The 57,671-nt window shown below is 56.6% G+C and carries 51 protein-coding genes, 1 tRNA gene and 1 riboswitch (2 of these 53 cut by a window edge); of the genes, 39 read left to right on the top strand and 13 right to left on the bottom strand.

What is annotated here, in order from left to right; all coding sequences use genetic code 11:
* The 4 genes from ACEPPP_RS02010 to ACEPPP_RS01995 form a co-directional block, all read left to right on the top strand.
* A protein-coding gene (locus tag ACEPPP_RS02010; protein WP_374089394.1) for a hypothetical protein crosses the window boundary here: on the top strand, positions 1-3 show its final stretch. The gene continues 375 nt to the left of window position 1, outside the view; 3 of the gene's 378 nt are visible here — the last part of the coding sequence; its start codon lies beyond the left edge, outside the window; the stop codon is at positions 1-3.
* Positions 4-7: 4 nt separating this feature from the next.
* Entirely contained in the window at positions 8-799 is a 792-nt protein-coding gene (gene ppk2 / locus ACEPPP_RS02005) for a polyphosphate kinase 2 (RefSeq protein ID WP_374089393.1), read from the top strand.
* 278 nt (positions 800-1,077) lie between these two features.
* Positions 1,078-3,177: an Ig-like domain-containing protein gene (locus ACEPPP_RS02000; protein ID WP_374089392.1), complete on the top strand. Its 2,100-nt coding sequence runs from the start codon at positions 1,078-1,080 to the stop codon at positions 3,175-3,177.
* A gap of 114 nt (positions 3,178-3,291) precedes the next feature.
* Positions 3,292-4,953, top strand: coding sequence for a hypothetical protein (locus ACEPPP_RS01995; protein ID WP_374089391.1), 1,662 nt, complete (start codon positions 3,292-3,294; stop codon positions 4,951-4,953).
* Positions 4,954-4,955: 2 nt separating this feature from the next.
* Here the strand turns inward: ACEPPP_RS01995 and ACEPPP_RS01990 are convergent, their stop codons facing one another.
* The 3 genes from ACEPPP_RS01990 to ACEPPP_RS01980 all read right to left on the bottom strand — a co-directional run bounded on the left by ACEPPP_RS01990 (position 4,956) and on the right by ACEPPP_RS01980 (position 8,933).
* Positions 4,956-6,767, bottom strand: a complete 1,812-nt coding sequence (locus ACEPPP_RS01990; RefSeq protein WP_374089390.1) for an ABC transporter ATP-binding protein — start codon at positions 6,765-6,767, stop codon at positions 4,956-4,958.
* An 88-nt stretch (positions 6,768-6,855) separates the two neighbouring features.
* Entirely contained in the window at positions 6,856-7,623 is a 768-nt protein-coding gene (locus ACEPPP_RS01985; RefSeq protein WP_374089389.1) for a LytR/AlgR family response regulator transcription factor, read from the bottom strand.
* On the bottom strand, positions 7,617-8,933 hold the full coding sequence (locus tag ACEPPP_RS01980; RefSeq protein ID WP_374089388.1) for a sensor histidine kinase: 1,317 nt from the start codon (positions 8,931-8,933) through the stop codon (positions 7,617-7,619). Before ACEPPP_RS01980 ends, ACEPPP_RS01985 begins: the two co-directional genes overlap by 7 nt.
* A gap of 470 nt (positions 8,934-9,403) precedes the next feature.
* Here ACEPPP_RS01980 and lpxB point away from each other — a divergent pair, with 470 nt between their 5' ends.
* On the top strand, positions 9,404-10,537 hold the full coding sequence (gene lpxB / locus ACEPPP_RS01975) for a lipid-A-disaccharide synthase (protein WP_374090866.1): 1,134 nt from the start codon (positions 9,404-9,406) through the stop codon (positions 10,535-10,537).
* Here lpxB and ACEPPP_RS01970 read toward each other — a convergent pair.
* From ACEPPP_RS01970 to ACEPPP_RS01950, 5 genes are all read right to left on the bottom strand, one after another.
* Complete coding sequence (locus tag ACEPPP_RS01970) at positions 10,527-11,228, bottom strand: DUF2490 domain-containing protein (protein ID WP_374089387.1); 702 nt, start codon at positions 11,226-11,228, stop codon at positions 10,527-10,529. The two genes, lpxB and ACEPPP_RS01970, sit on opposite strands and share 11 nt — an antisense overlap.
* Before the next feature lie 23 nt (positions 11,229-11,251).
* Positions 11,252-12,853, bottom strand: coding sequence for a glycoside hydrolase family 57 protein (locus tag ACEPPP_RS01965; protein ID WP_374089386.1), 1,602 nt, complete (start codon positions 12,851-12,853; stop codon positions 11,252-11,254).
* A gap of 9 nt (positions 12,854-12,862) precedes the next feature.
* Entirely contained in the window at positions 12,863-13,747 is an 885-nt protein-coding gene (locus ACEPPP_RS01960; protein WP_374089385.1) for a DUF4912 domain-containing protein, read from the bottom strand.
* Positions 13,748-14,035: 288 nt separating this feature from the next.
* Positions 14,036-17,482: an AAA family ATPase gene (locus tag ACEPPP_RS01955; protein ID WP_374089384.1), complete on the bottom strand. Its 3,447-nt coding sequence runs from the start codon at positions 17,480-17,482 to the stop codon at positions 14,036-14,038.
* An 11-nt stretch (positions 17,483-17,493) separates the two neighbouring features.
* Positions 17,494-17,829: a hypothetical protein gene (locus ACEPPP_RS01950; RefSeq protein WP_374089383.1), complete on the bottom strand. Its 336-nt coding sequence runs from the start codon at positions 17,827-17,829 to the stop codon at positions 17,494-17,496.
* Between the two features lie 110 nt (positions 17,830-17,939).
* On the opposite strand from ACEPPP_RS01950, the gene ACEPPP_RS01945 reads away from it, so the two are divergent.
* From ACEPPP_RS01945 to ACEPPP_RS01875, 15 genes are all read left to right on the top strand, one after another.
* Complete coding sequence (locus tag ACEPPP_RS01945) at positions 17,940-19,031, top strand: methyltransferase domain-containing protein (protein WP_374089382.1); 1,092 nt, start codon at positions 17,940-17,942, stop codon at positions 19,029-19,031.
* The gene (locus ACEPPP_RS01940; protein ID WP_374089381.1) at positions 19,022-19,174 is read left to right on the top strand and encodes a hypothetical protein; all 153 of its coding nucleotides are present in this window, start codon (positions 19,022-19,024) and stop codon (positions 19,172-19,174) included. The genes ACEPPP_RS01945 and ACEPPP_RS01940 overlap by 10 nt, the downstream gene beginning before the upstream one ends.
* Positions 19,143-19,577 carry a hypothetical protein gene (locus ACEPPP_RS01935; RefSeq protein WP_374089380.1) on the top strand — a complete coding sequence of 145 codons (435 nt, stop codon included), beginning with the start codon at positions 19,143-19,145 and terminating at the stop codon, positions 19,575-19,577. The genes ACEPPP_RS01940 and ACEPPP_RS01935 overlap by 32 nt, the downstream gene beginning before the upstream one ends.
* 145 nt (positions 19,578-19,722) lie before the next feature.
* A riboswitch (cobalamin riboswitch) is annotated at positions 19,723-19,940 on the top strand.
* Between the two features lie 113 nt (positions 19,941-20,053).
* A complete protein-coding gene (locus ACEPPP_RS01930; RefSeq protein WP_374089379.1) occupies positions 20,054-20,233 on the top strand; it encodes a CbtB-domain containing protein in 180 nt (59 codons plus the stop codon).
* 50 nt (positions 20,234-20,283) lie between these two features.
* A complete protein-coding gene (locus ACEPPP_RS01925; protein WP_374089378.1) occupies positions 20,284-20,973 on the top strand; it encodes a CbtA family protein in 690 nt (229 codons plus the stop codon).
* Positions 20,966-21,745, top strand: coding sequence for a precorrin-4 C(11)-methyltransferase (gene cobM / locus ACEPPP_RS01920; RefSeq protein ID WP_374089377.1), 780 nt, complete (start codon positions 20,966-20,968; stop codon positions 21,743-21,745). Before ACEPPP_RS01925 ends, cobM begins: the two co-directional genes overlap by 8 nt.
* 8 nt (positions 21,746-21,753) lie before the next feature.
* A complete protein-coding gene (locus ACEPPP_RS01915) occupies positions 21,754-22,593 on the top strand; it encodes a sirohydrochlorin chelatase (RefSeq protein WP_374089376.1) in 840 nt (279 codons plus the stop codon).
* A gap of 9 nt (positions 22,594-22,602) precedes the next feature.
* Entirely contained in the window at positions 22,603-23,274 is a 672-nt protein-coding gene (locus ACEPPP_RS01910) for a precorrin-8X methylmutase (protein ID WP_374089375.1), read from the top strand.
* A gap of 8 nt (positions 23,275-23,282) precedes the next feature.
* On the top strand, positions 23,283-24,383 hold the full coding sequence (locus ACEPPP_RS01905; RefSeq protein WP_374089374.1) for a cobalt-precorrin-5B (C(1))-methyltransferase: 1,101 nt from the start codon (positions 23,283-23,285) through the stop codon (positions 24,381-24,383).
* Between the two features lies 1 nt (position 24,384).
* On the top strand, positions 24,385-25,695 hold the full coding sequence (gene cbiE, locus ACEPPP_RS01900) for a precorrin-6y C5,15-methyltransferase (decarboxylating) subunit CbiE (protein ID WP_374089373.1): 1,311 nt from the start codon (positions 24,385-24,387) through the stop codon (positions 25,693-25,695).
* Positions 25,682-26,458 carry a precorrin-2 C(20)-methyltransferase gene (gene cobI, locus ACEPPP_RS01895; protein WP_374089372.1) on the top strand — a complete coding sequence of 259 codons (777 nt, stop codon included), beginning with the start codon at positions 25,682-25,684 and terminating at the stop codon, positions 26,456-26,458. Before cbiE ends, cobI begins: the two co-directional genes overlap by 14 nt.
* Positions 26,459-26,460: 2 nt before the next feature.
* Positions 26,461-27,207: a cobalamin biosynthesis central domain-containing protein gene (locus ACEPPP_RS01890; RefSeq protein WP_374089371.1), complete on the top strand. Its 747-nt coding sequence runs from the start codon at positions 26,461-26,463 to the stop codon at positions 27,205-27,207.
* Positions 27,207-27,605, top strand: coding sequence for a cobalamin biosynthesis protein (locus ACEPPP_RS01885; protein WP_374089370.1), 399 nt, complete (start codon positions 27,207-27,209; stop codon positions 27,603-27,605). Before ACEPPP_RS01890 ends, ACEPPP_RS01885 begins: the two co-directional genes overlap by 1 nt.
* Positions 27,606-28,985, top strand: a complete 1,380-nt coding sequence (gene cobJ, locus ACEPPP_RS01880; RefSeq protein ID WP_374089369.1) for a precorrin-3B C(17)-methyltransferase — start codon at positions 27,606-27,608, stop codon at positions 28,983-28,985.
* A gap of 25 nt (positions 28,986-29,010) precedes the next feature.
* Positions 29,011-29,334, top strand: coding sequence for a ferredoxin (locus ACEPPP_RS01875; protein WP_374089368.1), 324 nt, complete (start codon positions 29,011-29,013; stop codon positions 29,332-29,334).
* A gap of 151 nt (positions 29,335-29,485) precedes the next feature.
* Here ACEPPP_RS01875 and ACEPPP_RS01870 read toward each other — a convergent pair whose 3' ends face one another.
* From ACEPPP_RS01870 to recA, 4 genes are read right to left on the bottom strand one after another with little or no spacing between them, the layout of a single operon-like run.
* Positions 29,486-30,706: an aspartate kinase gene (locus ACEPPP_RS01870; RefSeq protein ID WP_374089367.1), complete on the bottom strand. Its 1,221-nt coding sequence runs from the start codon at positions 30,704-30,706 to the stop codon at positions 29,486-29,488.
* A 12-nt stretch (positions 30,707-30,718) separates the two neighbouring features.
* Complete coding sequence (gene alaS / locus ACEPPP_RS01865; protein ID WP_374090865.1) at positions 30,719-33,322, bottom strand: alanine--tRNA ligase; 2,604 nt, start codon at positions 33,320-33,322, stop codon at positions 30,719-30,721.
* 28 nt (positions 33,323-33,350) lie between these two features.
* Positions 33,351-33,824: a regulatory protein RecX gene (locus ACEPPP_RS01860; RefSeq protein WP_374089366.1), complete on the bottom strand. Its 474-nt coding sequence runs from the start codon at positions 33,822-33,824 to the stop codon at positions 33,351-33,353.
* A gap of 18 nt (positions 33,825-33,842) precedes the next feature.
* Positions 33,843-34,874 carry a recombinase RecA gene (recA, locus tag ACEPPP_RS01855; RefSeq protein ID WP_374089365.1) on the bottom strand — a complete coding sequence of 344 codons (1,032 nt, stop codon included), beginning with the start codon at positions 34,872-34,874 and terminating at the stop codon, positions 33,843-33,845.
* 137 nt (positions 34,875-35,011) lie between these two features.
* Here recA and ACEPPP_RS01850 point away from each other — a divergent pair, with 137 nt between their 5' ends.
* The 6 genes from ACEPPP_RS01850 to greA all read left to right on the top strand — a co-directional run bounded on the left by ACEPPP_RS01850 (position 35,012) and on the right by greA (position 44,983).
* Positions 35,012-35,515: a hypothetical protein gene (locus ACEPPP_RS01850; RefSeq protein WP_374089364.1), complete on the top strand. Its 504-nt coding sequence runs from the start codon at positions 35,012-35,014 to the stop codon at positions 35,513-35,515.
* A gap of 110 nt (positions 35,516-35,625) precedes the next feature.
* Positions 35,626-38,349 carry a preprotein translocase subunit SecA gene (gene secA, locus ACEPPP_RS01845; protein ID WP_374089363.1) on the top strand — a complete coding sequence of 908 codons (2,724 nt, stop codon included), beginning with the start codon at positions 35,626-35,628 and terminating at the stop codon, positions 38,347-38,349.
* Positions 38,350-38,522: 173 nt separating this feature from the next.
* Positions 38,523-39,644 carry a hypothetical protein gene (locus ACEPPP_RS01840; protein WP_374089362.1) on the top strand — a complete coding sequence of 374 codons (1,122 nt, stop codon included), beginning with the start codon at positions 38,523-38,525 and terminating at the stop codon, positions 39,642-39,644.
* Between the two features lie 366 nt (positions 39,645-40,010).
* Positions 40,011-41,132, top strand: coding sequence for a glutamine-hydrolyzing carbamoyl-phosphate synthase small subunit (gene carA / locus ACEPPP_RS01835; protein WP_374089361.1), 1,122 nt, complete (start codon positions 40,011-40,013; stop codon positions 41,130-41,132).
* Between the two features lie 93 nt (positions 41,133-41,225).
* Positions 41,226-44,453, top strand: a complete 3,228-nt coding sequence (gene carB / locus ACEPPP_RS01830) for a carbamoyl-phosphate synthase large subunit (RefSeq protein ID WP_374089360.1) — start codon at positions 41,226-41,228, stop codon at positions 44,451-44,453.
* Between the two features lie 50 nt (positions 44,454-44,503).
* Entirely contained in the window at positions 44,504-44,983 is a 480-nt protein-coding gene (gene greA, locus ACEPPP_RS01825; RefSeq protein WP_374089359.1) for a transcription elongation factor GreA, read from the top strand.
* Between the two features lie 61 nt (positions 44,984-45,044).
* Here the strand turns inward: greA and yhbY are convergent, their stop codons facing one another.
* Positions 45,045-45,374, bottom strand: a complete 330-nt coding sequence (gene yhbY, locus ACEPPP_RS01820) for a ribosome assembly RNA-binding protein YhbY (RefSeq protein ID WP_374089358.1) — start codon at positions 45,372-45,374, stop codon at positions 45,045-45,047.
* A gap of 47 nt (positions 45,375-45,421) precedes the next feature.
* On the opposite strand from yhbY, the gene rlmE reads away from it, so the two are divergent.
* From rlmE to ACEPPP_RS01755, 13 genes are all read left to right on the top strand, one after another.
* Positions 45,422-46,039, top strand: coding sequence for a 23S rRNA (uridine(2552)-2'-O)-methyltransferase RlmE (rlmE, locus tag ACEPPP_RS01815; protein ID WP_374089357.1), 618 nt, complete (start codon positions 45,422-45,424; stop codon positions 46,037-46,039).
* A 166-nt stretch (positions 46,040-46,205) separates the two neighbouring features.
* The gene (ftsH, locus tag ACEPPP_RS01810) at positions 46,206-48,119 is read left to right on the top strand and encodes an ATP-dependent zinc metalloprotease FtsH (RefSeq protein ID WP_374089356.1); all 1,914 of its coding nucleotides are present in this window, start codon (positions 46,206-46,208) and stop codon (positions 48,117-48,119) included.
* A 115-nt stretch (positions 48,120-48,234) separates the two neighbouring features.
* Positions 48,235-49,575 carry a phosphoglucosamine mutase gene (gene glmM / locus ACEPPP_RS01805; protein ID WP_374089355.1) on the top strand — a complete coding sequence of 447 codons (1,341 nt, stop codon included), beginning with the start codon at positions 48,235-48,237 and terminating at the stop codon, positions 49,573-49,575.
* Positions 49,576-49,629: 54 nt separating this feature from the next.
* Positions 49,630-50,376 carry a triose-phosphate isomerase gene (tpiA, locus tag ACEPPP_RS01800; protein WP_374090864.1) on the top strand — a complete coding sequence of 249 codons (747 nt, stop codon included), beginning with the start codon at positions 49,630-49,632 and terminating at the stop codon, positions 50,374-50,376.
* Positions 50,377-50,395: 19 nt separating this feature from the next.
* The gene (gene secG / locus ACEPPP_RS01795; protein ID WP_374089354.1) at positions 50,396-50,881 is read left to right on the top strand and encodes a preprotein translocase subunit SecG; all 486 of its coding nucleotides are present in this window, start codon (positions 50,396-50,398) and stop codon (positions 50,879-50,881) included.
* A gap of 21 nt (positions 50,882-50,902) precedes the next feature.
* Positions 50,903-50,987: transfer RNA gene (locus ACEPPP_RS01790), tRNA-Leu, on the top strand.
* A gap of 205 nt (positions 50,988-51,192) precedes the next feature.
* Positions 51,193-52,407: a tyrosine-type recombinase/integrase gene (locus tag ACEPPP_RS01785; RefSeq protein ID WP_374089353.1), complete on the top strand. Its 1,215-nt coding sequence runs from the start codon at positions 51,193-51,195 to the stop codon at positions 52,405-52,407.
* Positions 52,408-52,558: 151 nt separating this feature from the next.
* A complete protein-coding gene (locus ACEPPP_RS01780; RefSeq protein WP_374089352.1) occupies positions 52,559-53,020 on the top strand; it encodes a hypothetical protein in 462 nt (153 codons plus the stop codon).
* 101 nt (positions 53,021-53,121) lie between these two features.
* Positions 53,122-53,397, top strand: coding sequence for a helix-turn-helix transcriptional regulator (locus tag ACEPPP_RS01775; protein WP_374089351.1), 276 nt, complete (start codon positions 53,122-53,124; stop codon positions 53,395-53,397).
* Positions 53,398-53,483: 86 nt separating this feature from the next.
* Complete coding sequence (locus ACEPPP_RS01770; RefSeq protein ID WP_374089350.1) at positions 53,484-55,862, top strand: DUF3987 domain-containing protein; 2,379 nt, start codon at positions 53,484-53,486, stop codon at positions 55,860-55,862.
* Positions 55,863-56,165: 303 nt separating this feature from the next.
* A complete protein-coding gene (locus ACEPPP_RS01765) occupies positions 56,166-56,381 on the top strand; it encodes a hypothetical protein (protein ID WP_374089349.1) in 216 nt (71 codons plus the stop codon).
* A 34-nt stretch (positions 56,382-56,415) separates the two neighbouring features.
* Positions 56,416-56,919, top strand: a complete 504-nt coding sequence (locus ACEPPP_RS01760) for a hypothetical protein (RefSeq protein ID WP_374089348.1) — start codon at positions 56,416-56,418, stop codon at positions 56,917-56,919.
* Positions 56,916-57,671, top strand: partial view of a hypothetical protein gene (locus ACEPPP_RS01755; RefSeq protein ID WP_374089347.1) — the 5' portion only. It continues 660 nt past the right edge of the window; only the first 756 of its 1,416 coding nucleotides appear in the window; its start codon is at positions 56,916-56,918; its stop codon lies beyond the right edge, outside the window. Before ACEPPP_RS01760 ends, ACEPPP_RS01755 begins: the two co-directional genes overlap by 4 nt.

The raw sequence follows: 57,671 nt of genomic DNA, 5'->3' as shown, positions 1-57,671 counted from the left end.
TGATCGGATGAACATCAAACATAAACGCGACAAGAAAAAAATCGGCAAGGAAGCGTACAAAGCCACGTTGACGCAATTGCAGATCGAACTGGTCAAGCTGCAAAAGCACATCATCAAGCATGACGAAAAAGTGGTGATCATCTTCGAGGGCCGGGATGCCGGCGGCAAGGACGGCTCTATCAAGCGCATCATTCAGCATCTGAGTCCGCGCGAAACTCGAGTAGTGGCGTTAGGTAAGCCTTCCGACCGGGACAAGAGCAGCTGGTATTTTCAACGCTATGCGCCGCATCTGCCGGCGGCGCAGGAGATGGTGCTATTCAACCGCAGCTGGTATAACCGCGCGGGCGTGGAGCGCGTGATGGGGTATTGCAGCGACCAGGAATATCACGAGTTTCTCGAAACCGTGCCGGATTTTGAATTGATGCTGGTGCGCTCGGGGATCAAACTCTTGAAATATTATTTGGACATCAGTCGGGAAGAACAAAAGCGGCGTCTCGAAGACCGTGAACGGAACCCGCTGAAACAATGGAAAACCAGCCCGGTCGATCTGGAAGCGGTCAAGCATTGGGAGGACTACAGCCTCGCTCGCAATATCATGTTGGCAAGAACGCATCATTTGGATGCGCCCTGGACCGTGGTGCGAGCCGACGACAAAAAAACCGCCCGAATCAATATCATCAAAGACATTTTGTTTCGTCTCGACTATAAGGACAAAGACGAAGCCCTGGTTCTTCCCGATACCGACATCGTGTTCAATTATGCGGAAAGTTATCTGAAAAACGGCATGATTGCTTTGTAGTCTGAAGGACGTTCTAGGTCACGGTCTTGCCGCCGCAAATACCATGGGCTGGAGACTAAACGGGGGTGTTCGTAAAGGCGGCTTATTTAATATGTAAGTTAAAATTTCATTTTTAGTCAAACTTGTATCTGATTTATGTAATATTTATGTATTGGTAACCCTATCACAAAAACAAAGGCGCATTTCTGCAATACTAACAAGGAACTTCAAATTGGTCCGTTGTCCCGCCTTTGGCGATATCGGCCGATTTTATATCGCCATATTGGAGGGCAGTCACCATGCGCCAGATCAATTTTTATTTGTCCGTAGCCATTACGCTAGCCTTGCTGATCGCATTGACCGAAGTCGCTATCGCAAAACCGGCTTCCCGCCACGATCCGAGAACCCAAGCCGGTCCACATTCGGGCAAGATGTATGGCAAAGGCGCGCCTTTCCAGATCGAAGATCTGCCGGCGCGAAGCCATCTACGCCATGCTCTCGAAAGACTTTCAAGAGCGGGCAAACTCAAAGCGATGAGACGTCTGCATGAATTTTCTTTTCCGGAAGCCGATATTGAGTCTTTAGAGGTCGATCAGGAAGGCGGCGTATTTTACAGCGATACCGTAATACCCGAGCCGGTAGCCAGCAACTCCGCTGCGGCTACCTCGGAAACGATTGCTCTGCCGCCGGTCGACGTATTCAAGCTGCATAGCCTTCCCGGTGCAGCCAAAAAAGTATTTCTGGATTTTGATGGCCACGTGATCAGCGGCACGGCCTGGAATTCGACCAACCCAACTTTAAACGCATTGCCATTTGACATCGACGGCGATCCGAATTCGTTCAACGCCGAAGAATTGAACCGGATCCATGAAATCTGGCATCGGGTTGCCGAGGATTATGCGCCTTTCGCTATCGATGTGACGACCGAGGAGCCGTCGACTTTCGGCCCTTCGGTTGGAAGGGTTTTGTTTACCAATAGCACCGATGCATCGGGCCTCGCGATGCCATCCCAATATGCCGGTGGCGTGGCTTATATCAATGTTTTCGGCGGCAGCAAATACGCCAGTTATTATTCGCCCGCGCTGGTCTACTACAACAATTTGAGTTCAGGCTATGCGCCTTATGTGGCCGAGGCGGCCGCGCACGAATTCGGACATAATCTGGGTTTATCGCACGATGGCACCAGCGATGTGGGGTATTATTCAGGCCTCGGCAGCGGCCATTCGTCCTGGGGTCCGATCATGGGCCTCGATTACTACACCAATGTGACGCAATGGAGCAAGGGGGAATATCCTGACGCCAATAACACGCAGGATGACATCAGCATCATTGCGAATAAACTGACGTTTAGAGCCGACGATCACGGCAATGCGTTAGGGACTGCCAGTCTGCTCGCCGTAGAAAGCGACGGCAGCATTCTGGCGACAAACCCGCAAAACGATCCGGGAAACAGCGATCCCTTGAACAAAGGTATCATTGAAAAACAGGGCGATATCGATGTTTTTGCTTTCGATGCCGATGGTGGTACCGTCAATATTACCGTTACGCCGGCTTGGGCCGCATTCACCCGATCCGGCGATACGAACGATCAATCGCGCGGCGCCAATCTCGATGTCAAGGCGACGCTCTATGACGCATCGGGTAGTGTTGTGACCGACAGCGATCCGCTGGACGATACCAACGCCGTGATTAGCGCTTCCGTAAACGCTGGACGGTATTATCTCGCAATCACCGGCGTGGGCAATTCATCGACACCGTATTCCAGCTACGGCAGCGAAGGCGAGTTTTTCATTACGGGTGCAGTGCCGCCGCCTTCCTTCGTCGCCGACACCACGCCGCCGTCGCCAGCTCCGGCCTGGCAAAGCGCGCCAATTGCGCAAAGCGAAAGCAGTATTGCGATGACATCGACACTTGCAACCGATGCTTCCGGCGTGGTCGAGTATCGGTTCATCTGTGTTGCAGGCGGTAATGGGTGCGTCAATAGCGCCTGGCAATCCAGTCCAAATTATGTGATTGGCGGTTTGACCGCCGGAACCAGCTATACCTTTCAAGTCGTGGCCCGGGATGCCGCCGGCAATCAAACGCCTGCTTCATCGATGGCCAGCGCTACAACGTTGACGGTCACTTCGAGCAATCCGGTCAATGATGCGCCGATTGCATTGCCGGATAGTGATACGGTGCGATTAAAAAGATCTGTCAGCATCAATGTGCTGGGTAACGATAGCGATGTCGATGGCGATAATTTGACGATCATTTCTTCAACAAAAGGCACGATTGTCAATGGCAAGAGCATATCCTATAAAGGGCTGATCTTAGGAACCGACACCTTCACCTATACCGTCAGCGATGGTAAGGGAGGCACTGCATCGGCGACCGTAACCGTCACAGTCAGTAAATAGGGCAGTGCATACATTGCGGGAATAAAATTGCCTGCCATCAGGCCGCGAACTTATGCACGCCATCAGAGTCGATAGCCTAGCATTTGAACGTTGCATCATCTGATGGGGATTTCCATGACCAATCATCAATCGAGTACCGCGTCGATCATTACCTTATTTTTACAATGGCTGGACCGCAATGTGCTCGATCTGGGCAGGCAGATGCGCATCAGCTATTTGCCTCCCTTGATGGTTTATCTGGCGGCGGGCGTTGCCGGGCTTACCGGCATCGTCGGGACTTTTTTCGTGAAGGAATCTCTCGGTTTGTCTGCCGAATTTTTGGCCGCTTTGGGGTTTTGGGCGATGCTGCCTTGGGCTTTTAAGATGCCGATGGGGCATCTGGTCGATTTGTTATGGCGCTATAAGGCCGGTCTGGTCTATTTGGGCGCGGCGCTGATCGCCACCAGTTTGCTGATCATGATCAAACTGTTAGGCGATATTGAATACATGCGGCATTTATGGCCGGTCGAAAACTGGTTTGTGTTATCGGCGTTGTTGGCTCCGATCGGTTATGTGATTCAGGATATCGTGGCCGATGCGATGACCGTGGAGGCTGTACGGCGTTTCGATGACGAAGGCCGGCCGCTTCCCGAACCGCAAATTCTGGCCGCGCATACCACGATGCAAACCTTGGGTCGGGTCGCGATCATCGGCGGCAGCCTGCTCGTGGCCGGCGTTAACGTCCTGTTTTTCCGCGGCGTCGAAGCGATGGGCGCGGCCGAGAAGGCCGCGGTTTATCTGTCGATTTACCGCTGGGCGCTTTGGATTCCGGTGATCTCGGTCCTCGGCGTCGCATTGTCGTCTTATTTGCGCTCGCAGCAGGAATGGCGGCTCGCTGCGCAAGGTTTCGAGTTTGAGGATATTGAACGGATCATCGCTACCGGCGCGCATGAAGCGCCCGTGGTCAATTGGCCGCTGTTGGGCGGCGGGCTCGGATTTGCGTTATTCGCGGCGGTGATGGGCTTGGGCGGCTTCTCGAACAGCGAAGAGATCGTCTTCATCGGCTCGCTGGCCATCGTGCTGTTTTTGATGTGGCGGTTGACGATGGACCTCGAAAGCAAAACCCGAAATCAATTGTACGGCACCGCCTTCGTGATCTTCGCGTTTCGCGCGGTGCCGACCACCGGCGCGGGGGAGACCTGGTGGATGATCGACGACCTCGGCTTCGATCAGCAGTTTATCTCGAAACTGTCGCTGATTTCGAGCGCGTTGACCCTGGTGGGCATGTTTGTGTTTCGCCGCTTCATGGCCGAGCGGCCGATTACCTATATTATCGCGGCGCTGACTATCGCGCTGACCTTGCTTTATCTGCCCAATATCGCGCTCTATTATGGGCTGCATCACTGGACCGCAGCACTGACCGGCGGCGTCGTCGATGCCCGCTTCATCGCGCTGGTCGATACCGCGCTCGAATCGCCCCTGGGCCAGATCGCGATGATTCCGATGCTGGCCTGGATCGCCCATTCGGCGCCGAAACAGCTGAAGGCGACTTATTTTGCGGTGATGGCGGCGTTCGTGAATCTGGCGCTGTCCTTGTCGCAACTGTTGACCAAATGGCTGAATCAAGGCTTTGAGATCACCCGCGAGGTTCGCGACGCGGCGAGCGGCCAAATCGTGACGCCCGCGGATTACAGCGAACTCGGCTGGCTGTTGATCGTGGTGATGGGACTGAACTTGATGATGCCGGTCGCGGCGATCGTGTTCGCGAAACGCACTTTGCTAAAGGAACAGCCCTGAATTCAGCCTTCCGGCAGAAAGCCGCCGGCCTGCATGCTCCATAAGCGGTAGTAATAGCCTTGCTGCGCCAGTAATTGGTCGTGTGTGCCGTCCTCGACGATACGGCCCCGGTCGAAAACCAGGATGCGGTCGAGGTAGGCGATCGTCGATAGCCGGTGCGCGACCGCGATCACGGTCTTATGCCCCATCAGCCGGGTCAGATTTTCCTGGATCGTTTTTTCGGTGACCGAATCGAGGCTCGACGTGGCCTCGTCCAGGATCAGGATCGGCGCATCCTTCAGGATCACACGTGCAATCGCGATTCTTTGTCTTTGGCCGCCGGACAGTTTGACGCCGCGTTCGCCGACCAGCGAATCATAGTCTTCGGCCATCGCCCGAATGAAGTCATGGGCATGCGCGAATGTGGCGGCACTGACGATTTCCGCATCGCTCGCTTCGAGCTTGCCGTAACCGATGTTTTCCTTCAGGCTGCGATGGAACAGCGTCGGATCCTGCGGAATCAGGCTGACCTGTTCATGCAGCGATTCCTGCGTTACTTCGGCGATGTCGGCGCCGTCGATGCAGATGTTGCCTTGCTGCGGCTCGAAGTTACGCAAGATCAGGCTGACGAAAGTCGATTTGCCCGAGCCCGAAAAGCCGACGAGGCCGACGCGCTGGCCGGGTTCGATCACCACATTCAGGTTCTTGAAAACCGGTTGATCCTGATCATAGCCAAAGGTGACGTTCCGGAATTCGATGCGCCCTTCGGTGACCTTTAGCGCTTTCGCGTCCGGCGCGTCGATGATCTCGTGCGGCTCGACGATCGTTTCGACGCCGTTCGCGATATTGCCGACATATTCGAAAAACTCCAGGAAATGGCGCGACAGATTGCGCGCATCGCCGATGATGATCAGCGCCAGGCCGACGCTCATCGTAAAATCGCCGACCCCGATCAGTCCGCCTTGCCAGAGCGTCAGCGCATAATAAATCGTGCCCAGTTTCAACGCGGCGGCGGAGATGAACTGAAACCAGCGCACCCGTTCCATATACCAGAAAGTTCGGCGCGCGGCTTTCAGTTCGGTGTCCAAGAAACCTTGCAAATAATCGCGTTCGAATCGCTGGCGCGCAAACAGCTTGGCGTTCAGGCTGTTGGTGACCGAATCGACGATCTTGCCGTTGACCATGCTGCGAATGCCGGCATAGCTTTGCGCATAAGGCCGGCAGCGGGTGGCCAGCCAGAACGAGATCGCGACATACAGAAAGACCCAGGCTGTGACGAACAACCCGAGGCCCTGATGCACGCCCAGCAGCAAGCCGGCGGAGACGCTGAAGGTGACCGTGATCGGCCAGAAATCGCACAGCACCGCCCAGGTCGTGTGATTCACGCTGATCGCGGTTTCGCTGATCCGGTGCGCGAGCGCGCCGGCGAAATGGCTGCTGAAATAGCGCGCCGAATGGCATTGCAGATAGGTGAACAAGGCGCGCGTCGTGCGCTGGCGCAGTTTGGGGCCGATCGTGATCAAGACCGCACCACTGGCCCGGCTGCACAGAATTTCGGCGATATTCAACCCGGACAAGAGCAGCAAGGGCCCTCGCAATGCATCGAGCGCGGTCCGGGCATCGGGGAGGCCGTGCGAGACGCCTTCCATGATGGCTTTGATCGCATAAGGCACCAGGATGCTGCCGGCCGCCTGGCCGGTCTCGAAGATGAACATCAACAATATCCAGCCCTTGAAACTGGACAGGCAGTACAGGATGAAGCGGATCGTGCCGGTAGGCAACGGCGGCGCATCGGCGGCTCGGCGCGGCGTTCGGGCGGATAAGGTTTTAGGCATCAACGGCAGGCTTTGGGCTGGGCAAAGGTTAATTATACCTGCCCGCTGATTTCGATTGCCGGAATAATCGCGGTTTGACGATGACAAATCAAGGGGCTTTCAGGCGTTCGCGCAGCGCCGGTAAAAAGTCCGGCCCGATGTCCAATTTAACCGGGCTGTTTTTGAAAACGATTTTATAGACGTTATTTTCGCCGATGCGCGGCTCCAGTCGACGTGCATGTTGCAGATTAATCAGATTGCGCCGGTGGATTTGGAAAAACCCGCGCATTTTCCATTCCTTCAGCGTTCCGTCGATGCCGTCCAATTCGCCGCCGCTGACCAGACCGATTTTGACCGTATTCACGCCGTTGTTTTTCTGAACGTAAAGCACTTCGTCGGGATCAAGGTATTCGGTGCAGAAAAGTTTTTCGCCCGACGGGTCGTCGATACGGTGGCGGACCGCGAGGCGTTCCGCTTCGGATTTTGCGCTCGGGAAGTTGCGCCGCACCCAGTCGAGCGTTCGGTCGATTGCTGCATTGTCAACCGGCTTGACCAGATAGTTGACCGGGAAGGACTGGAAGGCTTCGACCGCATGCTCCCGGTAGCCGGTCACGAAAACGATCCAGGGCTTTTTTTCCAGGCGCTGCAAATTCAGCGCAAAATCGAGACCCGCGCGGCGGCTTTCGGTCTGGATGTCGATGTCGAGAAAAATGCCTTCGATCGCATCATCGGCCTGGACCAGCTCCCACGCTTTGACGGTGCCGTCCACCGCGCCGATCACCTCGATATCGAGATGCCGGCTGTGCAGCATCGCGGCCAATTCGTCGCGTGCCAAGGCCTCATCATCCACGATGATCACGCGTCGATTCCTTACCATGGCTGACTCCTTTTCGGCAGTATCAAGGTAATTTCTGTTCCCATTTTTTCCTGGCTCGTTATGTCGATTGTAGCGGCGCCATCGTAGGCGATTTTCAAGGTCTCTTGCAATTGAAAAAGGCCGTTGCCGCTGCCCCGTTCTGAATTGACCGGCTGCTTGCCCAGCAACTCCAGGCGGTTAGGCGCGATGCCGCGGCCGTCATCCTCGATGCTTAATGCCATTTGCTTGCCGAGATCGGCGCCGGCAACCCGCAGAGTTAATATACCGGAATGGCCGCGCCCGTGCAGCAGCGCATTTTCGGCGAGCGTCAGCAGGCTGCGCGGCGGAATCTGACAGTCCAGCAACGAGGAAGGGATATCTTGTTCAAAGTGGAAGGCGCCGGGGAAGCGCAGATGCTGGAAATCGAGATAGTTTTCCAGTTGTGCCAGTTCCTGGCTTAGGCTGATCGAATTGGCTCTTGCAATCTGCCGGGTATCGTCGAGAAAACGCGCCAGTTTGACCACATAATCGGAGGCTTGCTCGGGGTCTCGGCGGATCAGCGCCTTGATCGAGTTTAGTGTATTGTTGATGAAATGCGGTTCGATCTGCGCGTGCAATGCCCTCAGTTCGGCTTGCTGCGCCTGCGTTTTCAGCCGGTCGCGTTCCATGTCCTGCATCACCGAGTGAAACAGCAGGCAGCCCAGGCAATTGACCGTGATCTCCGGGATGATCGTTTCCCTGATCGTCGCAATCGCCAGAACGTGCGGGTCGCTTAGCGAAACGATCAAATATTTTTGCACAACCGTGCCGACCAAGACCGTCGCCAGGGTGCCCTGGCGGCTGTTGATATGCGGCCAAACCTGCTTTGCCAAACCCGCCCCCAAGCCGAGCAATACGGTCGAAATGCCGCTCGCAAAACCTACGAAGCCGCCGAGCAGCCAGCGTTCGCCGCCCGCGATCAAGCCCGCGCCGAGCCCGGTCCAGGGGCCTCCGAACAGACCGGCGGAAAGCACCAACATGTCGCGGAAACTGAGGATAGCTTGCATCTGTTGCAGGCCTGCCGGTTGCCTGGAGAGATATTCGATTACCGCGCCGTTCCGGCTGATGTCCAGCACGATGCCGTTATGGGTGCCGACGATCGCCAAGGCGCCGAAATAGACTGCCGCAACCAGGCGATGCCGCCAAAACTGGTTAACGCCGCGCATTGCCTGCTTGAACCAAGGCTGCCGGATCGCCATATACGTCACGACGATGACCACGCAGGCACGCTGCAAAAGTTCTGGCGTATTGGCCAGCCAATGGAAGAATATTTCGATCGACGGAGTATTCACGGGCGCAGAAGACGTATAAAAAACGTTAGGTCTATATTAGCAAGTTTATCCAATTAATGTGGGGTTTTTATTTGGTGAAACCGGTATTTCGTCGCATATTTTAGGTCATTTGCGAGAGCAAGCGGGACGTGGCGTCAATTTGGGTGGATGATTGGGCTGACGCCGTAGTAGCAAAAATGAGTTTTTTGCGATACGGCCAATTTTTACATCATATTCCGGCCGAAGCGATGGCGTCCCCGACGCAGGCGCAAGACGGCATCAGGCTGGCCTGGCGTTTGGCTTGCCGTAAGGCCGGCATCAGCGAAATTGGCAATGCAATTTGCGGCAGAGGCTGCGATTTGTCATATCAGAACGGGTCACAGGTTTGTCGCGTATCGGGTATATGATTTGCCTGAAATCGACTTACAATAGACGCCTTCAAACCCATAAACGAGGATTCTGTCTTGTCGGATCACCAGCCCTATAAAGTCATGTTCAGCGCCGGCGAAGCGTCGGGCGAGCAGCATGCCGCCCATCTATTTATCGAAATGAAAAAACTCCAGCCCGGCATTCGCGGCATCGGCATGGGCGGCGCGAAGATGGCGGCGGCGGGGATCAATGTGCGCTACGATTCATCGCAAATCGCGGTGATCGGCGTGGTCGAGGTGATCAAGCATTATGCCGAAATCCGCCGCGCGCTGAAATTGATGCAGGCGCTGCTGGCGGCCGAGCGCCCCGATTTGCTGATCTGTGTCGATTACAAGGAGTTCAATTTCAAGCTGGCGACTTACGCCAAACGGATCGGCATCAAGGTGCTGTTTTATGTCAGCCCGCAGGTGTGGGCATGGCGTCCGGGAAGGGTCAAAAAGTACGGGCGGGTGATCGACATGATGGCGGTGATCTTTCCGTTCGAAACGGCGTATTACGAGGCCGAGAACGTGCCGGTGCGCTATGTCGGCCATCCCTCGGTCGACAGGGTCCGTCCTCACTACAGCAAAAGCGAGGATTTTCTGCGCTTCGGCTTGAATGCGGAAAAACCGGTCGTCGGCCTGTTGCCGGGCAGCCGGGGCGGCGAAATCAAACGCATGCTTCCGGTGATGCTGGCGGCGGCCGAATTGCTTGCGGAACGTATTCCAGGCGTGCAGTTCATCCTGCCGCAAGCCGGATCGATTGCCGACGATGTGCTGCAAAGCTATCTGCAAGCCTCGAAGGCGAAAATCAAGGCGATCAAGGATCAACCGTATGATGTGATGCAATGCTGCGACGCGGTCATGACGACCTCCGGCACCGCAACGCTCGAAGTCGCCTTGCTGACCGTGCCGATGGTCGTTTGCTATAAACTATCGCCTCCGACCTACTGGCTGGGCCGATTGCTGGTCAAAACGCCGTTCATCGGCCTGCCGAACATCGTGGCCGGCAAAGGCATCGTGAAGGAGTTGATTCAACACGAGGCCAGCCCCGAAAATCTAGCCGTCGAGATCGGCCTTATCCTGACCGACGCGGCTTACGCCCGGCAAATGCATGATAATCTGCAAGGCGTCAAGGAGAGGTTAGGGCAGGGCGGCGGTTCGAAAAACATGGCCGCGCTGGCGTTGGAGATACTGGCTTCGGCTCCTAAAAAGTGATATTGAAATTGGTCAGCCAGATGTGATTGGCTCCATCCGGCGCGCCGAAATTATTCACGTATTGAAACTGATAGCCGGTATCGATATTGATCTTGGGCGTGATCTTGTAGCCGATGCCGACATAACTTCGGTTCTGGTTGATGCCGGGCTGAACCGAATGGGCCAGGCGGCCCTCGTTGAGCGAATTGAAATACACGAACAACTCGTCAGCTGCGATCAGATAAGTCTTGGTTTCGGGCTGCGTGTAGACAAAACGGAAACGGTGGCGCATCCGGAAGGCGGTATCCTCGTCCGCAAAAAAACGCTCCTCCAGGCGGAAGCGGTATTGAAAATTCAATTGCGGCGTCCAATTGTCGATCCATTGCACCTGCTGCATGAAATCGTGGGTGGCCAGGTCGAAGTCGGTATCCTTGCCGTATTCGCCCTGCCAGGTGTAACCGAGCCAGAATTGCAGCTTCGGGGTCAATTTGTAGCCCAGCAGGGGCCTGGCAATGATCTGGCTGAATTCGCCGTTGTCGTGTTTGGTACGCGGCGCCAACTCCAGAAAAGCCAGATAGTTGCTGCCGCCGAAGTCGGTCTGATAGGTATTGCTGAGCCACATGCCCCAGTCATCCTTGACCGGAGCCGCCGTGGCGAGAGGGGATGCGGTGATCAAGCCGGCGAACAAGAGAGCGTGTGAAAGTTTCCGCATGGCTGTACCCGTGTGGGTTAAGTTTACGACGGCTTCAATGCGCGGTAATGCCTAAAATCAATGTCAGGAAAGATATTATCCATGATTTCGAGCGCGGTCAGATAGCGCTCGTCGATCTTGCCCTTGCGCAGGCTGTCGTATAAATAATTGAAACGGGCCAGATGGTCGGTGATTCGCTTGTTCGCGTATTCTGTCGTGGTGCCCGATTTCATGATGAACGGCCAGTCGGAAGACTGCGCGAGCAACAGCGAGCGGACCGCCTGATTGAATGCCCTTTTCTGTAGCGGATTGACCGAGACGCCTTCCAGTTCGGCGACGAAGTCTTCCAGTTGTCGGGCGGCTTGGTGCAGGAAAGGGTAGATCCAGTCGTTCGTCTCGTTGATCCAGTAGCTAGAATAGCCTTGCGCGCCCCAGGTCGAGGCGGACGGCGTGGCGACTTGCGGCGACGGGACTTCGGTTAAATAATCGCCGCAACTGACCGTCCGGATGCCGTTTGACTTTTCGCTCGCGATGCGCAGCACCTGTTCGAGCCAGTAGGGGCCTTCAAACCACCAATGGCCGAACAATTCGGCATCATAGGGCGCGACGACATGCGGCGGCCGGTCCATGCGGCTTGCCAGCGCGTCGATTTGCTGCTGGCGTTTTTGGATGAAATCGCGCGCATGCAGTTCCGCTTTCGCCCGCGCGGCTTTCGGAGTGTAGATCTGCTTCGGTTGGTTTTCGCCGGTTACCCGGTAATATTTGATGCCGGTATTCGCGCGAATGTGTCCGTCCAGAATATACGGGCCGATATAGTCCAGGTCCAGATCGAAACCGATGTCGCGGTAATATTCGCGGTAATCGAAATCGCCGGGGTAGCCCTGTTTGGAACTCCAGACCTGCTCTGACGATTCGGGGTCGCGCGCAAACGCGGCAACGCCGTTGTCGCAGGCCAGGGGCGCATAGACGCCGTTGACCGGCGGCTGGCTGGCATTCAGCAGGCTGTGCGCATCGACGAAAAAATACGCGATGCCGGCGTCTTTCAGGAAGGCTTCGAGCCCCGGATAATACCCGCATTCGGGTAGCCAGAATCCTCTCGGCGCGGTGCCGAGGTGAGCGCGGAAGGTGTCGGCGCCGACGTTGATTTGGTTGCGCACCGCGGCTTCGCTGACGCTGAGCAAGGGCAGAAAGCCGTGCGTCGCGGCGGTCGTGATCAGTTCGAGCTTGCCGAGCGCCTGATGCCTGCTGAACGCGCCGAGCAAATCGCCGTGGTACTGGTTTTGATAAACAGCCAGCGCATGCCGGTAAAAACGGCGGTACAGCCGCGCCAGTTTATTGAATTCCGGCGCCTTGCGGGTCCTGACGATTTCCTTTTCGGCCAGTTCGATCAGCTGGTGCAGATGCTTCAGGTAACGGCTCTGCAGCAGTTCGTCGCGCAGCATTGAAATCAACGGCGGCGACAGCGACAAGGTCAAACGGTAGTCGATTTGATCGTCTTCCAGCCGGTCGAGCATGCCGATCAGCGGGATATAGCATTCGGTCATCGCCTCGAACAGCCAGTTTTCTTCGAAAAAACTTGGGTGTTCGGGATGGCGCACGAAGGGTAGATGCGCATGCAGGATGATGCTGAGGAAGCCTTTTTGCATCGGAATGCCTTAGAGTCCGAGTCCAGAAGCTCTTCCGGAAGCAATTTCCGGTTCGACAGACGGTGCGTGTTCGGGAATCAGTTCCGCGTCGATTCGGTTGAGTTTGAAGATGGTCATCAATTCGATATAAAGTTTTGCAAGATCGCGGGTTGGGGTGGCCTGATGGCTCGGATGCAGCTTGATCGCCCAGCCTTCCGGGAAATGCGCGCCTTCCTGCTGCGCCGCACTCAAGATGCCCTGCAATTGGTTCACCGCAAGCGCGGGCTCCTTGGCGGCCGTGGCCGGATGCTCCAGGGCAAGCTGATTTCTGTTCGGCGCGGTCGGTACATGTATCAGATTCGACTGGGCGAGCACGTCGAGCGTACGGTCCTGTTTCAACGTGCCCAGGGTGGCGGAATAGTACGTATCGTCGATCGGCAGGCGCACCTTCTTCCGGTTTGCGGGGTTGTCGGCAGGAATGTCGAACCAGATGTTCGAGCGGGTGATCTCCTGTGCCGCGTCCGGCCGCCAGTATATGCGCAGGGTCAAAGGCTGCTGGGCAGGCGCCGACTTTTGGGCGTTGGCTCCGGTTTCCCAGAACGCATAGAGGTGATGGGGGTCGACCGGCAGCAACAATAACTCAGGCATGTTGTTCGAAGCTTTCGGCGCGAAACGTTGGCTGATGTCCTGGCCGATCGCCTGCAATTCCCGATGGCTGAAGCCACCCACTGGCGTCTCATCGGGCAAAGCGGCGGCCTGCTGCGGTGACGTCATGCTTGCCGGCGGCCAAGAGCGGGCCGCAGTCAGCGCCGCCTTATCCGGCGAGAACTTAAGACTGATCTCCGTGCTGATCGCCAGCATTTCATCCCGGGTCAGTTCGATGGGAGAACGAGGTTCCACATCTTCAAAAGTCATCAACATGCATAGACGGTGTTTAAACTTTACCGGGATTTTTTTACCGCATCCGGCGAAATGATCCTTTTTCGGCTCTGTTCAGCGGGCGCGCCAGCTGCAAAGGCAAAATTGTTGCGGCCAGTATAATCAATTTAGCGCGGCTCGCCAATTGGTCCGGCTAAAAGATCGGTTTTCCTGGGGTGGCTGGGAAGGGAATGGGCTAAAAAGCGCAGGGCTCGCGCAGGTTTTCCTGGGCGAAGCCGAAAAAGACACTCCGCGCAAAAGGCTTCGCGCAACGGCATCGCCCTGTCAAGAAGCCATTTTCAGCATGCCCATGCCGTTCGGTTTTTTGACGATCTGCAGGCGCGCCTTGAAGCGTTTCTGCACGCTTTCGACATGCGAGATCACGCCGACCGTTTTGCCGTGCTGCGTATGCAGGCTTTCGAGCGTGCTGATCACGCTGAACAGGGTGTCGGCGTCGAGGCTGCCGAAGCCTTCGTCGAGGAACAACGAATCGACCGATTTGCCGTTGCTGGCCAGTTCGGAAAGCCCCAATGCCAGGGCCAGGCTGACCACGAAGCTCTCGCCGCCGGACAGGCTCCGCGGCAGGCGGCGCGCGTTGCCTTGCAAGGTGTCCTCGATCTCGAGCGCGAGGCCTTTCTCGCTCGGCATTTTGCGCAGGTAATAACGGCCGCTGAGCTTTTCGAGCAGGGCGTTGGTCTTGCCGAGCAATTGGTCGGCGATTTTCTCTTGCACGCGGCGGCGGAACGCCATGCCGTTTTCGGCATGGATCAGTTGCTGCTCTTCGGTCAATGCCTTCACGATCGCTTCCTGTTCTTCGTATTGGGCGTGTACCGCATCGTATTTGCTGTGCAGGCGCTCCTGCTCCTTCAGCAGGTTGTCCAGATGCCGCACTTCGAAATGCGCGATTTCGAGTTTTTGCGAGACGTCGTGTACCTGGGCTCCGATGTCGTCGAGCGACAGCTCGGTGTCTTTTTCGAGCGCCGCGGCCTCCAGTTGCTGCCGGTTGCTCTCGAGCCTCGCCGACGTTTCGGCGGCCCGCTGGGCCATATAAGCGGCTTTCTGTTCCAGTTCGGGGCGGGACGCCTGCTGTGCCAGAGTCTCCTTGACCTCTTCGACGCCGGAGAAATTGGCTTCGCGCATTTTTGCCTGCAGATTTTTCTCCAGCAAGTTCGCTTGCGCCTGCTTTTCGGCAAGCCGTATGCGCTCGGCCGCAATCAGCTTCTGTTTGTCGAGCAGCGCCAAATGCAGCGCGACGATTTCTTCCTTTTGCAGTTTGCGGCTGAACCCGGCAAGCTTTTCTTCCAAGCCCTTCAGCTCCTCGCGCAGCGCCTTGTCGCTGGCCGCCAACGTTGCCAGGTCCTCCTCCAGGCCCTGTTTCCGAATCAGCTGGCTGTGATAATCGTGCCGGCGGCGGCTGAGCTTGTCATAAAACAGCTCTTCCTTGCCTTTGCCGGGCATTTTTTCGCCGATCAGGGCCAGCTGTTGATCGACCTTGACCGCCAGTTCCTTTTCTTCCTGAACCGCCGCGGTCAACGCATTGACGACTTCAAACGGATTCTGCGGCTGATCTTCCCGTTCCGCTTCGAGTTTCTGGTAGGTGGCGGTCAGTTGCTCGATCGCGGCGTTGCTTTTTACGAGCTGGGCCTTCAGTTTTTCGATGCTCTGAATCTTGTTCTTGTGTTTGCCGAGCAGAAAAGCGATTTCCTTGAATTGCTTGTCTTCCTCGTCATAGAGTTCGCCCATGCGTTTGATCTGATCGATTTCGAGGCTTTGCCCGATGTTCAGCCGGTTGCGGAGCGTTCCCCATTGCGCCTGGATCTGCCGCGCCTTTTGATTCGTCAGCGCATATTTTTCCGCCAGCCTGCGCGCATCTTCGACCTCGATTTCCAGCCGCTCGGCCCGCGCGGTTTCGGAGCGTACCCGCGCCTGCTGATCGACCAGCGCCTTCTCGGAACTGCCGATGGCGGGTTGCTGTTTCGCATAGGGGTGCTGCAACGCGCCGCACAAAGGGCAGGGCTTGCCGTCGATCAAATGATGGCGGTCGGCCTCCATCCGTTTCATCATGTTTTCGCGGTATACCGCGCCTTCGAGGATCAGCCGGATGTTCTCGTCGCGTTTGATCGTTTCGCGAAGTTCCGCGAGTTCTGCCGCCAGCGCATCCGGATCGGGCGCCTCGCTCGGCGCTTTTCTGAACAGCCCGAACAGGCCGGAGCCGTTGCCGGCGAGCTTCCGGTACTGTATCGCCATATCCTGCAATGCCTTGAACGACTTGACGCGCTCCTGTTGTTCACGGTGCAATTCGGCAAGATCATCGGGCGTTCTGCCTTGCAGCAGCGCGGTGACGGTACTTTCCTCGGCGGCGATTTGCTCCTGCAAACGGGCGACATTCGCGGTTTCCTTGTCGATCGCGGCCTGCGTATTCCGCAGCGCCGCCGAAGCGTTCTTGGCCCAATCGTCGAACGCCTTTTGCTTTTGGCTCAGTTCCTTGATTTCCGCGCGCAGATTTTTGAGTTTGATCGTCTCGGGGAAGTTATCCACCAGGGGCGCATCGGAGGCATGCTGTTCGAGCCAGGCGTCGACCTCCTGCAAGGCGGCTTTCTTTTCGACGCCTTGCGCGGCCAGGGCCTGTAATTTGCCCGTTTGCATCGAACGCGCCAGATCGAGCTGGCTCATTTCTCCTTGCAGGTCGTAAAGCGCTTGCTGTTGATTTTCGAGCGACTGATTTCCCAGGGCTTCCGGCGCTATCTGGGGCTGACCGTAGCCGGCCAGCAAGTCTTCGAGTTGTTTCAATTCGGCCGTCAACGCCGTCAATGCCGACTGGCTCTCCTGCACCGCCTGATTGCTGTGCTGAAGCGCCTCCAGGTCATTCGCGAATGGCTTCAAGTCCTCTAAAGTATCCAGGCGGGTCAGGATTTTTTGAATGCGCTGATGCTCGTTTTCGAAGTCCTGCAATTCCTTTTGTTGCCCTTCGATCCGGCCTTGCAGGGCATCGATCTTTTGCAGCGCGAGCTGCTGTTCCTGCAGGCGGCTTAATTCCGCCTGCAATTCGATAAACTGCGCGTTGAAGTCCTGCAAGTCATGCTCGGAGGCTTCCCGTTTCGCCGCGTCCATGATCGGCACCCGTGTCAGTTCCTGGCTGACCCGCTCCAGACTCTGCTTGGCCTCGGCGAGCCGGGTTTCGATATCGCGCTTATGATCCGCATAAATATCGCTGCCGACGATTTTTTCGAGTATGTCCATCCGCTCGCTGTCCAGCGCATTCAGAAACGCGGCGAAATCGCCCTGCGCCAGCATGATCGAACGGGTGAAATTGCGGAAATTCATGCCGGTGATTTCGGTCATCCGGGCATTGACTTCGTGCGGCGTCGCCGCCAGTACTTCCTCCTGATCGCTCAGACGCAAAAGCTGCATCTCGGTCGGCAATAATTCGCCGTTCGCATCGCGCAGCACACGCCAGATCGAGCGGTATTTATCCAGGCCCAGCGCAAACACGATCTCGGAAAAACACTCGGCGGTATGCCGGGTCATCACATGCTCGGCCGGGCGGTCGAAGCGATAAGTCTCGCCGTACAAGGCCAGCGTAATCGCGTCCAGAATGCTGGATTTTCCCGAACCGTTCGGGCCGGTGATCGCAAACACGCCGGTGTCGGCGAACGGAGATTGCTCAAAATCGATCCGATGCTCGCCTTCCAACGAGTTGACGTTTTTGAAGTGAATGCTGAGAATCTTCATGGGTTATTGTTTTATAAATCGATGGAAGGCGCGTTGGTAAGGGCGTTCAGGATACGCACATAATATACGATGAGACCTTCAGAGAAAACCGTTCTGATGCCTTTTCTCTCTATTGATGGAGGTCCCTCGGCGTGTGAAGTGGAAGAATCCCTGACCGCTTTTAACAGGTTCTTAATCCAGTCATGTTTACTTGCGACTTTATTATTGCTGGCGTCGAATGTTACTGTACAAGGCATCATCATCGCGGTAACTTTGGCGATGTTGGCGGGAGGCGCATTCAATTCTCGGCGGCGTCTTTGTTCGGTATCGGCTTGGTCAGTGGCAACGCGAAACCGTGGTGATCTCATCCATTGCGTTATCCTGGTTACTGACGCTGCCCTGTGCGGCTGTTTTAGCCGCGTTCATTTACTTCATTGCCGTAGGCAACTAAACCCATCATAAAAACAAGAGGCTTCTCATGACTACCCGTATAGAAATCAGCGAATCGGTCCGCCATTACTATGGCCAGGTTCTACAATCCAGCAGCGACCTGAAAACCAGTGCGTGTTGCAGCATCGATGCCATGCCCGGTTATTTGAAAGCCTTGCTGACCGGTCTGCATCCGGAAGTGCTGGAACGCTTTTACGGCTGTGGCTCGCCCCTGCCGCCGGCTTTAGAAGGGAAGACCGTCCTCGATCTGGGCTGTGGTAGCGGCCGCGACTGCTATTTGCTGTCGAAGCTGGTCGGTCCCACGGGACGGGTTATCGGGGTGGATATGACCCCCGAGCAACTGGAAGTGGCTGTCCGCTACCGCGACTGGCACGCCGAGCGCTTTGGCTATGCGAATGTCGAGTTTCTGCACGGGCACATCGAAAATCTGGCCGCTATCGGGATTGCCGACGACTGCATGGATGCAGGAGGTAGAGCAATGCAGGGAGCAATTGCCGACAATAGTATCGACGTGGTGGTGTCCAATTGTGTGATCAACCTGTCGCCGGAAAAGCCCCGTGTCCTGGCGGAAATCTTCCGCGTATTGAAACCGGGAGGCGAGCTGTACTTTTCCGATGTGTTTGCCGATCGCCGCATCCCCGCCGAATTGCGCCGGGATCCGGTGCTACTGGGCGAGTGTCTGGGCGGGGCGCTGTACTGGGAGGACTTCCGGCGTATTTTGCATGAGTTAGGCTGTCCGGACGTACGCGCCGTCAAACAAAACCCCATCAGCCTCGATGATCCGGAGGTGTATGCCAAAATCGGCATGGTCAAATTCCAATCGGTCACGGTCCGCGCCTTCAAAATGCCGTTGGAAGACCGCTGCGAAGATTTCGGCCAGGTGGCTGTCTACCTGGGCAGCATCGATCAGCATCCGCACGGTTTCGATCTGGACGATCATCACCATTTCGAAACCGGCCGGCCCTTGCGGGTCTGCGGCAATACCGCCGATATGCTGGCCGGCAGCCGCTATGGCGAGCACTTTCAGGTGTTGGGCGATAAATCCCGCCACTTCGGCTTGTTCGATTGCGCGCCCGGAGCGCGCAGCGACGTCCCCCAGGCGGACGGTGCATGCTGTTGAAAGCCGGGGCCGAAGCCGCCAGCCAGTTGATTGAAACCCTACCGGCAGAGCATCGGCCGGTGTTGTTCCGCTACGCGCTGCTGCAATTGTGCGACGATGCGCTGGCCGACGATGCCGTACAGGAAACCTTGTTGGCGGCATAGCGCCGGTGAAGTCGTCGTTTCGGAAGTCGACTTAGACGATAACGGCGACGGCGATACCGACGAGGACGACTTTTTCATGCGCAACGGCCACTGGAATGGCGGTCCCAGTACCTGGAACGATCCGGAAGCCGCCGCCCTAAAGCAACAGGAGTTTTGGAGCATCTCCCCCGTAAAAGGTAAGGGCTTTCAGGCTGTCCAGGGTGAGATACTGTTGCGTCAAAGTATTAACCCGGCCCGGCAAAAACAAGATTCTTGGCGTGACGATTGTCGGCGCACATGCCGCCTCGCCGGCTTTTGCGCACAGATAGGCCGTGACATATCGATCAACGCGGTAATGATCTGGGCGAACGCATGCAAAACGCCTTTGTTGAAGCGCTTTGGCATTAAAAGCAAGCGATTTTGATCGGCTGCGGCTGCCCTAGTATGACCGCGGAAGATTTGAGTAAAAGAAGGAAACTCGCCAATTGGGCGAACCTTCGAATGAGTTAGGCACACAGAAAAACTGCGTTTTCGGTAGAAAAGTATCGCCATTGTTTCCTTGAATGAATTATACTCGCCTCCGATTAGGTGCTTTGGTGCGCGTTCTATGTGCCAGAGTTAAACGGGAAGTCCGGTGCGATGGATATTTTTTCCATCTATTCCGGCGCAGCCCCCGCTGCTGTAAGCCTGATGAATCGTCTTGATGCCACTGCGCGTTTCGCGTGGGAAGGTGGGCGAATTCAGATGAAGGTAAGCCAGAAGACCGGCCTGATTCAACTGTATGGTTGCTGACTCTCGGAGGGAGAGCGCAGGCCTGAGACATTCCGACATCCGTCTCGGTAAGCGTATTCTCTAAATCCAGTCTGCTCCCGAAATCCATTTTGACTTGAGGAGACTGTCATGTTTATTCAATCCACACGCTCAACATTGGTTAGTGCGGTCGATGCACGGGTTTTGACCGGCATGGCCATGATCCTGCTGGGTGTGACACTGGTATTGGCTGTAGGTTTTGCGCCGCTTGCCGACGTGCACAACGCCACTCACGACACCCGTCACGCCACCGGCTTCCCTTGTCATTGATGGCTGGCATGCTCCCGCGCATTATTTTGTCCGTTGGAATATCGGGGGCAGTGGCAGCTCTGTTGCTGTCGCTGATGCAAATTCTGTGGGTTACGCCGCTGATCCTCGAAGCCGAAACCTATGAAACGGCGGCAGAGTCGCGAGCACCTATCCACATTGTCGAAGAAACCGCCGGGAACGAGCATTCGCCGAAGGCTTGGCAGCCCGAAGGCGGCTGGCAAAGAACCCTGGCGACAATCAGCAGCAACATGGTCATGGCCATCGGTTTTGCATCGATGTTGACCGGCGCCTATTGTTTGCGGCGGCCGTCTCGCTGGGTTATCGGGTTCGGCTGGGGATTGGCCGGCTATGCGGTATTTTATGTAGCGCCGAGTTTTGGCCTGCCGCCGGAATTGCCCGGCACGACAGTCCCCGAACTGCTGGCTCGGCAGTATTGGTGGCTGGGTACGGTCTGCTTCACGGCAATCGGACTGGGCTTACTGTTTCTGCAAAGCAAACCTCTACCGAGACTGGCAGGCGGTTTGCTGTTGCTGATCCCGCATCTGCTCGGCGCTCCGCAGCCGGCGATTGCAGAAAGTCTGGCGCCTGAGGCATTGCAAGTTCAATTCATCCTGGCGTCAGCACTCAGCAATCTGTTGTTCTGGCTGGTATTGGGCGGCCTGTCCGCGGCTTTGGCCATCCATTTCGGTGTGGCTGATAAAAATCCAGGGCTGCCATCGCCGGAGAATCGGCATGGCTAAAGTCTGGTTTGTCGGCGCAGGCCCCGGCGATCCCGAGCTGATTACCGTCAAGGGGCAGCGCTTACTGGCACAAGCCGGCGCGGTGCTGTATGCAGGTTCCCTGGTCAATCAGGCCGCCACGCTTTATGCGCCGGCTAGCAGCCTGATTCGCGATTCAAAAGACATGACGTTGGATGACATCACCGCCTGGCTGATCGATCAGGCCCGTCAGCATGACACCGTCGTGCGCCTGCAAACCGGCGATCCCGGGCTTTACGGTGCATTGACCGAAATGGTCAGACCACTGGATCAGGCCGGCATCGATTGGGCGGTGGTGCCGGGAGTTTCCTCGGCATTGGCTTCCGCTGCGGCGGCCGGCGAAACGCTGACGCTACCCGAAGTCACGCAAACCGTGATTTTGACTCGTGTCGCGGGGCGCACGCCGATGCCGCCCGGCGAAGAACTGGAAGCTTTGGCCGCCCATCGCACCACGCTATGCATTTTTCTGTCGATTACCTTGTTGGCCGATGTGCAAAAAGCCTTGCTGGCAGCCGGTTGGCCGGCGGATGCGCCGATCCTGGTCGTGCAAAAAGCCAGTTGGCCAGGTGAGGAGAAAATCGTGCGCGGCACCTTGCAAGATATTCGCGACCGCTGCCGGGCGGAAAAAATCAACAGTCAGGCGATGATCATCGCCAGCCCGGCGCTAGGCGCCCGGCACTGGCCCGAGATCCGGCATTCCAAACTCTACGATGCCGGGTTTTCGCATCGTTTTCGTAAAGCCACCCAATCATGAATCCAAACATGCAAGCACAAACCATCCTGCTGGTCGGCCACGGCTCGCGCGAAGTTTCCGGCAATCAGGAAATTCAGGCTTTTGCCGATCAATGGCGTGCCCGCGCACCGCAACACCGCATCGAAGTTTGTTTTATTGAATTTGCCGACGTGCTGCTCGACGATGGCCTGGATCTTGCCGCACGTCACGGTGGCCAGGTCGTCGTCGTACCGTTGATCCTCAACGCCGCCGGGCACGTCAAGATGGAAATTCCCGAACATATCGAACATGCCCGGCTGCGGCATCCGAATGTGAAGTTTGTCTATTGTCGTCATCTCGGCAGTTGTGAGGAAATCCTGACCATACTGCAGCGCAATTTGCGCAAAGCGATGCACTCGTTGGACGTCCCCGACCCGCGCAATACCGGTGTAATCGTGCTGGGACGCGGTTCGTCCGACCGGGTTGCCAACGGGGAAGTCGCCAAAATGGCGCGTTGGCTGTACGAAGAAACCGATCACGATTTGGTGGACATCGCTTTTACCGGCATCACCCACCCGCGGCTGGAGTCGGTGGTGCAGCGTCAGATCAAGCTGGATATGAGGCAAATCATGGTGCTGCCGTTTTATTTGTTCACCGGCACCCTGATCGAACGCATTCGCCGCCAAGTGACGCGTTTGCAGGGCCAGTATCCGCATGTCCACTTCGTCCTCGGCCCCTATCTGGGATTCGAAGACGAGATCTACCGATTACTGGAACAGCGCATACAAGAAGCCACAGCCAACAGCCAGCCGTTGATGATGGAATGCGATGGCTGCAAATACCGTGAGTTCGCCGCCGATCATGGCCAGGGTCACCACCATCATGGCTGAGTTCGTAGCATGAATCACAACATCATCACCGAACAACTCACCGACGCCGGCCGCCGCATCGAACACGATTCCTTTGCGATCGTCGATGCGGAAGCCGGTCCGCACGCCTATCAGGCCGATGAATGGCAGGTCGTGCGGCGGATGATCCACGCCACGGCGGATTTTGAATTCAACGGCCTGACCCGGTTCTCGCCCGGCGCGGTCGCTGCCGGCATGCAGGCCCTGCTGCGCGGTGCGGCGATAGTCGCCGACGTGGAAATGATTTGCGTTGGCTTGTCCAAGCCGCGTCTGGATCATTTTGGCGTAGGCACCCATCAGTTTATCGCCGATGACGATGTGATCGCCCAGGCCAAGGCAGAAAACAGCACGCGCGCGGTACAGGCGATGCGCAAGGCGCAACGGTTGAATCTGCTCGACGGCGGCATCGTCGCGATCGGCAACGCGCCGACCGCGTTACTGGAAGTCGTGCGCATGATGCAAGAGGACGATCTGAAACCAGCCCTGGTGATCGGCATGCCGGTCGGTTTCGTCTCGGCGGCGGAGTCCAAGGCGCTGCTCAGCGAAATCGACACCATCCCCTGGATCGTGATCGATGGCCGTAAAGGCGGCTCGACGCTCGTGGTGGCGGCAATTCATGCCTTGCTGGCTTTGGCCGAAGCGCAACAAGCGGCGCGGAATTGACAGGCGGCGTGGAAAAAAAAGCCAAAGGCACTCGCAAAGGCTACACCACTGGCGCCTGTTCCGCTGCGGCGGCGCGGGCGGCGGTATTGGGTCTGGTCACTGGCGCGGTGCCGGAGGCGGTCGATTGCGAGTTGCCGAACGGGCAGCAGGCGCGATTTGACGTGAGCGATGCGCACTGCGATGGCCTGAGCGCGCATGCGGTGGTGATCAAGGACGCCGGCGACGACCCGGATGTGACCGACAAGGCGCCGTTGACCGCCGATGTCCGTCTGCTGCCGGATGCGCCGGGGGCCGTGATATTGAAGGGCGGCGCTGGCGTCGGCACGGTCACGATGCAAGGCCTTGGACTCGAAGTCGGCGGGCCGGCAATCAACCCGGTGCCGCGCCGCAATATCGAAGCCAATGTCCGTGCCGCCGCCGCGCAGTTGTTGGAACAGTGCGGCCTGGAAGTGACGATTTCGGTGCCGGGCGGCGAGGATATGGCGAAAAAAACCCTCAACTCCCGGCTGGGTATCGTCGGCGGGATTTCTATCCTTGGCACCACCGGTATCGTGCATCCCTATTCGACGGCGGCGTTTCGCGCCAGTGTGATTCAGGGGATTGAAGTCGCCGCCAATCAGGGCCAATCGGTCGTGGTACTGACCACCGGAGGCCGCACCGAAAAATTCACGATGCGCGAATTGCCGGAACTCGCGCCGGCTTGCTTTGTGCAAATGGGAGATTTCTTGAAATACGCACTGGATACGGTGGTCAAGTGCGGCATACGTGAAGTCGTGATCGGCGGGATGGTCGGCAAACTGACCAAGATTGCGCAAGGCGAAACCATCACCCATGCCAATCGCAGCGCGGTCGATACCGATCTTCTGGCGGACATTGCCGCCGACATCGGCGCCCCTAGCGCGGTCTGCAACGACATCCGCCAATCGGAAATGGCGCGTTATGCCAGCGAGCGGATGGAGGAACTGGGCCTGATCGATCCTTTTTACCGGGCATTGGGCCAACGAGTCATTCAAACTTTACACGGCCGTTATGCCGGCCAATTTCATTTACGGGTATTGATGTGCGATTTCGATGGCAACAAGCTGGCCGAAGCGGCCGGAGAGGTATGATATGACCCCCCCCTGTCGGATCATCGGCATACTCGATAACGGCAGCCGCAGCCTGACGGCCGAAACCTTGGCGCATCTGAACGGCGCCGAGGTCGTGATCGGCGGCCAGCGCCTGTTGGCCTTGTTGGCCGATGCGATTGCACCGGATGCCGAATGTCACGATTTGACCGGCCAATTGAGCCGGGTGCCGGCCTGGATCAATGACGCGCAAAGCGCAGGAAAAAAAGTCGTGGTTCTGGCTACCGGCGACCCACTGTGTCACGGTATCGCCGGCTTCCTGATCGGTAAACTCGGTCACGGCAATGTGGAAGTCCTGCCCAACCTGTCGATGTTGCAACTGGCCTGTGCCCGACTGGGGCAGCCTTGGCAGTCTGTGCGCATCGGTTCGGCGCACAGCCGCGATGCCGGCGAATGGACCCCAGGCGCCGATGCCCAACATGGATTGTACGAAGTGTTGCAATTGCTGCGGCAATCGCCGCTGACCGCGGTGTTGACCAGCCCTGACAATACGCCGGACCGTATCGCCCGCATGCTGCAACAGGAAGCGCTGGCCGATCATTACGACATCGCGGTGGCCACCCGGCTGCTGCAAGCGGACGAACACATTTCCCGTTGGCTATCCGTCGACGAAGCCGCCGGCCGCCGTTTTGCCGATCCGAATATCGTATTGATCCGGCAAAAACGTGACGGGGATGAAGCGCTGTTTGGCCTGCCTGACGATCGCTTTCTACAGCGCAAACCCGACAAAGGGCTGATTACCAAACGCGAAGTGCGCGCGGTTTCGCTGGCGAGGATGGCCCTCAAGCCGGATAGCATCGTCTGGGACATCGGCGCCGGTTCCGGCTCGGTCGGTCTGGAAGCAGCGCGGCTGTGCGCGCAAGGCCATGTCTACGCCATCGAAAAAAACGCCGACGATACCGCCATCGCGCTCGCCAACCGCGCCAGTTTGCGGATCAGCAATTACAGTTTGCGCCACGGCCGTGCGCCGGACGGCCTCGAAACCTGGCCCGATCCCGATGCGGTATTCATCGGCGGCTCCGGCGGCGAGTTACGCGAGCTGATTGCGCTTTGCCTGCAACGCTTGCGCGATGGCGGCCATTTGGTGATGAACTTTGCGACGATCGAAAATCTCGCCACCGCGGTCGAAGCGCTAAAAACCGTTGGCGCGGATTGGGATGTCTTACAACTGCAAGCCGCCCGCAGCAAACCGATATTGGACATGCACCGGTTACAGGCGGAAAACCCGATCTGGATCGTGGCTGCGCAACCCGGTAGCGAAAAAAATACGGAAGACACCCATGACTCAAAGTAACGGCCGCCTGTTCGGCGTCTCGCTCGGTCCCGGCGATCCGGGCCTGATCACCCGGCGCGCCTGGGAGTTGCTGCAGCGTAACGATTGCCACTGGGCTTATCCGGTCCGGCGCAAGCATGCCGAAAGCCATGCGCTGCAAATCGCCTTGCGGGGCGGTCTGCCGCTGCCGGCAGAACACACGCCGCTGATTTTTCCAATGACCCACGATGCCGAGATTCTGGCCGGTTACTGGCTGCGCGCAGCCGAAACCGTGCTGGCACAACTGCACAGCGGCCGGAACGTGGTGTTTCTGGTCGAGGGCGATGCCTCCACCTATTCGACTTTCGGCCATCTGGCGCGCACCGTACAGGCCTTGGATGCCGCAGTAGGCATCGAAATTATCCCCGGCGTGTCCTCATACAACGCGGCTGCCGCGCGGGTGGCGATGCCGCTGGCCGACACCGACGAGACCGTCGCGATCGTGCCCGCGAGTTACGGAATCGACATGGTCGAACGCCTGCTGAACGATTTCGACACCCTGGTGTTACTGAAAGTCAAACCGTTGCTGGACGACATTATCGAGCTGCTGCAACGCCGCGATTTGTTGTCTCAGGCCGCATTTATCGAAAAAGCCGGCACGCCGGAAGAGCGCGTGGAACGCGATGTCGAGCGCTTGCGCGGCGAAAAAGTCAACTACCTGTCGTTACTGCTGATTCGCAATCCGCACCGCCAGCGCGGCGAAATCATTCGCGGCTGCCGCAAAAAAACATCGAATCCGGAATAAACATGAAGGCAATACAAGAACCCCGCGTCGTGCTGGTCGCGATCACCAAACACGGCCTGTCGCAAGCCTTGCAGTTGGCCGCAAAATTGCCTCACGCACATCTGGCGGTCTCGGAAAAATTCGCCGCCGGATTGCCGGTCATCGCCAACCCGGTCGAGGTGTTGCCCGGCGCATTAAGCGCGAATATCGGCATGCTGTTTGCGCGCTACGATCAGGTGGTGATGTTCATTTCGCTGGGCGCGGTGGTGCGGCTGATCGCACCGCATCTCAAATCCAAGGACGAAGATCCCGGCGTGGTGGTCATCGACGATGCCGGGCGTTATGTGATTCCGGTACTGTCCGGTCATGTCGGCGGTGCCAATGCCTTTGCCGAACACCTGGCCGCCTTGCTGGATGCGCAAGCGGTGCTGACCACGGCATCCGATGTCGGCAAGACCATTCCGGTAGACATTTTAGGGCGGGAACTGGGCTGGCAGGTCGAGGCGCCAAAAATCAACATCACCCGCGTCTCGGCGCATGTGGTCAACGAAGAACCTATTGCTTTCGTGCAGGAAACCGGCGCTAAAAACTGGTGGACGCGGCCGACACCGCTGCCGGGCAATATTCATTTGTTCGAACGTTTCGAGGATGTCGATCTTGACCGCTATCGCGCCGTGTTGTGGGTCACCCGACGCGACATCGTTCAGGCCTGTTGGGACGATCTCGCCGAACGCCTGGTGGTGTATCGCCCGCCGGCAGGACAAGATTGATGGCCGTGATGTTGGGACTGGGGTGCGACCGCGATACCTCTTTGGCCACATTGCAAACCGCCGTCGATCAGGCTTTGGCGTTGGCCAGTCTCGACCTGTCCGCCGTTGCCGGCGTAGCGACCATCGACAAAAAAAACGACGAAGCAGCGATACTGCGGTTGGCGGCCGACCACGGCTGGCCCTTGCATTTTTATAGCGCCGAACGACTGGCGCAAGTGCCGGTGCCGAATCCGTCGGAAACCGTGCGCAAATACATGGGGACGCCGGCGGTCGCCGAGGCTGCCGCGTTGCTAGCGGCCAATGCGACGATGCAGGCGTTGCTGCTGGAAAAACACAAATACCGCGGCGCAGACGGCAAGAACGCCACGGTTTCGATTGCGAGCATGAGAGACGATTGAATGAACAAAGGAAAAATTTTGTTGGTCGGCTTCGGTCCGGGCGCCCCGGAGCACATGAGCCATCGCGCCCGCGCCGCGATCGCCGAGGCGGATGTGGTCATCGGTTATTCCACCTATATCAAGCTGGTGCAGGAACTGCTCGACGGTAAGGAAGTCATCCGTAAGGGCATGACCGAGGAAATCGACCGTAGCGTCGAAGCTTACGAGCAGGCGCGACAGGGAAAAACCGTGGCGCTGATTTCGTCGGGCGACATTGGCATTTATGGCATGGCGGGCCCCACTTACGAAGTGCTGTTCCAGGCCGGTTGGACGCCGAACAGTGAGATCACCGTCGAAGTAATTCCCGGCGCAACCGCGTTGAATGCCTGTGCGGCCCTGGTTGGCGCACCGCTAACCCACGATTTTTGTTCGATTTCGCTGTCGGATTTGCTAACCCCCTGGCCGATCATCGCCCGCCGACTGGAAGCGGCCGCGCGCGCCGATTTTGTCGTCGCGCTATACAACCCCAAAAGCGGCCGTCGCACCCGGCAAATCGTCGAGGCGCAACGGATAATGTTACTGCATCGCAAGCCGGATACGCCGGTGGCGATCGTCAAATCCGGCTACCGCCGTCGGCAAGCCATTCAAATGACCACGCTGGCACAGATGGCCGATTGCGAGATCGGCATGCTGTGTACGGTATTAATCGGCAACGGCAGCACCTTCGTCCGCGAAGGCTTGATGGTCACGCCGCGCGGCTATGCCAACAAATACGACGCGCTGACTGGCGAAGCTAAAAACGGCGAACAGGCTGGCCGTTCGCTGGCGATGGGCTTGAATGGCTGGCATGCCTGTGTGCGGCGTCATTTGCGGGAAAATCCTGAGGTCAATCTGCGCGAAACCTGCGCCCATTTCGATGCGCCGTTGGGTGAATTGCTGGCAGCCATTGCCGAAGCCAGGCCCGATGACACAGCGGGCAACATGCAGGCCCGGCTGGTCGTGGAAGAGCATCTGGATAGGGTGCTGACAGCAGCCCGGGTCTGGGGGCGACTCAGGGCCGTGGTGCGCAGTGACGCGGCCATCGCCGAAGTTTTGCTGGAAGCAAAAGACCTTAGCCGCAATGGTCCATGGCTGAATCTAATCAGCGAGCATTGCCATTTGCATGTCGATACCGGCCGGATCGCCAGCACTTGGTTTTTCAGTCAGGCCGGCCAACAGCATGGACTGTATTTTGTCGACGCCTACGGCGCATTGATATTTTCGTTGCTGCTGGTCAAAGCGGGCGATCACTTCGGCCAGGGGAGGCTCGATAGTTTTCAGCAAGCCTTTGAACAGTATGGTCAAGTGATCGATAGCGCTACAGACAACGAATCCGACGAAGAGAGTACCTGCGATGAATGACATGCCATTGCCAGAAAAGCCCAAAATGGGAGATTACAAACGCCATCTGCTGGTATGCACCGGTCCGCGCTGCACGCAAGACGGCGAATCGCAAGCGTTGTTTGACAGCCTGGGAGCAAAATTCAAGGCGGTGGGGCTCGATCAGGGGGCGTTGCGGGTCAAACGCACCCGCACTAACTGTTTCGCCACCTGCAAAGCCGGGCCTATCGTCTGCGTGCAACCGGACGGCATTTGGTACTACCATGTGACCGACGTCAATCTCGATCGCATCATAGAGCAGCATTTGCTCGGCGGCGTGCCGGTCGATGAGCTGATTTTTCATCGCGGCCCCGGTTGCGAACATGGCTGACAGCGTTTCTTGCCTGGGGCTCGGACGGGATCAGAAGGCATTGCTCAACTCAACAAACAACACAAATCGATGGACATTCGGAAGTCAAAGGTCGATCCGATAAATAACGGCTCCGTTTCACTATGAAACGGAGCCGGAGCAACATTCTGGCTTACGCCGCCTGATCCAGCTTGAACGCCGCATGCAGCGCCCGGACCGCCAGTTCCAGATATTTCTCGTCGACGACGACCGAGATCTTGATTTCGGAGGTCGAGATCATCTTGATGTTGATGCCTTCAGCCGCCAGCGTCTGGAACATCGTGTTCGCGATGCCAGCGTGCGAGCGCATGCCGACGCCGACGATCGAGATTTTGACGATATTGTCGTCAGCGGTGACTTTCTTCGCGCCGAGTTCCGCGCAGGTCTTTTCGAGCGAGGCCTTCGCGCGCTGGAAATCGTTCCGGTGCACGGTGAAGGTGAAATCGGTCGTTTCGTCTTCGGCGATGTTCTGCACGATCATGTCGACCTCGATGTTCGCATCGGCGATCGGGCCGAGGATTTTGGAGGCGACGCCCGGCTTGTCCGGTACGCCGGTGATCGTGAGTTTCGCTTCGTCCCGGTTGAAGGCGATGCCTGAAATCAATGCGCTTTCCATTTGTGTGTCCTCATAGGTAATCAGCGTGCCGTTACCTTCTGTAAATGATGATAATACGCGTAATGCCACGTTGTATTTGCCGGCGAATTCGACCGAACGAATCTGCAGGACTTTCGAACCGAGGCTGGCCATTTCGAGCATTTCCTCGAACGTGATCCGCTCTAGCCTGCGTGCCTTCGGTTCGACGCGGGGATCGGTCGTGTACACGCCGTCGACGTCGGTATAGATCAGGCATTCGTCGGCCTTCAGTGCCGCCGCCAGGGCGACTGCGGTGGTGTCGGAGCCGCCGCGTCCCAGGGTCGTGATGTTGTCCTCTTCATCGACGCCCTGGAATCCTGCGACCACGACCACCTTGCCCTGATTCAGTTTCGCCCGCATCCGGCTGTCGTCGATGTCGCGAATCCGCGCCTTGGTATGGCTGCTGTCTGTCAGAATCTTGACCTGGCCGCCGGTGAACGAGAACGCCGGGCAGCCGATTTCTTCGAGCGCCATCGCGAGCAGGGCGACGGTGACCTGTTCGCCGGTCGAGACCAGCATGTCGAGCTCGCGCGCATTCGGCTGCTGCTGAATGTCCTTCGCCAGTCCGATCAGACGATTGGTTTCGCCGCTCATCGCCGATACCACGACCACGATCTGATCGCCCTGGTCGTGCGCCTTTTTGACCTTCTCGGCAACCGCCTTGATCCGCTCGACCGAGCCGACCGAGGTGCCGCCGAATTTAAATACGTACAATGCCATTCGCTGGATCCTTTATTTTGCCGTTTGTTCTTGTATCCACGCCGGAACGCCGGCCAGGGCCTTGGTCAATCCGGACGGATCGTTGCCGCCCGCCTGCGCCATGTCGGGGCGGCCGCCGCCTTTGCCGCCGACCTGGGTCGCGACGAAGTTGACCAGATCGCCGGCCTTGACGCGTCCGACCTGATCCTTCGAGACTCCCGCGATCAGGCTGACCTTGTCGCCTTCGACGGTCGCGAGTACGATCGCTGAACTGCCGAGCTTGTTTTTCAACTGGTCGACCAGATCGCGCAAGGATTTCGGATCGACGCCGTCCAGTTTCACGGCCAGCACCTTAATGCCGTTGACTTCGACCGCGCCGGCACTGAGTTCGTCGCCGGCCGAGCTGGCCAGTTTCGCGTTCAAACGTTCGAGCTGTTTTTCCAGAGAACGGGTCTTTTCGAGCAATTGTTCGACCTTTTCGGCCGCTTTGTCCGGCGAGCTTTTCAATAACCCGGAAATCGACGCGAGCGCCTTGTCGCGGCTGGCGATCCAGTCGATGCAGCCTTGGCCGGTGACCGCCTCGATGCGGCGGACGCCGGCCGCGACGCCGGTTTCGCCGATGATCTTGAAGCAGCCGATGTCGCCGGCGCGCTCGACGTGGGTGCCGCCGCAAAGCTCGGTCGAAAAATCGCCGATCTTCAATACGCGCACTTCCGCGCCGTATTTTTCGCCGAACAAGGCCATCGCGCCGGCCTTGACCGCATCGTCCTTCGCCATGATGTCGGCGGTGACCGGCGTATTCAGGCGGATTTGTTCGTTCACGATACGTTCCAGCTCGGCGATTTCCTCGGTCGTGACCGGTTCGAAATGCGAGAAGTCGAAACGCAGGCGCTCGGGATTGACCAAGGAGCCTTTCTGCGCGACATGGTCGCCCAGAATCTGCCGCAGCGCGGCATGCAGGATATGGGTTGCGGAGTGATTCAATGCGGTCGCTTTGCGCTCATTCGCATCGACATGGGCCGCGCAATCCTGGCCTGTCGTGAACGCGCCGGAGATGACTTTGCCCTTGTGCAGGAACAGGTTGCCGCTTTGTTTTTGGGTGTCGGTCACTTCGAAGACCGCGCCGTTCGCGCTGATCGTGCCCTTGTCGCCGACCTGTCCGCCCGATTCGGCGTAAAACGGCGTCTTGTCCAGCACGATCACGCCTTCCTGGCCGACCTGCAAGGTTTCGACCGGCTGGCCCTGGGCATACAAGGCGACGATATGCGATTGATCGGCAAGATGGTCGTAACCGCAGAATTCGGTTTCGATGTCGAGCTTGATGTCCTGGTCGTAATCGGCGCCGAAATGGCTGGCCGACCGCGCGCGGTCGCGTTGCGCGGCCATCGCGGCTTCGAAGCCTTCATGATCGACCGACAAGTCGTGTTCGCGCGCGAAATCGGCGGTCAGGTCGACCGGGAAACCGTAGGTGTCGTAAAGCTGGAACACGGTGTCGCCCGGAATCACCTTGCCGTCGAGCTTGGCGACGCAGGCTTCGAGGATCTTCATGCCTTGCCCCAGGGTTTCGGCGAAGCGTTCTTCCTCTTTTTTCAGGATGCGTTCGACCTGGGCCTGCGCGTTTTTCAATTCGGGGTAGGCATCGCCCATCGCCTCGACCAGCGGCGCGACCAGTCGATAGAAAAAGATGTCGTGAATGCCGAGCCGATAGCCGTGGCGAATCGCGCGGCGGATGATCCGGCGCAGCACGTAACCGCGGCCCTCGTTCGAAGGCAGCACGCCGTCCGCGACCAGAAACGCACAGGAGCGGATATGGTCGGCGATCACCCTGAGCGAGCTTTGGTTCAAGTCGTCGATGCCGGCCAGCTTCGCCGCCGCCTGCAACAGCTTCTGGAACAGGTCGATTTCGTAATTGCTGTGCACGCCTTGCGAGACCGCCGCGATCCGCTCCAGCCCCATGCCGGTGTCGACCGAAGGCTTCGGCAGCGGCGTCAGGGTGCCGTCGGCGGCGCGGTCGTACTGCATGAACACCAGGTTCCAGATCTCGATGTAGCGGTCGCCTTCTTCATCGGGAGAGCCCGGAGGTCCGCCCGGAATCGATTCGCCGTGGTCGTAGAAGATTTCGCTGCACGGGCCGCAAGGGCCGGTGTCGCCCATCGACCAGAAATTGTCTTTCGCGCCGATGCGGGAAAAGCGTTTAGGGTCGACGCCGACATCGTTCAGCCAGATGCTTTCGGCTTCGCTGTCTTCCTCGAACACGGTCACCCAGAGTTTTTGCGGCGGGATCTCCATTTCCTGGGTCAAAAATTCCCAGGCGAAATGAATCGCATCCTTCTTGAAATAATCGCCGAAACTGAAGTTGCCGAGCATTTCGAAAAAGGTATGGTGCCTCGCGGTATAGCCGACGTTCTCCAGGTCGTTATGCTTGCCGCCGGCGCGCACGCAACGCTGACTGGTCGCGGCGCGGGTGAAGCCCTTGTGCTCGCGGCCCAAAAATACGTCCTTGTACTGCACCATGCCGGCGTTCGTGAACAACAAGGTCGGGTCGTTGCCGGGAATCAGCGAACTGGAAGGCTCGATCGTGTGCCCGCGTTGGCGGAAAAATTCCAGAAAGGCGGCGCGCAGTTCTGCGCTGGTCATCTTTTTCATAGGTTGTGCGATTAAAAGGCTAAAAAGTGTTCGAGGTGTTTTTCAATAAATCGGCAATCATCGCGTGGGTGAAGCCGCGCTGCAACAAAAACCGGCTGCGTTTCGCCCATTCGTTCCGGTTCGGAACCGGGCCGTCGCCGTATTTCCTACGATAAACCTGTTCTAAAAGCGCCATCCAGCCGCCGGCGACCGATTCGGCGAGCGCTTCGAGATCAAACAGGGGGGTGTTGCCGAGGTCGATGCCGTGTTGTCGCAGCTCATAGGCGATAAAAGCCGGTCCATAGCCTTTCAGAATCCGCGAGCGCGCATAACTTTCCGCGTAACGCGCATCGCTTTGCCAGTTTTCGGTGGCCAGCTCGTCGAGGATCGATTCGATCCTTTCTATCGCAAAGCCTTTGCCGGCCAGTTTTTGGAGCAATTCTTTTTGGCTGTGCTCGCGCCCGGTCAACAGGCGCAGGCATTCGGTCCTGATTTTGGCGTCCGCCTGATCCACGTCAAGTTAGATTGGGTTTCAATCGTCGTCGAGTTCGGGCTTGTCCGAAATCGGCAACGCCTTGCCGAAGGCTTCCGCGCGAATCTTCGCTTCGATTTCCTTGGCCTTGTCCGGATGCTCTTTCAGATACAGCTTCGCATTGTCCTTGCCCTGGCCGATCTTTTCATCGCCGTAGCTGTACCAGGAGCCGGCTTTCTGGATGAATCCGAAATTGACGCCGAGATCGACCAGTTCGCCGAGGAAGGAAATGCCTTCGCCGTACAGAATTTCGAATTCGGCTTGCTTGAACGGCGGCGCGACCTTGTTCTTGACGACTTTTACCCGCGTCTCGTTGCCGATCACTTCTTCGCCTTTCTTGACCGATCCGATCCGGCGTATGTCGAGTCGTACCGAGGCGTAAAATTTCAGCGCGTTGCCGCCGGTCGTGGTTTCGGGGTTGCCGAACATCACGCCGATCTTCATCCTGATCTGGTTGATGAAGATCACCAGCGTATTCGAGCGCTTGATATTCGCGGTCAGTTTGCGCAGAGCCTGCGACATCAGCCGCGCCTGCAGGCCCATGTGCGAGTCGCCCATGTCGCCTTCGATCTCGGCCTTCGGCGTCAGCGCCGCAACCGAATCGACGACGACGATGTCCACCGCGCCTGAGCGTACCAGCATGTCGGTGATTTCGAGCGCCTGCTCGCCGGTATCGGGCTGCGAAACCAGGAGATCGTCGACATTGACCCCGATCTTCTCCGCATAGCCGGGATCGAGCGCGTGCTCGGCATCGACGAAAGCGGCCGTGCCGCCGAGTTTTTGCACTTCGGCGATCACCTGCAGGGTCAGGGTGGTTTTACCGGACGACTCCGGTCCGTAGATCTCGACGATCCGTCCGCGCGGTAAGCCGCCGCAGCCGAGCGCAATGTCCAGCCCCAATGAGCCGGTCGAAACGACCTCGATATCCCGAGACGCCGCCACATCGCCCATCCGCATCACAGAGCCTTTGCCGAACTGCTTCTCGATCTGCATCAATGCCGCGCCGAGCGCTTTCTTTTTGTTTTCGTCCATTGCCTATGTCCTGTGATGTCGTGGTTTAACGAAGTGCCGCTTAATTAAATGCAGTATTATTACATACGGGTACCGGTTCGGGTAGTGCTGATTTGGGATTACGCGCCGGATTGATTGCGTCTTTGCTTACGTTCGTCATGTTTATTTATTCGCTGACCATCCTGTTCAATCAGATCAATTTATTGAGTCCGGCCGAGGCCTTGTTCATGATGGCCGGGCTGTTCGTGGTCGTGTGGATTTTGGCTCCGGACCCGGACATCGGTTTTCGGTCATTGTCTTACGACAATTATTTGTTTTCGAGCTGGATCGGAGGGCAGGGGCTAAGCACCGTGTTTTGGCCGTTCTTCTTGGTATTGAATGCCGTGTTGTTCAGCGCGGATTGGTTGGTCAAGTCGGGACAGCTGACCGTGTCGAGTTGGGATGACGTGCATTTTGTCCTGCTGCTGCCCATTATATGGTGGACGGTGTCGATCTGGCGCTGTTCGGCGAATACCCGCTTCCGCCTCTATGGCGCCGGAGCGCGTTTCATCACGGTCGCCGTGTTTTTGGAGTACGTCTTGAAGCTGTACATCCGCGCCGAATATCCGCGCCTCTTCTTCAATTGCGAGGAACTGCTGCTGGATTACGGCAGTTGTTTTTAGCGCAGGCCGATCGCCGCTGTTGCCGATGGGTACCCTATCGCTATAAAAAAAACGGCAAAAAGGTTATAATCGGGGTTTTTGATTCACAATTACTAAATTTCGGAAATAACATGCTGGGTAAGCTGGTCAAATTTGTTGTAGGGAGCCGAAACGACAGGCTGATTAAAAAGAAAAGAAAATTGGTCAAGAAGATCAATGTCTTGTCTGATGAGTTTAAAAAGCTGTCCGATGAAGCCTTAAAGGCGAAAACACAGGAATTTCGCGACCGGCTTGCACAGGGCGAAAAGCTCGACAATCTGATTCCGGAAGCCTTCGCGACGGTTCGGGAGGCCTCGGAGCGGGTGTTCGGCATGCGTCATTACGACGTGCAGTTGATCGGCGGTATGATCCTGCATGACGGCAAGATCGCCGAAATGAAGACCGGTGAAGGCAAGACCCTGATGGCGACCTTGGCGGCTTATCTGAATGCCTTGCCGGGACGCGGCGTGCATGTGGTCACCGTGAACGATTACCTGGCGCGCCGCGACGCCGAATGGATGGGGCGCCTGTACGAATTCCTGGGCATGACCACCGGCGTGATCATCAGTCAGATGGATTATGACGCCCGCCGCCATTCGTATTCCTGCGATATCACCTACGGCACCAACAACGAATTCGGCTTCGATTATCTGCGCGATAACATGGCGTTCAGTCTCGAAGAAAAGGTACAGCGCGAACTGCATTTTGCGATCGTCGACGAAGTCGATTCGATCCTGATCGATGAGGCGCGGACGCCGTTGATCATTTCCGGGCCTTCCGAGGAAAGCTCCGAAATCTACGTCAAGGCCAATGCGATCATCCCTTATCTGACCAAACAGGAAAAGGAAGGCGAACCCGGCGATTATTTTGTCGATGAAAAAACACGGCAGGTGCATCTGACCGAGGAAGGTCATGAACGCGTCGAGCGCTTGATGGTCGAGCACGGCCTGATGGTCGAGGACAGCAGCCTTTACGACGCCTCGAACATCCGGTTGATGCATTATTTGAGCGCTTCGCTGCGCGCCCATGCGCTGTTCAAAAAGGACGTGCATTACATCGTGCAGAGCAATCAGGTAATCATCGTCGACGAATTCACCGGCCGCATCATGCCGGGCCGGCGCTGGTCCGAAGGCCTGCATCAGGCGGTCGAGGCGAAGGAGCATGTGCCGATTCAAAGCGAAAACCAGACGCTGGCCTCGATCACCTTCCAGAATTATTTCCGTCTCTATCACAAGCTCTCCGGCATGACCGGCACCGCCGACACCGAAGCGTTCGAGCTGAACAAGATTTACGGTCTCGAAGTGGTCGTGATTCCGACGCACCGGCCGTTGATCCGCAAGGACATGGGCGATCTGGTGTATTTGACCGCCGCGGAAAAATATCAGGCGGTCGCCGAAGACATCAAGCGCTGCGTCGAGCGCCAACAGCCTGTCCTGGTCGGCACTACCTCGATCGAAAACTCCGAATTGCTTTCCAACTTGTTGAAACAACAGGGCATTCCGCATGAAGTGCTGAATGCGAAACAGCACGAACGCGAAGCGCATATCGTCGAACAGGCGGGCCAGCCCGGCGCGGTCACGATCGCGACCAACATGGCGGGCCGCGGCACCGACATCGTGCTCGGCGGCAATCTGGAAGCCGAACTGAAAGCCTTGGGGCCCGATGCGAGCGACGAAGAAAAAGCGCATGTGCGCGGCGCCTGGCTCGATCGTCACAATCAGGTGATCGCGAGCGGCGGCCTGCATGTGATCGGCTCGGAGCGCCACGAATCGCGGCGTATCGACAACCAGCTCAGAGGCCGTTCCGGCCGTCAGGGTGACCCGGGCTCCACGCGCTTTTATCTGGCGCTCGAAGACGACCTGATGCGTATCTTCGCTTCCGACCGCGTGGCGGCGTTGATGGCGAAGCTCGGCATGGGCAACGGCGAGGCGATCGAGCATCCGTGGGTGACCCGCGCGATCGAAAACGCCCAGCGCAAGGTCGAGGCGCGCAACTTCGACATCCGTAAGGAAATCCTGGCTTACGACGATGTCGCGAACGATCAGCGTAAAGTCGTTTACTCGCAGCGCAACGAGCTGATGGCGGCCGACGAAATCTCCGACATCATCACCGCGATTCGGAAAGACGTGGTCAACAATGTGATCACCCAATACATTCCGCCGCGTTCGATGGAAGAGCAATGGGATATCGCCGGGCTCGAGGAGCATATCCAGCAGGAATTCCATGTCGAGATTCAGATTCAGAAAATGCTCGACGAGGACAGCAAGCTTCAGGAAGAGTCGCTGCGCGCGCGCATCGTCGAGGCGATGGAGCAGGCGCATAAGGACAAGGAAAAGAAGATCACTCAGGGCGTCATGCAGCATTTCGAAAAATCGGTGATGTTGCAAGTGCTGGACAACAGCTGGAAGGAGCATCTGGCGGCGATGGATTACCTGCGCCAGGGCATCCATTTCCGCGGCTACGCGCAAAAAGATCCGAAGCAGGAATACAAGCGCGAAGCGTTCGAAATGTTCACGCATCTTTTGGATCACATCAAATACGAAGTGATCACGATACTGTGCAAGGTGCAGGTCAGACAGGAAGAGGATGTGCAGGCGATCGACGCCCAACGCCAGGCGCAGGCGCCGAAGGAAATGCATTTCGAACATGCCGAGGCGCCGGCTCTGGATGGCTCGGAGCTGGAGCCTGAAGAGGCCGAAAGCGATCCGCTGGCCGCACAGCCGTTCGTCCGTTACGGCGACAAGGTCGGCCGGAATGATTTGTGCCCTTGCGGGTCAGGCAAGAAGTATAAGCAGTGCCATGGCAGGGTGAGCTAATCTTTCGTGAATTTTTGTTCTGATGGAGTTTAATCGGTCTATGCTTCGCTGAATACGTTGTCGTTCATCGATTCTTAACCGAATGGTAATGCGTTGGTAATATGATGTCTCTTGACTTCAATAATTAAATCAAGAGAAGTCTATTCCTTCCATACTCCTTGAGGAGAAATACCATGAGAACGAAAGATAGCTTGCTTAAAGCGGCGTTATTGGCCGCCGCAGCGATCGCTGCGGCGGTGCCGATGCCGGCATCCGCGAAAGGGCAGGATGCGCTGCTGACGACCGCCAATCCCAGGGTAAAGGAAATTATCGCCGTGCAGGATTTGGTGACCGATGGGCTGATGGCGACAGACGGTGTCCTCGGCACTGCGGTGGGTCTAAGTCCTCTGGGAGAGCTCGCCTTGCTGGTGTTTGTCAATTCTGGACGCCCGAACATAGCGGACATTGTGCGGGCTATTCCGGAGTATATCAAAGGAGTTCCGGTGTCGGTTCAAGCCACTGAACCTTTTCGTTCGATGGTGCGGTTGATACCCGGATTAAATCTTCCTCTTGGCGGCAGTCGTGTCGATCACAAGGCGAAACAGAGTCTGCCTATTCAACTCGGTACGTCAGGCGGGTGGGGGGATGATCAGGCGAACGGCTACTGCTGCGGCGGCACGCTCGGCTCCTTGATACAAACAGGCGGCAACAAATATATCCTCAGCAATTACCATGTGCTGCGGTCGGATATCGTTCCTGGCGGTAATAGCATCGTTGCAACCAATGGGGATGCCATTGTCCAGCCCGGCCTGATTGATGCAAGCTGCAGTGCAAACAAAACGCAGAATGTGGCGGCGCTGGCGGGAAGCGCTTCCCTACCCGACGCCAATGTCGATGCGGCGATCGCTCAGGCTGATTCAGGAGCGGTTCGAAGCGACGGCGCCATCCTCGAAATCGGCACGCTCTCTGCCTCCACCATTACGGCCTCGATAAACCAGGCGGTCAAGAAGAGCGGCCGCACCACCGGACTGACCCGAAGTAAGGTTTCCGGTCTGAACGCCACGATTTCGGTGGACTATGATAGCGAGTGCGCCGGCGGTGTCGCGTTTACTAAGACCTTCACAGGTCAAATCCTGATAGGAAATAATTTGAGTAAATTCCTTGATAGTGGCGACTCGGGTTCGCTGATGGTGGAAGATGTCACTACGAATCCCCGAGCCGTGGGACTGTTATTCGCCGGCAGCAGTACGATCGCTGTGGCCAATCCGATTGGCGAGGTGCTGGGCTTTTTCGGAGCGGCCATGGTCGGAAAATGATTTCTGGCCTTGAAACGCGCCAGTCAATCAATGCGGGCAGCGCTTTATCTGTCCGCCTTCCCAGCATAATGACGGGCAAGCGATAAAGCTGTTTGCTCTGCTTGCCGAATCAACTCCTGAAGTTGGCGCCTACCTGCGGCCAATTTTTCATACACGTCTGCCGGCTTCCCTCCCAATATAACGTCGGCAGACGTTTCGGTCTGCTTGGCGCGAGAAAGCCTCGGGGCAATAGGGCTAAGACGTCCATTTGGAAAAATTGTTAATGACCAAGCCCTGTGATTTTTAGTAAAATGGCACGATTTCAATTTTATAACGGGATGCGTTCGTACGGATTCATCCCGTTTTGTGCATTTAGAGGTGACGTGTTTGACTAGACCCGCTTTATTGGTTTTGGAGGATGGGACAGTATTTCATGGCGTGTCGATCGGCGTCGACGGCTGCTCGGTAGGTGAAGTCGTATTCAATACTGCGATGACCGGTTATCAGGAAATCCTGAGCGACCCTTCCTATGCCAAACAAATCGTGACATTGACCTACCCGCATATCGGCAATACCGGCTGCAACGGCGAAGACGATGAGTCTGCGCGCGTGTTCGCGAGCGGCCTGGTCATCCGGGATTTGCCGGTGCTGGCCAGCAATTTTCGTTCCGAGCAGACCTTGCGGCAATATCTTGAGGCCAATCAGGTCGTCGCGATCGCCGATATCGACACCCGCAAACTGACCCGACTGCTTCGCGACAAGGGCGCGCAGCGCGGTGCGATCATTGCCGGCGAAACGGTCGATGTCGACACCGCGAAAGCTGCGATCGACGGTTTTCCGGGCTTGAAGGGCATGGATCTGGCGAAGGTCGTGTCGGCAACCGAGACTTACGAATGGACCGAAAACACCTGGCAACTCGGCAAGGGGCACACAAAGGCCGAACATCTGGCCAAGCATGTGGTCGCCTATGACTTCGGCATCAAGCGCAACATTCTGCGCCTGCTCGCCAATCGCGGCTGCCGCGTCACGGTCGTGCCGGCCGAGACGCCTGCCGAGACGGTGCTGGCGATGAAGCCGGACGGCGTGTTCCTCTCGAACGGCCCCGGCGATCCGGAGCCTTGCACCTACGCGATCGAAGCGATCCAGAAAATTCTCGCAACCCAAACGCCGGTATTCGGCATTTGCCTCGGTCATCAATTATTGGCCCTGGCCAGCGGAGCGAAAACCGAGAAGATGAAATTCGGCCACCACGGCGCGAACCATCCGGTGCAGGAGAAGGCGACAGGGCGCGTGATGATCAGCAGCCAGAACCACGGCTTCGCGGTCAACAAGGACAGCCTGCCCGCCAATGTGATTCCGACGTTCCATTCGCTGTTCGATGGCAGTCTGCAAGGCATCGAACGCACCGATTGTCCCGCGTTCAGCTTCCAGGGCCATCCCGAAGCGAGTCCGGGTCCGCACGATGTCGAGTCGTTGTTCGACGCTTTCATCGCATTAATGAATAAATGATTTTGAGGTTCAGGATACAAGGCGCAAGGTTCAAGGAGAGTGATCTCTTAGTCCCGCGCCTTGGGCCTTGAACCCTGCACCTATATTGAAACCATGCCAAAAAGAACCGACATCAAATCGATTTTATTACTCGGCGCGGGCCCGATCGTGATCGGCCAGGCCTGCGAGTTCGATTATTCCGGCACGCAGGCCTGCAAGGCGCTGCGCGAGGAAGGCTACCGGGTGATCCTGGTCAATTCGAATCCGGCCACGATCATGACCGATCCGGACATGGCCGATGCGATCTATATCGAGCCGATCGACTGGCAGACGGTCGAGAAGATCATCGAAAAGGAACGCCCGGACGCGATCTTGCCGACCATGGGCGGGCAGACCGCCTTGAACTGCGCGCTCGCTTTGGATGCGAACGGCGTGCTCGAAAAATACGGCGTCGAGATGATCGGCGCGAGCAAGGAAGCGATCAACAAGGCCGAGGACCGCGAACTGTTCAATCAGGCGATGCGCAAGATCGGTTTCGAGGTCGCCAAGTCGAAGACCGCGCACTCGCTCGAAGAAGCGCTCGCCGCGCAGCAGGAAGTCGGCTATCCGACGATCATCCGGCCGTCGTTCACGATGGGCGGCAGCGGCGGCGGCATTGCCTATAACCGCGAGGAATTCATCGAAATCTGCGAGCGCGGGCTCGATCTGTCGCCGACCAACGAACTGTTGATCGAGGAATCGGTGCTCGGCTGGAAAGAGTTCGAGATGGAGGTCGTGCGCGATTCGAAGGACAACTGCATCATCGTCTGCTCGATCGAAAACTTCGATCCGATGGGAGTGCACACCGGCGACTCGATCACGGTCGCGCCCGCGCAAACCTTGACCGACAAGGAATATCAGATCTTGCGTAACGTCGCGGTGGCGGTACTCCGCGAAATCGGGGTCGATACCGGCGGTTCGAACGTACAGGTCGCGATCAATCCGAAAGACGGCCGCATGGTCGTGATCGAAATGAACCCGCGCGTGTCGCGCTCGTCCGCGCTGGCATCGAAAGCAACCGGCTTCCCGATCGCGAAGGTTGCCGCGAAACTCGCGGTCGGCTATACGCTCGACGAACTGAAGAACGAAATCACCGGCGGCAAGACTCCGGCCTCGTTCGAGCCGACGATCGACTACGTAGTTACCAAGGTGCCGCGCTTCACCTTCGAAAAGTTTCCGCAGGCCGACGACCGTCTGACCACGCAGATGAAATCGGTCGGCGAGGTGATGGCGATCGGTCGCACCTTTCAGGAGTCGCTGCAAAAAGCCTTGCGCGGCCTCGAAATCGGCATCAGCGGACTCGACGAAATCATCGACATGCAGGAAGTCGATGCAGCCGAAAACATGCAGCGCGAACTGCGCCATCCCGGCCCGGACCGACTGCGCTACGTCGCCGATGCGTTCCGCAGCGGCATGTCGCTCGAAGCCGTGCATGAGGCCAGCAAGATCGACCCTTGGTTCCTGGCGCAGGTCGAGGATTTGATCGTGACCGAAAAATCGCTGGCGACCAAGACGTTGGCGACGCTGAAAGAAGGCGAGTTGTTCAGGCTGAAGCGCAAGGGTTTTTCGGACCAACGCCTGGCGAAACTGCTCGGAGCGACCGAATCCGAAGTCCGCAACGTCCGTCACAAACTCGGCGTGCGCCCGGTCTTCAAGCGCATCGATTCGTGCGCGGCCGAATTTTCGTCCGACACGGCTTACCTTTATTCGACCTATGAGGAAGAATGCGAGGCGCGCGTGTCGGACCGCGAAAAGATCATCATTCTCGGCGGCGGTCCGAACCGGATCGGGCAAGGCATCGAATTCGACTACTGCTGCGTGCACGCGGCGATGGCGCTGCGCGAAGACGGCTACGAGACGATCATGGTCAACTGCAACCCGGAAACCGTTTCGACCGACTTCGACACCTCCGATCGGCTGTATTTCGAGCCCTTGACGCTCGAAGACGTGCTCGAGATCGTGCATATCGAGAAACCGAAGGGCGTGATCGTGCAATACGGCGGCCAGACCCCGCTGAAACTCGCGCGTGCATTGGAAGCGGCCGGCGTGCCGATCATCGGCACTTCGCCCGATTCGATCGATTTGGCAGAAGACCGCGAGCGCTTCCAGAAGTTGCTCGAACGCCTGGATCTGAAACAGCCGCCGAATGCGACCGCGCGCTCGGTCGAGCAGGCCTTGAATGCGGCGAAGGAGCTGGGTTATCCGTTGGTCGTGCGGCCTTCCTATGTATTGGGCGGCCGGGCGATGGAGATCGTGTTCAACGAAGAAGGCCTGCAGCGCTACATGAAAGAGGCGGTCAGCGTGTCGAACGATTCGCCGGTGTTGCTCGATCGTTTCCTCGACGATGCGGTCGAGATGGACGTCGATGCGATCTACGACGGCGAGAACGTGCTGATCGGCGGCCTGATGGAACACATCGAGCAGGCCGGCATCCATTCGGGCGACTCGGCCTGTTCCTTGCCGCCTTATGAATTGCCGGTGGAATTGCAGGACCGTCTGCGCGAGCAGGTGCGGGCGATGGCCGAAGCCCTGGGCGTCAGAGGCCTGATGAATACGCAGTTTGCGATTCAGGGCACCGACATCTATGTGCTGGAAGTCAATCCGCGCGCCTCGCGCACCGCGCCGTTCGTGTCGAAGGCGACCGGTTATCCGCTGGCCAAAATCGCCGCGCGCTGCATGGTCGGTAAATCGCTGGCCGAGCAGGGCGTGACCGAGGAGCGTATCCCGGATTATTTCTCGGTCAAGGAAGCGGTCTTCCCGTTCGTGAAATTCCCCGGCGTCGATCCGCTGCTCGGGCCGGAAATGAAATCCACCGGCGAGGTGATGGGGGTCGGCAAGACCTTCGGCGAGGCGTTCGCGAAGTCGCAGCGCGCGACCGGCGTCAAGCTGAACCACAGCGGCAAGGTGTTGATCAGCATCCGGGATGCGGACAAAGCGAAATTGCCCGAGATTGCTCGCATGCTGACCGATAAGAAATACGAAATCGTTGCGACCGGCGGCACCGCGAAGGTGTTGCAGGAGGCGGGCATTCCTTGCGAGGTGGTGTACAAGGTGAATCAGGGCCGCCCGAATACGGTCGATATGATCAAAAACGGCCAGATTCAGATGATCATCAACACCACCGAGGGCAAGAAGGCGATCGCCGATTCGTTCACGATGCGCCGCGAAGCTTTGCAGCACCGGGTCAACTATTACACCACGATGGCCGGCGCGAAAGCGGCCTGCTATGCGTTAGGCGAACTGGATGCGGGCAGTGTGAACTGCTTGCAGGATTTGCATCGAAGCGTTGCGGAATCGCACTAAGTTTGAATTCCCAAAAAGGAATGTTTAAAGTGATTGGAGTTGTAAATTAAATGACTACGAAAGTACCTCTTACCGTGAAAGGCGCGGAAAAACTGCGCGCGGAACTGGAAGAACTGAAAACGGTGACCCGTCCGCGCATCATTCAGGCGATCGCGACCGCGCGCGAACACGGTGACTTGAAGGAAAACGCCGAATACCACGCGGCGCGCGAACAGCAAAGTTTCGCGGAAGGCCGCATCAAGGAAATCGAAGCGAAATTGTCGAATGCGCAAGTGATCGACGTGACCAAGCTCGACCCGAACGGCAAGGTCGTGTTCGGCGCGACCGTCGAGATCGAGGATCTGGATTCAGGCAAGACGGTGACTTACCAGATCGTCGGCGAAGACGAAGCGAATATCAAGGAGAGCCGCATCTCGATCGGTTCGCCGATTGCGCGTGCGTTGATCGGCAAGGAAACCGGCGATGTCGTCACGGTGAAGGCGCCGAGCGGCAATGTCGAATACGAAATTATCTCGGTCGAGTATATTTAAGTGCGAAGACAGGGTTCAAGGCGCCGGGATCATCATGCGTCTGCCTTGAACCTTGTGGTTTTTAGCGGCGGTTATTGAAGGCCTTTTTCGGCTTTGGCTTCTTGGCTGGCGCCGCTTTTTTGATCCTTTTTTCGGGATTGGGTCGGTATAACACCGCAATTTGTCCGATCATCTGAATCAGTTCGGCGCCGGTCGACGCGATGATTTCCTGACTGATCGTTTGGCGATCTTCCCTTTCGGCGCGTATTCTAACCTTAAGCAACTCGTGGCTGTCGAGCGCGATTTCGATCTCCGCCAGGACCGCGGGCGTCAGTCCGGCCTGGCCGATCATGATGACCGGTTTTTGGCTGTGCGCCTCGGCCCGGAGTTGTTTCTTATCCGTTGAGTTCACTCAATTTTCCTAAACAAAAAGCCTATTCTACACCAAAAATTTTTGCCATGGCCCGAACAAAAAGCAGCAGTCGCTGGATGCAGGAACATTTTGACGACGAATACGTCAAAATGGCACAGAAGCTTGGCTATCGCTCGCGCGCGGTATTCAAGCTGAAGGAGATACAGGAGAAAGACCATATCCTGCGGCCGGGGATGCGTATCGTCGATCTCGGGGCCGCCCCGGGCGGCTGGTCGCAATATGCCAAACAGCTGCTCGGCAATCAGTGCCAGATCATCGCGCTGGATATTCTGGATATTGAGCCGATCGACGGAGTCGAGTTCATTCAGGGCGATTTCCGCGAACAAACGGTATTCGATCAGTTGATGGCGGCGCTCGAAGGCAAGCGCGTCGATCTGGTGATGTCGGACATGGCGCCGAACATGAGCGGCAGCAAGGGCGTCGACCAGCCGCGTGCGCTGTATCTCGGCGAATTGGCGCTGGAAATGGCACAGGCCGTGCTGGCAAAAGACGGAGTGTTTTTGGTCAAGCTGTTTCAGGGCGAAGGCTTCGAGGCGTATTGCAAACAGGTGCAGCAGGCATTCGCGAAGGTGCTGATCAGAAAGCCGAAGGCTTCGCGCCCCCGCAGCAATGAGGTTTATTTGCTGGCCCGAGGCTTTAAATGACAGAAAACATCCTCATTTCAGTAGAAATGGCAGGAAATTGCGCCGAAATGGTTTTTTGCGATGCGAATACAGGAAATATCGGCAGGCAATGCGCCGGTGTGCTGGTATAATGAGACTTGTTTTATTACGAGAGCCCTAGCGGCCCAGGTCGTGTAAATTGAACGAAATGTTGAAAAATATAATTCTATGGGTGGTCATCGCCGTCGTGCTGATGTCCATTTTTAACAATTTCGGTCCGCAGATGGAAGGTGCGGATTCGACGTTGTCCTATTCGCAGTTCATCGAGGCGGTCAAATCCGGCCAGGTCAGTCAGGTGATGATCGATGAGCAGGTGGTCAAAGGCAAACTGCAGACCGGACAGCTATTCAGGACCTATGCGCCGAACGACCCGCACATGGTCGACGACTTGCTGGCTAACGGTGTCGATATCAAGGCCACGCCGCCGGAGCAGCCTTCGCTGCTGATGCAGTTGTTGGTGTCGTTCGGGCCGATGCTGCTGTTGATTGCGGTGTGGGTCTTTTTCATGCGCCAAATGCAGGGCGGCGGCGCCGGCGCGCGCGGCGCGATGAGCTTCGGCAAGAGCAAGGCGCGCATGCTCGAGGAAGATCAGATCAAGGTCACTTTCGCCGATGTCGCAGGCTGTGACGAAGCGAAGGAAGAAGTCGTCGAAATGGTCGATTTCCTGCGGGACCCCGCCAAATACCAGCGCCTCGGCGGCAAAATTCCGCGCGGCGCGTTGATGGTCGGACCTCCGGGCACCGGTAAAACCTTGTTGGCCCGCGCGATCGCCGGCGAAGCCAAGGTGCCGTTTTTTACGATTTCCGGATCGGATTTCGTCGAAATGTTCGTCGGCGTCGGTGCCTCGCGGGTACGTGACATGTTCGACCAGGCGAAAAAGCATGCGCCCTGCATCATCTTCATCGACGAGATCGATGCGGTGGGCCGTCAGCGCGGCGCCGGTCTCGGCGGCGGCAACGACGAACGCGAGCAGACCCTGAACCAGTTGCTGGTCGAAATGGACGGTTTCGAGGGCAACGAAGGCATCATCGTAATCGCGGCGACCAACCGTCCCGACGTGCTCGACAAGGCCTTGTTGCGTCCGGGTCGTTTCGATCGGCAAATCACCGTCGGTCTGCCGGATGTCAGAGGCCGTGAGCAAATTCTGAAAGTGCATCTGAAAAAAGTGCCGACTGACACCGATGTCGAGATCAAATATATCGCGCAAGGCACGCCGGGTTTCTCCGGCGCCGATCTGGCGAACCTGATCAACGAAGCCGCATTGTTTGCGGCGCGCTCGAACAAGCGTGTGGTCAATATGGTCGACCTCGAAAAAGCCAAGGATAAGCTGATCATGGGTGCGGAACGGCGCTCGATGGTGATGAACGACAAGGAAAAGAAGATGACCGCGTATCACGAAGCCGGTCACGCCATCGTCGGCAGAATCGTGCCCGAACATGATCCGGTCTACAAGGTCAGCATCATGCCGCGCGGACGCGCTCTGGGCGTCACGATGTTCCTGCCTGAACGCGATCAGTACAGTGCCAGCAAGCAAAAGCTGGACAGCATGATTTCGAGCCTGTACGGTGGCCGCATCGCCGAAGAAATGATCTTCGGTTGGGAACAGGTCAGCACCGGCGCCTCGAACGACATTGAGCGTGCGACCGAACTGGCCCGGAACATGGTCACCAAATGGGGCTTATCCCAACGTTTGGGGCCGCTGGCGTATAGCGAGGAAGAAGGCGAAGTGTTTTTGGGGCGTTCGGTCACGCAACACAAGACGGTTGCCGAGGAAACTTCCCATACAATCGATGAAGAGATTCGTTCGATCATCGACCGCAACTACGAGCGCGCCGAAAACATCTTGAAGGAAAACATCGACATTCTGCATGCGATGGCCGAGGCGTTGATCAAATACGAAACGATCGATAAATATCAGATCGACGATCTGATGGCGCGGCAACCGGTCAGAGCGCCGCAGGGCTGGGACGATTCCACTCCGTCTTCGTTTCCTTCGCTCGGCGATACCAATTCGAAAGACGACAAACTCGGGCCCGTAGGTGAAACCGCCAAACAAAATTAGGCGTCGCTGAACGAACCGATTGTTTGATCAACAAGGAGAGGCTGCCTGCCCGTAGTCTCTCCTTTCTTTTTTGTATAAGTTGACTCTGAATCTTTTCCACGCAGGATGATTGAACATGGCTAAAAAATATTTTGGAACCGACGGGATTCGCGGTACGGTCGGCAACTATCCGATTACGCCGGATTTTTTTCTGAAACTTGGCTGGGCCGCCGGTAAGGTGTTTGCGAGCGAAGGCTCCGGTTTCGTGTTGGTAGGCAAGGATACGCGTATCTCCGGCTATATGTTCGAGTCCGCGATCGAGTCGGGGCTGACTGCCGCCGGCGTCGGCACCCGCCTGTTGGGACCGATGCCGACGCCCGGCATCGCCTATCTGACCCGTACGCTGCGCGCGAAGGCCGGCATCGTGATCAGCGCCTCGCATAACCCTTACTACGACAATGGCGTCAAGTTCTTTTCGGTGTTGGGCACCAAACTGCCCGATGAAGTCGAAGAACAGATCGAGTACTACCTGGATGCGCCGATGACCACGGTCGATTCGTCGAGTCTCGGCAAGGCCAAGCGCGTGGTCGATGCGGCCGGTCGCTATATCGAGTTTTGCAAGGCCAGCGTGCCGCCAAGGCTCGACTTCAAGGGGCTGAAGATCGTGATCGATTGTGCGCACGGCGCGACCTATCACATTGCACCGCATGTGTTCCGCGAAGTCGGCGCCGACGTGGTCGTGCTCGGCGGCGAACCGAGCGGTCTTAACATCAACGAGAAATGCGGCGCGACGCATCCGGACAACCTCGCGCAGGCCGTTCTGGCGGAGCAGGCCGATCTAGGCATCGCACTCGATGGCGACGGCGACCGGCTGATCATGGTCGATCATAAGGGCGAAATCGTCGACGGCGACGAGCTGGTTTATATCATCGCCAAATCCCGCTTGCAGGAAGGCCTGCTTTACGGGCCCGTGGTCGGCACCTTGATGACCAATCTGGGCATGGAAATCGGCTTGAAGCATCTGGGCGTCAAATTATTGCGCGCGAATGTCGGCGACCGCTACGTGATGGAAATGCTGGTCGAACACGAGGGGCTGCTCGGCGGCGAAGGCTCCGGCCACATCATCTGTCTGGATAGGACCACGACCGGCGACGGCATCATCTCGGCTTTGCAGGTGTTGGCCGAAATGCACAACAGCGGACAAACGCTCTACGAGTTGAAATCCGGCATGCAAAAATTTCCGCAGGTGCTGGTCAATGTCAAAACCGAGAAAAGGATCAATCCCGATCAGAGCGAGCCGATTCAAAAAGCGGTCAAGGCCGTCGAGCAAAAGCTCGGCAGCGAGGGCAGGGTGCTGCTGCGCGCTTCCGGGACCGAGCCGTTGATTCGGGTGATGGTCGAAGGCCGTTATACGGACACGGTCAATGAGTATGCGAACGAACTCGCCGACGTGGTTAGAAATTCAATGCAGGCTTGAAAACCGGCGCGATTTACTATATCATGCGCGATTTAGTTCATTGAGGGGAAAATGATGCGTCGGTCTCTGGTTGTTGGCAATTGGAAAATGAATGGCTCGCTTGCCAGCGCAAAATCGCTCGTGCAAGGCATCCTTGCTGGTCTCGGTAACACCGATGGCGATATTGCGGTTTGTGCACCTTACGTTCAAATTCCGGCCGTCAGTGAACTCGTCAAAGGCACTCATTTGGGTCTTGGCTCGCAAAACATCGCCGATAAGGCTTCCGGTGCCTACACCGGCGAAATCTCCGCCGCGATGCTGGCGGAGTTCGGTGTTCAGTATGCGATCGTCGGCCACTCCGAAAGACGCAGCTATTACGGCGACACCAACGAATCGGTCGCTGCACGTTTTATTCAGGCGCAAACGCAAAGCATCATCCCGATTTTGTGCGTCGGCGAAACCCTGGAGCAACGCGAGCAGAACGAAACCTTCGCGGTGATAGATGAACAACTGGATGCGGTGATTAAAGCCGCCGGTATCGAAGCCTTCAAAGCCGCGGTAATTGCTTACGAACCGGTCTGGGCCATCGGCACCGGCAAGACCGCTACCGACGATCAGGCGCAGGAAGTCCACGCGTATATCCGCAATTATTTTGCAAAGCAAAATGCGGACATCGCAGCGAAACTGCAGATTTTGTACGGCGGCAGCTGCAAACCGGATAACGCCAAAGGCCTGTTCGCGATGCCCGACATCGATGGCGGCCTCATCGGCGGCGCGTCATTGGATGCCGATTCTTTCCTGAAGATTTATCACTCGATTTAAGAATTTTTTTAGACTTTCTATGTATCAGGCTATTATAATAATTCATGTCCTGCTGGGCTTAGGCATCATTGGCCTGGTGCTGATGCAGCAAGGCAAAGGCGCCGACGCAGGGGCGGCTTTCGGCACCGGTTCTTCCGGCTCGGTTTTCGGAGCACAAGGCGCAGCCTCGTTTCTGTCCAGAACCACCGCGATTCTGGCAACGCTGTTTTTTACGACCAGCCTGGGTCTTGCGGTATTCAACGGGCATCGTGGCGGCGCAACCGACATCATGAGCGGTGCAGCCAGCGATAAAGAAAGCGTGGCATTGCCGCCTGTTGAAGGCGTGAAAGTCGATACTACGGTTCCTGCTGCATCTCAACCGGCAACTGAAGCGGCACCAGCACCTGCCGCGGCTCAACCGGCAGCAACTACTGTACCAGCCGCTGAAACAGCTGCGCCAAAGGAAGCTGCGCCAGCCGTTGAGCCGAAAAAAGAAGAACCCAAAAAAGAAGCCGCGAAAAAATAAGGCTTCCTGATCCAAAAATTTGCCGATGTGGTGAAATTGGTAGACACGCCATCTTGAGGGGGTGGTGACGCAAGTCGTGTCGGTTCAAATCCGACCATCGGCACCAAATCACAGACTCAGACAGTCTCAAACAGTCTCACAAACCCGCAAGCTGCAAGGCTTGGCGGGTTTTTTGTTGTCTCAAACATTCTCACTTAGTATCATGCAATACCGTCAACCGTGACGGTATCCTTGACGGTATCTGGCTCTTACACCGTACCCCATACCGTCAGACGGCGTTTTCAATACCGTAAAACTACTCTGGAGCCCGCATGATAAGCGACATTCAAGCGAGAAAAGCAAAACCAAAAGACAAGCCCTACAAGCTTGCTGACGAGAAAGGGCTTTATCTCTACATTACACCGCAAGGCGGCAAGTTATGGCGTTTCGACTACCGATATGAAGGCAAGAGAAAGACGCTATCCTTAGGCGTTTATCCTGACGTTAGCCTATCCGATGCCCGCGACAAACGTGACGACGCCCGGAAGTTGATAGCGGCTGGCGGCGATCCATCCGAACAGCGTAAAGCGATCAAGGCCGCAAATGCCGAACGCGCCGCGAACAGTTTTGAGGTGATTGCCCGCGAATGGCATCAAACCCACATGGCCGACAAAACCGAAGATCACGCCAAGCGAACACTAACGCGATTGGAAAAGGATGTTTTTCCTTGGATGGGGGCGCGGCCATTGGCGGATATAGAGGCTCCGGAGATATTGGCCGTTCTACGAAGAGTTGAACAGCGCGGAGCCAATGAGCTGGCGCATAACGTAAAGCGCACCATAGGGCAGGTATTTAGGTTTGCCATCGCTACCGGCAGGGCATCAAGGAATCCCGTTCCCGATTTACAGGGGGCATTAAAACCGGTTGTCGTCGAGCATTACGCCGCGATCACCGACCCGGTAAAGATCGGTGAGCTATTACGGGCGGTTGATGGATACACAGGAGAACTTGCTACCCGTTGCGCCTTCCGATTGTCTTTCCTGGTCATGCTGCGCCCTGGCGAAGTGAGAAAGGCCGAGTGGGAGGAAATCAACATAGAACGTAAAGAATGGCGAATCCCCGCGCATAAAATGAAAATGCGCGACGAACACATCATTCCCTTGTCCCAGCAAGCCATTGAGATTTTCGAGGAGATTCGGCCCTTGACCGGGCACGGGCGCTACGTTTTCCCAAGCGTTCGAACTCATGAACGGCCAATGTCAGAGAATACTATCACTGGCGCTTTAAGACGCCTTGGTTACACTGGAAACGAAATGACTGCCCACGGTTTCCGGGCGATGGCATCGACGCGCCTGAATGAAGCGCATTTATTTCACGCAGACGCCATTGAGCGGCAGCTTGCCCACGGAGAGCGGGACAGCGTGAGAGCCGCTTACCACCGGGCGCAATATTTGCCTGAGCGCGTCAAGATGATGCAGTGGTGGGCTGATTACCTGGACGGCTTGAAGAATGGCGCTGAGGTGATTCAGTTTAAGCACGCGGGATGAGCCATACCGATTGGTCAATGTTCTGTTTATATACGGCACAAAACGCGCATTATTCCGAATAACCACGCCTAGCCCGACAGGGCGAAAACCGGGCACCTTCAACCGGCCGGCATGATTCCTATTTTGAAGGCGACGCTTTGAAGGAGGCGTTATGTCATATTCTGACCGTGAGCATTGGACAATCGACGACTGGCGCAATTACGCGCTCAAACTTGAAAAGGATTTGAAGCGCAAACCAAAAAAAAGAGGCGCCCCCCGCAAGCACCCAAAAGAGTTCGTGGGTGCAGTGATGTATCGAATAGTCGCAGCAAAATTGGAGGGCAATAAGCTAACCGCCAAGGAAGCTTTAAAGGATGAATTGAATAAACGAAATAAAGGCAAATGGCGGGCCGAAAAAGAATACCGCGCCGTCCTGAATGAAGTGTCTAACCGGAAAGACCTACGGAGCGCACTTGAAGCCTTACTTGTTCAATCAAGGGACCTGGAGGCTCAAATAAAGGACACGGAGGCTCGAATAAAAGAACGGGAAGCGATAAACAGACACCACGAAGCAAACCGATTTGGTTTAGCTGATGCGGTCGCACCTAATTTCATTCGAACCCAAAAATCATAAAATTTCCGTCGATTTTTATGATTTGAACCTGATTATGATGTAACCATGTCGCAGCGATTCCCGCAGCGGCTTAACCAGAATCAAGCAGAGGTTAAGAAAACATGGTTTCCACAAACGTATTACCCGCCATTACCCCCCTGTTACGCCGTCCGGCCGTCGAAGCGGCCACCGGCAAAAGCCGCTCCACTATCTACCGAGAAATCGCCAGAAACCTGTTCCCCAAGCCGGTACAGATCGGCGGCGAGCGCGTAGCCTGGCCAGCTCATGAAATCGCAGCGATCAATGCAGCGCGGATTGCTGGCAAACCAGAAGATGAAATAAAGACGTTAGTGCTTCAACTCGAGGCCGCTCGGACAGAGCAAAGCGCCAAGCAATAAAAAACCCGGTCACCGCCAGACAACCAGGTTTTTTACGATTCTCTAATTTTTGAACGCGGAGACGCGTACAAGGGAAATTATATCACATGTCCAACCTAACCACTGACTTCGGGCTGGGGGGGTTCGATGCGCGACTCTATCAGGATCAGCCGGGCGGCTTTGACCGTTACGGGGCGCTTGGCGAGTTTACGCGCGAACTTGAAGCCAACGGTGCCTTGATTTCCGGCTATGCGGTAGCAGATGGCCAGATCCATCGAGTCAAGCACAAAGACGACAAATCGCGCACCAAAAACTTTTGGTATGTCCTGCACGAAAGCATGGACTACATGACCGGCTGCTTCGGTCATTGGAAGGATCCGTATTCACGAACCACCTGGACATCATTCAATCATGCCGAAATGTCCCACGATCAGCGGCAGGATTACGCGGCCAAGATGGAATTGGCCAGAGTTCAGCAGGAAGCCGAGCGGAAACGGATCCAGGATGAAGTCGCGGCGGAATGCGCGGCCGAATGGGCAGGCTATCAAGACGCACCGGAAACCCATCATTACCTAGTTACCAAGCAGATCAAACCGGTACCGGGCATAAAGTTCGATGGACTCATCAATCTTGTTGTCCCCTTGATTAATGAATCGGGCGAAATCCGCAACCTGCAAAGGATTAACTTCGACGGCAAGAAAATGTTCACTCCGGGCGGGGAGGTAAAGGGCTGTTTCTTCGTGATCCAAGGCTCTGAGTCCTTGGTTCTGACCGCCGAAGGATTGTCGACCGGCACCAGTCTGTACATGGCCAGCGGCGCAACGGTCTATGTCGCGTTCAACGCCGGCAATCTTCCGGCCGTTACCGAAATCGCAAGGCGCCGACATCCAAGCGCCAAGCTGATCGTGTGCGGCGATAACGATCGGTTTACCAAGAACGCCAAAGGCGAGCCGATGAATACCGGACGGATTGCAGCGGAGAAGGCAGCCAAGGCGGCCGGGCCCGGAACCGTGCCGGTAACTCCACACTTTCCAGAAAGTGATACCGAATCAAGCGACTTCAATGACCAGCATACTCGGTATAGTATCGAGGCTGTTCAAGCAACGTTGGAGCCAAGTATCCGTGAAAGCGTGCCTCGGGTAATTCTGACCTCAGAAGTTTTAAATTCCATGCCGCCTGCCCTTATCGACGCCCCAAGCGGCAAAGCCAATGAGAATCCGTTTCCGGAACGATTGCTGCACCCTCCAGGCGTCACTGGCCGAGTTATCGACTACATCATAAACTCTGCCATCCGGCCGCAACCCGTCTTTGCGATGGCCGCAGCCCTACAAATTGTTGCCGCCGCATCCCTGAATCGATTTGTGATTATGCCTTACGGTACCGGACTGAATTTGTTCATCGTGATCGTCGGCGCTACAGGATGCGGAAAAGATCACCCGCGGAATGTCATCAAAAAAATCCTTAATCAACTGGAGACCCCCGTACGAGCGCTGGAATCCATTGCATCAAGCCCGGCCTTGTTACGCGGTTTGATCGATAACCGGAATACGCTCGTCTGGCTTCCAGATGAGTTCGGTATGTATCTGAAAGTGGCACTCAGCGATAAAGGATCCCCTCACGAAAAAGAGTTATTGAAGGAAGGTATGACCCTTTATTCAATGGCAAATGGCGTTCATGGCGGCAAAACCTATTCGGAGAAAAAGCACAATATCGATCCTATCGATCGGCCATTCTTCTCCCTATTCGGGGCCACAACCCACGACGAATTAACCGGGGCTATGTCAGGCGCCCAGATTGATAGCGGATTTCTCAATCGCATTCTTTACATCGAAACAGACCAAGTGCGTCCGCCCAAGCAGATTCCACGGCATGACCTGCCCAATGAAGTCTTGGATTACCTGAATCGGTTGTGCCGCTCGGCGGCGCCAACCCAAGGGAATCTGCAGGGAGTGCATCCCATTGAAATGACGCCCGAGGCCTTGGCCATCCTGGACGCTTTTGACAAGGAATGCGACGAGAAACTCAATGGCGGCGGCATGGGCAAACTTTGGGTACGCGGCTTTGATAACGCGCTCAGAGTCGCCGGCATTATTGCATTGGGTGATTGCCAACCGTTTCTTTTACCTCAGGTCAAAATCCAACGGGACCATGCCGAACTCGCTGTGCTCTTCGTGTCATGGTGTATCACGTCCATGGAGGGCCGCCTTAAAGCCGATATGGCCGACAGTGAGTTCGAGTCATTATGCAAAAAGGCGCTGAGCTTCATCAAGAAAGCCGGCAGCTACAAGGATCAAGGCTATCTCGAGTACTTGGAAAAAGGGTGGATGCCTCGCAGCAAATTAATGAAGCTGATGAAGCTCAAGGTTTACGAACTGGATAACGTCATTGATTACTTGCTTCAATCCAAACAGATCCAGGTGGCCAGTGATGGAATCGGGAGCGTTACTGACAAAACCGCCGCCATTTACAGGCTCTCGAATGATTAAATGACCGTTACAAGATTCTCAACAAAGAGAGAATGAGCCAGAGAATACCGGCCAAATTGACCAGAAAACGGTGAAAATCTTCTCTAAATTCTCTTGCATTCTCTCTTTTTTGAGAATGGAAAGCAGCCAAAAAAGACAAACAAAAACAATAATATATATAAATTTTTATAAATATATTCTCTATTCTCTCTAACCCACCCCCATCCTTGAAAATGACTCTGAAATGGGCGGTGGGGGTGTCTCTATGGAGAAGAGAGAATGAGAGTCAAATTGTGATCCTGTAACAGGAGGGAGAAAGGCCACATGAAAGAAGACATCAAAACGATTTACGACCTACTCCGAGAGACAATTTTTCAACTACTCAACAATCCGGAGATCGTCAAAACCAAAGACCAACGCACGATGCAGGGAGTGCATTTGCTTGGTGAAGCCACGCAGAACCTTTACGCAGCTTGCATCAATCTGGACTTGATTGAAAAGGACAGCGATCCGGTCCGACAAAACCGGCCAATCGATTGATTGGCTTTTCAACTTTAATTGCCGGGAGGCAAGTATGCACACCCCAAATACCCAAACTGAATGCAATTCGGTTGATCTTGAAACCATAACCAGGCAGGGATTTTATCCAGAAGTCAAATCCCGGTTATCCAGCTTGAGGGAGCGCGCGGCGATTTCCTCTACCCCTGTTCCAGTTCCTGCTTGGAAGCCCCAACTTGGCGAGAGTCTTAGCGGTTTTTTTCTCGGCTGGCAAAGTCTTTCATACCCTTACAAATTCTATCGAGCCATTGAGCCGCCGCCGGAAGATAGCTGGCAAATTCTGGTTCTGGATGAATCGGGGCGCGTTTATGGCATCCAGCGAACGCCGGAATTGAAGGACCAGTTAAGAAGAGAGGGTTTTAAATTCTCCCACTGTGGTTTGGCTGGCAATCTGATGGTAATAGCCTTCGAAGGCATCCGAGTATCGAAAGATCATGTTCCTTATCGGCATTACAGCGTTGTGATCGATGAGTTAAACGACGTTCAATTAAAAAATTCAATTCTGGAGTTATTGAAATGACCAGTTTTTCAGAGGGTTTTAGTGCCGGATTTGGCTTGGTCGACGACGCGATCCAACGGCGCCGCAGGAATGACATGGAACAGCAGAAAATAGGTCTCGAAAACGCGCAATACCAGGATAGGGTTGACCGGCAAAAGACGCTCGACCAGCGTGACCAGGATTGGCACAATCAAGACCTGGAAACGGCGGCGCGCAAAGAACGGTTTGATAGAGAAAAATATCAAAACGAACTTGGGTTAAAAAATCGAGAGCTCGGTTTGCGCGAGGCTGATACGGGCAATGATCAGACCTACCGGAAAGCACAGCTCGAAAACCAATCCCGGCAGATTGATATTCAGGGCATGCAGGCGCAATCAGCGATCGATGAGAACCAAGCACAAACAGAGCGCTATAGACTGGAAACGCAGTTCGCCAAGGAGCAAAAGAACCGGGATGATGCTCAACGGCGCGTCATGGCTAACCTGATTTCACAGGACCAAAACACCGGATTGACCACTATTCGCTTGACCAAGGGCAATGAGCAAAACGACTTGAACGATATTCAGACCGCGCTCGGAGTCAATGTCGGCAAGATTTCAAGCGACTTGCAAACCTTTAACAATGACTTGGCACATATCAAATCAGCGGTAGCCGATCCGCGCTACTTCCAGCAGAACAAGCCGGCCGTCCTGAAGGCGTTCAACGACATCGAGGGATCAGACATCAACAAAGGCCTGGGCGACTATGACGGCGACAATCCAGAGTTCAAGGGC

It is taken from the genome of Methylomicrobium lacus (assembly GCF_041897535.1).
Lineage (GTDB): Bacteria > Pseudomonadota > Gammaproteobacteria > Methylococcales > Methylomonadaceae > Methylomicrobium > Methylomicrobium lacus_A.
The sequence above is the reverse complement of the archived record's forward strand: the minus strand, read 5'-3'. Positions and strand labels throughout refer to the sequence as shown.

Excerpts from the sequence above, each read along its gene's own strand:
- ppk2 (WP_374089393.1), top strand. The coding sequence starts at position 8 with ATGAACATCAAACATAAACGCGACAAGAAAAAAATCGGCAAGGAAGCG.
- ACEPPP_RS02000 (WP_374089392.1), top strand. The coding sequence starts at position 1,078 with ATGCGCCAGATCAATTTTTATTTGTCCGTAGCCATTACGCTAGCCTTG.
- ACEPPP_RS01995 (WP_374089391.1), top strand. The coding sequence starts at position 3,292 with ATGACCAATCATCAATCGAGTACCGCGTCGATCATTACCTTATTTTTA.
- ACEPPP_RS01990 (WP_374089390.1), bottom strand. The coding sequence starts at position 6,767 with ATGCCTAAAACCTTATCCGCCCGAACGCCGCGCCGAGCCGCCGATGCG.
- ACEPPP_RS01985 (WP_374089389.1), bottom strand. The coding sequence starts at position 7,623 with ATGGTAAGGAATCGACGCGTGATCATCGTGGATGATGAGGCCTTGGCA.
- lpxB (WP_374090866.1), top strand. The coding sequence starts at position 9,404 with ATGTTCAGCGCCGGCGAAGCGTCGGGCGAGCAGCATGCCGCCCATCTA.
- ACEPPP_RS01970 (WP_374089387.1), bottom strand. The coding sequence starts at position 11,228 with ATGCGGAAACTTTCACACGCTCTCTTGTTCGCCGGCTTGATCACCGCA.
- ACEPPP_RS01965 (WP_374089386.1), bottom strand. The coding sequence starts at position 12,853 with ATGCAAAAAGGCTTCCTCAGCATCATCCTGCATGCGCATCTACCCTTC.
- ACEPPP_RS01960 (WP_374089385.1), bottom strand. The coding sequence starts at position 13,747 with ATGACTTTTGAAGATGTGGAACCTCGTTCTCCCATCGAACTGACCCGG.
- ACEPPP_RS01955 (WP_374089384.1), bottom strand. The coding sequence starts at position 17,482 with ATGAAGATTCTCAGCATTCACTTCAAAAACGTCAACTCGTTGGAAGGC.
- ACEPPP_RS01950 (WP_374089383.1), bottom strand. The coding sequence starts at position 17,829 with ATGAGATCACCACGGTTTCGCGTTGCCACTGACCAAGCCGATACCGAA.
- ACEPPP_RS01945 (WP_374089382.1), top strand. The coding sequence starts at position 17,940 with ATGACTACCCGTATAGAAATCAGCGAATCGGTCCGCCATTACTATGGC.
- ACEPPP_RS01940 (WP_374089381.1), top strand. The coding sequence starts at position 19,022 with ATGCTGTTGAAAGCCGGGGCCGAAGCCGCCAGCCAGTTGATTGAAACC.
- ACEPPP_RS01935 (WP_374089380.1), top strand. The coding sequence starts at position 19,143 with ATGCCGTACAGGAAACCTTGTTGGCGGCATAGCGCCGGTGAAGTCGTC.
- ACEPPP_RS01930 (WP_374089379.1), top strand. The coding sequence starts at position 20,054 with ATGTTTATTCAATCCACACGCTCAACATTGGTTAGTGCGGTCGATGCA.
- cobM (WP_374089377.1), top strand. The coding sequence starts at position 20,966 with ATGGCTAAAGTCTGGTTTGTCGGCGCAGGCCCCGGCGATCCCGAGCTG.
- ACEPPP_RS01915 (WP_374089376.1), top strand. The coding sequence starts at position 21,754 with ATGCAAGCACAAACCATCCTGCTGGTCGGCCACGGCTCGCGCGAAGTT.
- ACEPPP_RS01910 (WP_374089375.1), top strand. The coding sequence starts at position 22,603 with ATGAATCACAACATCATCACCGAACAACTCACCGACGCCGGCCGCCGC.
- cbiE (WP_374089373.1), top strand. The coding sequence starts at position 24,385 with ATGACCCCCCCCTGTCGGATCATCGGCATACTCGATAACGGCAGCCGC.
- cobI (WP_374089372.1), top strand. The coding sequence starts at position 25,682 with ATGACTCAAAGTAACGGCCGCCTGTTCGGCGTCTCGCTCGGTCCCGGC.
- ACEPPP_RS01890 (WP_374089371.1), top strand. The coding sequence starts at position 26,461 with ATGAAGGCAATACAAGAACCCCGCGTCGTGCTGGTCGCGATCACCAAA.
- ACEPPP_RS01885 (WP_374089370.1), top strand. The coding sequence starts at position 27,207 with ATGGCCGTGATGTTGGGACTGGGGTGCGACCGCGATACCTCTTTGGCC.
- cobJ (WP_374089369.1), top strand. The coding sequence starts at position 27,606 with ATGAACAAAGGAAAAATTTTGTTGGTCGGCTTCGGTCCGGGCGCCCCG.
- ACEPPP_RS01875 (WP_374089368.1), top strand. The coding sequence starts at position 29,011 with ATGGGAGATTACAAACGCCATCTGCTGGTATGCACCGGTCCGCGCTGC.
- ACEPPP_RS01870 (WP_374089367.1), bottom strand. The coding sequence starts at position 30,706 with ATGGCATTGTACGTATTTAAATTCGGCGGCACCTCGGTCGGCTCGGTC.
- alaS (WP_374090865.1), bottom strand. The coding sequence starts at position 33,322 with ATGACCAGCGCAGAACTGCGCGCCGCCTTTCTGGAATTTTTCCGCCAA.
- recA (WP_374089365.1), bottom strand. The coding sequence starts at position 34,874 with ATGGACGAAAACAAAAAGAAAGCGCTCGGCGCGGCATTGATGCAGATC.
- ACEPPP_RS01850 (WP_374089364.1), top strand. The coding sequence starts at position 35,012 with ATGTTTATTTATTCGCTGACCATCCTGTTCAATCAGATCAATTTATTG.
- secA (WP_374089363.1), top strand. The coding sequence starts at position 35,626 with ATGCTGGGTAAGCTGGTCAAATTTGTTGTAGGGAGCCGAAACGACAGG.
- ACEPPP_RS01840 (WP_374089362.1), top strand. The coding sequence starts at position 38,523 with ATGAGAACGAAAGATAGCTTGCTTAAAGCGGCGTTATTGGCCGCCGCA.
- carB (WP_374089360.1), top strand. The coding sequence starts at position 41,226 with ATGCCAAAAAGAACCGACATCAAATCGATTTTATTACTCGGCGCGGGC.
- greA (WP_374089359.1), top strand. The coding sequence starts at position 44,504 with ATGACTACGAAAGTACCTCTTACCGTGAAAGGCGCGGAAAAACTGCGC.
- rlmE (WP_374089357.1), top strand. The coding sequence starts at position 45,422 with ATGGCCCGAACAAAAAGCAGCAGTCGCTGGATGCAGGAACATTTTGAC.
- ftsH (WP_374089356.1), top strand. The coding sequence starts at position 46,206 with ATGTTGAAAAATATAATTCTATGGGTGGTCATCGCCGTCGTGCTGATG.
- glmM (WP_374089355.1), top strand. The coding sequence starts at position 48,235 with ATGGCTAAAAAATATTTTGGAACCGACGGGATTCGCGGTACGGTCGGC.
- tpiA (WP_374090864.1), top strand. The coding sequence starts at position 49,630 with ATGCGTCGGTCTCTGGTTGTTGGCAATTGGAAAATGAATGGCTCGCTT.
- secG (WP_374089354.1), top strand. The coding sequence starts at position 50,396 with ATGTATCAGGCTATTATAATAATTCATGTCCTGCTGGGCTTAGGCATC.
- ACEPPP_RS01785 (WP_374089353.1), top strand. The coding sequence starts at position 51,193 with ATGATAAGCGACATTCAAGCGAGAAAAGCAAAACCAAAAGACAAGCCC.
- ACEPPP_RS01780 (WP_374089352.1), top strand. The coding sequence starts at position 52,559 with ATGTCATATTCTGACCGTGAGCATTGGACAATCGACGACTGGCGCAAT.
- ACEPPP_RS01775 (WP_374089351.1), top strand. The coding sequence starts at position 53,122 with ATGGTTTCCACAAACGTATTACCCGCCATTACCCCCCTGTTACGCCGT.
- ACEPPP_RS01770 (WP_374089350.1), top strand. The coding sequence starts at position 53,484 with ATGTCCAACCTAACCACTGACTTCGGGCTGGGGGGGTTCGATGCGCGA.
- ACEPPP_RS01765 (WP_374089349.1), top strand. The coding sequence starts at position 56,166 with ATGAAAGAAGACATCAAAACGATTTACGACCTACTCCGAGAGACAATT.
- ACEPPP_RS01760 (WP_374089348.1), top strand. The coding sequence starts at position 56,416 with ATGCACACCCCAAATACCCAAACTGAATGCAATTCGGTTGATCTTGAA.